The organism is Paractinoplanes rishiriensis (genome assembly GCF_016862375.1).
In the GTDB taxonomy this organism is placed as follows: Bacteria; Actinomycetota; Actinomycetes; order Mycobacteriales; family Micromonosporaceae; genus Actinoplanes; species Actinoplanes rishiriensis.
The window spans coordinates 1-55,851 of sequence record NZ_BOMV01000063.1; the positions used below are offsets into that span (position 1 = coordinate 1).

The window sequence follows — 55,851 nt, forward strand, 5'->3', positions numbered from 1 at the left end:
TGATCCCGCGCCGTCTGATCCCTGCGCCGTCTGATCCCTGCGCCGTCTGATCCCTGCGCCGTCTGATCCCTGCGGCGCCTGATCCCTGCGGCTTCGCCTCATTCCTGCGGCTTCGCCTCATTCCGCGGGCCGCGCTTCTCCGATGGGACCGGCTCTCGACCAGCCGGGGTCTCATCTCTCCGGTGGGCGTTCCATCCACACGATCTCCGGCCAGCCCGCCTGTTCGGGTGGATCGCGGCGCAGCTCCGTGAAGCCCCGGCTCGCGTAGAAGCGTGCCGCCCGCTCGTTGCCGTCCGTGTATTCCAGGCGGACCGCGCGGCCCGGCGCCCGGGCCAGCAACTCCGCGATGAGCGCCGAACCCGCCCCGGTGCCCTGCGACTCGGGCACCACGTACAGCTTCCAGATGATCGGCGCCGGACCGCGCAGGTCGATGTTGCCGACCCCGAGCAGGCCCTCGCCGCCGTCCGCCACCAGCATCGTGGTGTCGCGCAGACTCCGCTCGATCGCCGCCGCGGACCACCAGGTGGCGAGCCCGTCCGCGATGAAATCCGGGCCGGCGAACGCGTAGGTCGCCGGCCAGGTGCGCTGCCCGATCGCGACGATGGCCTCGACGTCGCCGGCCGAGGCGTCCCTGATCCGCATGAGCCGATCCTGCATCACGGGGTGATCGTCGACCACTCGCGCGGGAAGCGGACGTCCATCAGTTTCCGCACGTCCGGCGGCGGGAAGGCCAGCCACTCGCCGCGGTCCTGGTCGTAGTTGCGGTTGAGGCGGCGGTCCAGGAACCGCTGGGTGCGCATCAGACCGTCGGCGGCCTGGGCCGTGGTGAGGGCGCCGCGCTCCATGGCCTCGGCGTACTCGTGCAGGTCGAGCATCCGGAACGGCCGGTCCGGCTGCGGGCCCACGATCACGTCGATCCACCAGTCGTCGACCGTGACGACGTCGCCGTGGTCGACGACCTTGATCAGATCGCAGTACCACCAGCCGGTCAGCTCGTCGGAGAAGACCACCGGCTGGCCGATCTGGAAGCCGTCGTCGAGCAGGACAAATGATCGCTGTACGCGGTCCCGGCCGCGGTGTTCGAAGCCCCACTCGTAGACGATCACCTGGCCGAGCCGCCGGCCCGCGGCGCGGACCTTGCCGTTCAGGATGACCGTGGTGGGCGTGAGCTGATCGGCGATGCTGTCCGTCACGCCGACCAGTCTCGCTCACTGCTGCGGTTATGGCAGGGCGGCTGACCAGCGTCATCGGTGATGCCGCCGGGTCAGCCGCCGTGCGGGCCTTTCACTACCTGCGGGTGAGGCGTTGCCACCAGGTCCGCTTCGCGGCTCGGGCCTTGAGCTGACGCCGGGTGACCAGCGCCGCGACGGCGCTGCCCACCACCGCCAGTGCGGCGGACGTCGTCTTGGGGTGGGTCTTGACCGCTCGTCCGGCCTGCTTGCTGCGCGCCGGCACCGCCGCCAGGCTGCTCTTCACGGTGCTTGCGGCGTTGCGAACGCGGGACTTCTCCGGGCTCACCGTCTGCGGCGTCGCCGCCATCTCGTCCAGTGCCATGGCAATCTCTCCGATCGATCGGGCTGGGATCGTGCTGATCTCATGCCCACCGTTCGCGGTCACCTAACTTTTTGCCCGATTCATTCACCAGGGCTCATCCTGCCGGGGTGAGGCGCGGCCCGGCCGCCCGGCGGCAGGGTGGGTAGTGGACCTTCCCGCGCCGCTCGCCGGCCCTGACTCTCGGAGGCACCCCCGATGCGACTTTCGATGCGCCGACGCCGCGAGCTCGAACTGCGCGACGCGATGGCCGACGCGTGGGCAGCCGCCCGGGTGACCGGCGGCCAGTTCCGTCAGCTCGGCCCCGTCTACGCGGACCGCCTGGGCCTGGCCTACCAGGTGCTGCGCGGCCGCCAGCTGCGCCGCATGGGCAAGGCGTTCGCCCTGACCGCAGTCCTGGCCGCAGTCGGCGGAGCCGCAACGGCCCTGATCGCCGAACGAGCACTGGCCGCCCGCCGCACCCCGGAGGAGGAGCCGGTCGAGGCAGCCACCCCGATAGCCGTCACCGATTCGGCTCCCGTTTCCACCACCTGAAAGCGGAGACCGACCGGCCGCGGTCCTGCCACCACACAGGACCGCGGCCCGCCATCCCACACCGCCGACTTCGCAGGACCTCCACCAATCCCGGCGTCGACATCTGCCAGCTTCGATTCCCGGTTCCGGCCGCCCCAAACCGTTGCGGCGGCCTTTCCTCGCGCGAGTTTGCGGGTCAGGGTGCGTTTGTCCACGTGGACAGGACGGACAGGAAGTCGGCGGTGGCCACGGCTATGGCCAGGGCGCAGCCGGCCACCACGACCGTGGCCCCGGCCAGCGTCGCGTGCAGGCGGCGGGTGGTGGCGGGCTCGGGACCCTGCAGGGCGCGGACCCGGCGGACTATCACGCCGCCGTGCATGCCCAGGGACGCCGTGGGGGTGGGATGGGCGGTGGCCAGGGCGGCGCGGGCCACGGCTCGGGCGACCAGCGTGCGGTCGCCGACCGTGCGGGCGGCATCCTCGTCGGCCCAGCGTTCGACCAGGTAGGTCACCGTTTCCCGGACGGGGCGCAGCAGCGGGTTGACTGCGGCGGCGGCGCCGGCCAGCAGGACCGCGGTGTGGTGGCGGTGGGCCAGGTGGGCGCGTTCGTGGGCGATCACGGCTCGGCGTTCGGCGGGGGTGAGCAGGCGCAGCATGCCGGTGGTCAGCAGGACGTCGCCGGGGCGGCCGGGGACGGCCACCGCCAAGGGTTCGGACCAGTCGGCTATCACGACGCCGTCGGTGCCCGGGCCGGCGTTGCGCAGCCGGCGGACCGTGTCGTGGCGGCGGTGCAGGTCGCGGGCCAGCCGGATCAGGGCCCAGGTCAGGAGGGCTGCGGCGGCGAGGGCGATCTGGTCGGGGACCGGCTCGGGCAGGCGCATGCCGTGCCGGGCGTTGGCGGCGATCATGGCGGGCAGGTCGTCGAACAGGGTCAGGATCAGCAGGAGCAGCGACCACACGGTGCCGGCGGCGGTCAGGACCGCGGCGGTCACCAGGCCGAGGACTGCCGGGCGGGGACGGGCGCGCTCGGCCAGCGGGCGGGCGGCCAGGGCGACCAGGACCGGCAGGAGCAGCGGCAGATAGACGAAGAAGGTCATGACTCACGCTCCTCGAGTAATGCGCGTAACACGTCCACGTCGTCGGCGGCCAGGCCGGCGGCGAACTGCTGGAGAACGGCGCGCCGGTCGGGGCGCCCGTCGAGCGCGGCGCGCATGCGGCCGGCGGCGGCGCTCGCGGCGTCCTGGGCGGGCCAGTAGGCGTGACCGCGCCCCCGGCCGGCCGGGCCGCGCCGGACCTGCCCCTTTTCGAGCAGGCGGATCAGGATCGTCTGGACGGTGTTGTAGGCCAGGTCGCCGCCCAGCGCCGCCTGCACGTCGGCGGGCGTGAGCGGCTCGTGCGCGGCCCACAGCGTGGTCATCACCTCGGCCTCGAGCTCGCCCCGGGCCCGCCGGCGACCGGCCTCCTCGTCGGCCATGGCTCGTCCCTTCGTCGGCGAATGGAGGGAGGGTATCGGCCGGGGCCGACATTTTCCGAGCCGCCCTTCCGGCATCGCGGACGCCTACCGGGTGGCGGGCTATCATCGCCTGGTGCGCCGGTCCATCATCTCGCCGCCCCGCTCCTGAGCGGGACCGCCTGACCTTCCGCGTCGCCTAGGACGCGCGCACGCCGTCCCGCTTCCGTGACCTTTTTGTCCCCTTCTTGCGGCGGAAGCAGGAGCTCATGCGTACCTCCAAAAACGGCATTTGGCTGCTCGTGGTGGCCGGCACTCTCTGGGGCGCCGGCGGCCTGACCGGCAGCCTGCTGGCCCGCGAGGCCGGACTGACGGCGCCCGCGGTGGCCACCTACCGCTTGGGTGCCGGCGGTCTCCTCCTCGTGCTATACCTGATCCTCACCGGACGTCCGGCACCGCGCGGTCGGCGCGCGTGGACCAGGATCACGGTGCTCGGCCTGTTGGCGGCGGCATTCCAGGCCAGCTACTTCGCGTCGGTCTCCCGCGTGTCGGTCAGCCTCGCCACGCTGCTGACCATCGGCGCGGCGCCCGTGCTCGTGCTGGCCGTCGAATCTGTGCTGGGTCGGCGGCGGCTCGGCGGCCGGGCGCTGGGCACGGTGGGCTTGGCCGTGCTCGGGTTGACGCTGCTCGTCGGCATACCCGGGAACGGGCTGGAGTGGCCCGCCGTGCTGGCCGGCAGCGGGTTTGCCCTGCTCGCGGCCGCGACGTTCGCCACCATGACGATGGTCGGCGCCGCCCCGGTCCCGGGTCTCGACGAACTGGCGAGCACCGGCTTCGCGTTCACGCTGGGCGCGGTCGTGCTGGCTCCGTTCGCCGGCGCCGGTCTCGGTTTCCCGCCGAGCCCTCCGGCGATCGGCCTGTTGCTGCTGCTCGGGGCCGGTCCGACCGCGATCGCGTGGGCAGCGTACTTCGGCGGCCTGCGCGTGGCGGGTGCCGGCACCGCGGCCCTGATGGCGCTGCTCGAACCGTTGGTGGGCACGGCGCTGGCAATCGTGATCCTCGGCGATCGGCTGGGCCCGGCGGGAGTGGCCGGGGCGTTGTTGCTGGTAGCGGCGCTGGCCGTCGAGGCGCACTCCGGTGCCGCGGAGAGAAGCGGCGGAGCGGTGCTCCGGTCCGGGCGCGGGCGACGTGGCGCCGGTTTCGGGTCGAGGCCCGGACGACCTGGCGCCGGTTTCGGTCGAGGCCCGGACGACCTGGCGCCGGTTTCGGTCGAGGCCCGGACGAGGCGGCTACCGGTCTCGGGGCGGGGCTCCGCTAAAGCACGTCACGCTCCCGATTCGGGCGCGTCGGCTCACAGTCCGCTGGCGCGGCTCGGGGCTGGCGCCCGGCGGTCATAGCTCGACAACTCCGGTGGCCCCTCAGGGAGGTGTAGATCTTGTTGAGCTGCGGTCGCGCGGTGACAGTCGCGCGGTGACTGTGGCTCGACATCTTTGGTGCTGGGCCACTTCTAGGCGGGCGGATCTTGGCGGGCTTGAATCGGAGCGGTGTTCCGATCGCCGGGGACGGGCGTAATTTGATCGACGGGCGTGGGTGGGGCCCCGATACTCCCGGGATGGGTCTTCTGCCGGTGCTGTGGATCTACGGGCCGCCCGGGGTCGGGAAGAGCACCGTCGCCTGGGAGCTGTTCGCCCAGCACCCGGGGCCGGTCGGCTACGTCGACATCGACCAGCTCGGGATGTGTTACGGGGCGCCCACCGCCGAGGAGTGGTCGCCCGAACCCGCCGACGACCCGGGCCGCTACCTGCGCAAAGAACGCAACCTCGCGGCCATCGTCGACAATTTCCACCGGGCGGGGGCGCGCGGGCTCATCGTGTCGGGCATCGTCGACTCCGTACGCGGCATTGATTTTGACCTTTTCCGGCATGTTGCTCTGAAGCCGTTGCGGCTGCGATGTGAGCCGGCGGAACTGGTGCGGCGTCTCGGTGAGCGCAACCGGGCCGGCGACCGGCTCGACGAGATTGCCGATTATGCGGAGCAGATGGACCGCGGTGACCTGCCCGGCGACTGCATCGACAGCACGGGTCTGGACAAGACCAAAACCGTTGATGCCGTACGCGACCACCTGCGCGACTGGCCACCGGACTCCGGCACGGACGGGGCGGCAAACGGGGCGGCAAACGGGGCGGCGGTCACGGTGCCGGGCGAGATAGTGTGGCTGTGCGGGCCGGCAGCGGTGGGGAAGTCCACCGCGGGCTGGGAGACATACATGCAGTCCAGGCTGGCCGGCGCCCACACAGCGTTCCTCGACCTGCAACAGATCGGGTTCCTGCGCCCGGAGCCGGCGGATGATCACCGGCTCAAGGCAGCCAACCTCGCGGCGATCTGGCGGACGTACTACGAGGCTGGTGCCAGACGGCTGGTCGTCGTCGGTTCCGTGGAGCACCCCGACCAGGTTGCGCTCTACCGCGCCGCGCTGCCGGGAGCGACCGTAACCGTGTGCCACCTGCGCGCCGGTCTGCGGCGGTTGACGGAACGGACGTTGCTGCGCGGCCAGGGTCAGGGCCCACCGATCGCCGGCGACACCCTGGCCGGCCGGCCACCGGCCGAACTGCGCCGCCGAGCCGCCGCCGCCCACGCGCGCGACCAGGCCGTCGCGGGGGAGCCCGCGCCGGACACCGAGGCCCGCGACCACGCACCCGGCCGCGATCGTGGCGTGCCGTCAGCGGGCCGCCGACCGGCCTGCACCCGGACAGCCGTCGGCGACCTGGAGATCGACACCGACGGCCAGACGCCCGCGGACACCGCCGCCGAGATTCTGAAGCGGATCAGCGCCCCGCCACCTGGAACTGGCCCACGATCTCCTGGAGCTCGCGCGACATGACCTCGAGCTGCTCGGCGGTCTGCTGAGCCTCGGCCACCCCGCTCGCCGTGACCTGGGCGGCGGTCGCCACGACGGAGACGTTCTCGGCGATCTCGCCAGAACCCGTTGCCGCCTCGACGATGTTGCGGCCCATCTCGGCGGTGGTCGCGCTCTGCTCCTCGACGGCTGCGGCGATCGTCGTCGAGTGCTCGTTGACCTGGCCGATTATGCCGCTGACCCGGTCGATCGCGCCGATCGCGGCCTCGGTGTCGCTCTGGATGGCCTGCACCCGGTTGGCGATGTCGCCGGTGGCCCGGGCCGTCTCCTGGGCCAGGTCCTTCACCTCGGACGCGACCACGGCGAAGCCCTTACCGGCGTCACCGGCCCGGGCCGCCTCGATCGTCGCGTTCAGGGCCAGCAGGTTGGTCTGCTCGGCGATCGAGGTGATCAGCTTGAGAACCTCGCCGATCTCGGCGCTGGACCGGCCCAGCTGGCCGATCGTCGCGCTGGCCTCGCGGGCACTGTCCACGCCGCCGGCCGCGATGCCGGCGGCCATGGTGGCGCTTCCGGAGATCTCCAGAATCGCCACGTTCATCTCCTCGGTGCCCGCGGCCACGGTCTGCACGCTGCGGGACACCTCCTCGGCGGCGGAGGCCACCCGCTCGGACTGGCCCGAGGCGTCACCGGCGGCCTCGGCGATACGGGCCGAGGCCTGGGTGAGCTCCGAGGAGGCGCCGGCCAGCGTACGGCTGTGATCACTGATCCGGTGGAACGCCGCCAGCAGCACTTCCAGGGTGTTGTTCACCGCCCGGCCCATCGTGCCGAGCTCGTCGCGGCCCTGGTCGGGTGTGCGGACCGTGAGGTTCTTGGCGGCGACCTGGCGCAGCGTGGCGACCGTCTGCCCGAGTGGGCCGGTGATGCTGCGGGTGACCAGCACGGCGAGCAGCGCGGCCAGGGCCAGGCTGAGCGCACCGGCCAGCAGCATGAGGGTCCGCGACGTGTTCCCCGCGGCGGTGGCGTCGGCCCGCGCCTTCGCGGCCTGCTCGCCGGTGAGGGTGACCAGCTTCTCGCCGGCCTCGACGACGCGGGTCATCCAGCTGGTTGCCTCGCCGGAGACCAGCTCGCCGGCCCGGGCGTGACCCGCCCGGGTGCCGGTCCGGAAGGCGGCGATGATCTGGTCGTCGATCGCCTGGTACCGGTCGAGCGCCTGGGTCGCCTCGTCCAGCACGGCACGCTGGGTGCCGGTGAGCGGCTCGCCCGCCATGTGCTCGAGTTCGGAATGGAACGCGGCGGTGGCCGCCAGGAAGTGCTTGCGCTGCTGCCCGGCGGTGTCCGAGTCGGCGCCGTCGACGCCGCGGAGGATGTCGAACGCGTACCCGTTCTGCCAGGCGTTGACGTCGGCCGCCTCGAACTTGACCGCCATCGCGTCGCGGGCAGGTCGGCGGCCACGGCGAGCTCGGCGGTGGTGGCCTTGGACCGTTCCTGTCCCCAGTACGCCACCCCGAGCGCCATGATCAGGCAAAGGCACACACCGGTGAACGCGCCGCTGAGACGTACGCCAATCTTGATGTTGCCGAAGAACCGCATGGCCTGCGCTCCTTCTCAGACGCGGAAGCGGGCGACCACACCGCGCAGCTCGTCGGCCACCTGGGTCAGTTCGGTGACCGACTGGTCGGCCTCACCGAGGGCGCTGGTCTGCGCCTGCACCGCCTCGGCGACCATGTTGATGTTGCCGGCGATGTTCGAGCTGCCGTCCGCGGCGTCCCCGATGCTGCGGCTCATCTCGTTGGTGGTGGCGGTCTGCTCCTCGACCGCGGAGGCGATCGTGACCTGGTAGTCGTTGATCTCCGAGATGATCCGGGAGATCTCGCCGATCGCCTCGACCGCGCTGGTGGTGTCGGCCTGGATCGCCTCGACCCGGCGGGAGATGTCCTCGGTCGCCTTCGCGGTCTCCTGCGCCAGATCTTTGACCTCGGTCGCGACCACGGCGAAGCCCTTGCCCGCCTCACCGGCCCGCGCCGCCTCGATCGTCGCGTTCAGGGCCAGCAGGTTGGTCTGCTCGGCGATCTGCGTGATCACCTTGACCACGTTGCCGATCTCCTCGGACGACGTGCCGAGCTTGGCGACCGTGTCGTTCGTGGCCTGCGCGACACCGACCGCATTGGACGCCACCTGGGCGGCGTTGTTGGCGTTTTCGGCGATCTCCCTGATCGACGCGCCCATCTGGTCGCTGCCGGCCGCCGCGGACTGCACATTGGACGAGACATCGCCGGCGCCGGACGCGACCACGGCGGCCTGCTCGGCTGCCTCCCGTGCGCCCTCGGCCAGCCGGGCGGTGACGCTGGTCAGGCGCTGGGTGCCCTCGCCGAGGGTGTGCGCGCCGTGGGTGAGGGCGGTGACCGTGGCGCGCAGGCCGTCCCGGGCGCGGTTGACGGCCTGCGCCATCGCACCCAGTTCGTCGCGGGAGCGAACCTCCGCCGCCAGCGTGAGGTCACCGGCGGCCACCGCGTCCAGGGCCGCCGACACCGTGGTCAGCTGCTGCCGGATCAGGCGGATGACCAGGACGCACACGGCCGCGCCGACCAGGAACCCGACGACCAGGGCAATCAAGGTCAAGTTCCGGGCGCGGCCGTACGCTGCGTCGCCCGCGGCCGCCATGGCATCCGCCTCGGCATCCTCCGCCTGCTGCATGGCGGCTACGGCGGACTCCATTTCCCGCTGCACCCGGTCGAACTCGGTCCCGATCCGATCGGCCGCCGGCATCTCAAGCCCGGCCGGCATCGGTTGCCCGAACACGGCAGTGTCGCGCATCGCCCGGTAATACCGGAACGCCTCGGCGAAATCCGCCATGGCAGCCTGCCGAGTCGCGGACCCCGCGGTGAGCTTGCCGTACGCCGCCAGCGCCGACTCGACGGCTTCGTCGGCCGCTTGCATGTCCTTGCGGCCCTGCTCCTGCTGCGGCTTGTTACCGGCCGCGGAGAAGTAGACCAGCAGGCCACGGAACACCAGCCCGACCTCGCCCCGGACGTTCGAGAGCTCCTGCAGGCTGTCCACGTGGCGGGTCTTCATCGCGGCCAGGTCGTCGCGGAGGCCGGACATGCGGTTGATGGACAACGTCGCCACGCCCAGCGCAACGATCGCCACGCACACCGCCGCAACGATTGTCTTGATGGTCAGGCTGCGATCCCCGAGCAACGCCTCAAACGCATTACGCCGCGCGGTGATCGCCGTGCCCGCCTCCTCGCCCTGCGTGGCCATGGCGTCCCCCCGGCTGTCACGTCCCGCCGGCCCAGCCGGGACGCGACCAACTTTAGAAAACCTCTCGCGTATCGGCGCCCAGTTTGGGCAATCCGCCCCGATGTTCACCCGTCCTTTCGCCGTTCTGCCCGCGTTGCGGACGCGACTGGTGGGGCGGATGGGGCTGGTGGGGCGGATGGGCTTGGTGGGGCGGATGGGCTTGGTGGGGCGGATGGGGCTGGTGGATGGATGCGGAGGCGCAGCTCCGGATGGCGCGACTGTGCACGGCGCGGTCGTGTGGGTGGCGCGGTCGTGTGGGTGGCGCGGTCGTGTGGGTGGCGCGGCTCGGTGGATCGGTGATTTTCGATGAGCATGCATCGCCAACGAAAACGGTCAGCACGCGCCCCTGTCGGCGCGTGCTGACCGCTTCGGCCGCGGGTGAATTCGTGAGAGTCGCGGCTGTGGATAGGCGAGGCGTGGACACAACTCCTATGCGGACGGCGAGGGTGCTGTGGAGGGCGGAGGCGCTGTGGAAGGCGGATTCGGCGCCGTCGCTGTGGAGGAGGCCGGTGCGGTGGTCACCGCGGTGCCGGCGTCCGAAGAAGTGGGCGCTGTGGAAGGAGCTGTCGCTGTGGATGAGGGGGGTGCTGTGGATGAGGGGGGCGCTGTGGATGAGGGGGACGCTGTGGATGAGGGGGACGCTGTGGATGAGGGGGGCGCTGTGGAAGAAGGCGGCGCCGTTGGCGACGGCCGGGTGGGGGCTGTCGGCGGGGTGGGGGGCTCGGGTGCTGCGGCCGGTGAGCCGCCGGAGAGCAGTGGCGTCATCCACTGGCTGGCGGGATCGATGTCGATCAGTAAGCCCTTTGCCAGCAAGCTCATCGGAATGGCCAGGAGGGCGCCCAGCGGACCCAGCACCCAACCCCAGAAGATCAGGGAAAGGAAGGACACAGTGGCGGAGAGGCCTACGGCGTCGCCGACGATCTTGGGCTGGATCACGGACTGGATGATGAAGTTGACTACGCAGTAGAGGACTATGACCTTGAGCATGTCTTCGGGGCCGCCCTGCAGCAGGCCCAGCAGCGCGGGCGGGATCAGGCCGACCACGAAGCCGATGTTGGGGATGTAGTTGGTGATGAAGGAGAGCAGGCCCCACAGCACGGGCAGAGGGATGCCCAGGGCCCACAGACCGAGCGTGTCGATCACGGCGACGATCACGCCGAAGACGGTGGTGACCCACAGGTACCGGCGGGTGCCGCCGGCGAAGCTGCGCAGGGCGCCGACAACCTGCGGGCGCTGGGTGGCGCTGGTGGCGAGGCGGGCGGGGAAACCCACGGCGTCCAGGCACATGAAGAGCAGGACGGCCATCAGGAACACCGTGTTGGACAGGGCGCCGGCCAGGCCGCCGAAGATGTACTCCAGGACGCCGGCCACGGCGGCCGGATCGAGGACCTGGGTGACGACCTCGTGGACCTGGGGCTCGGTGATGCCGATGCGGTTCAGCTGGGCGACCAGGTCGGCGCGCAGGTCGGTGAACTGTTCCTGGTAGGTGGGTATCAGGTCGACGAGTCTGGCCAGGGACAGCGCGAGTGCGGCGCCCAGCGAGATCAGGATCAGGTAGACCACGGTCACGTTGGCCAGTGCGGCCAGCCACATCGGGGTGCGGTGGGCGCGCAGCCAGAGCGCGATCGGGCTCACCGTGACCGTCAGCATCAGGGCCAGGAAGATCGGGGCCAGCAGGTCGGCGGTGATCCGCATGCCGCCGACCACGACCACCAGGCACGCGGTGCCCAGCAGGACCAGGACACCCCGGGGCAGGCCGGCGGCCGGTGAGTCCGCCGGCCGGCCGGTCGGATCAGTACCGGACCTCACGGCCGTGCACTGCGAGGGCGTAGATCACGAGGACGTCCATGGCGATGATGATCGTGCACCAGATCGGGTACGCGGGCAGGAAGGCCAGGTTGGCCAGCGCGCTCACGACCGCGATGATGATGCCGACCACCCGGGCCCAGGTCTGCCCGAGCAGGACACCGATACCGGTGCCGACCGCGATCAGGCCGATGATCAGGTGGGTCCAGCCCCAGGCGCTCAGGTCCATGGTGAGCAGCAACCCGTCGCGGGTCACCAGGTAGTAGTCGTCGCGGAAGATGGCGACCAGGCCCTCGATCGCCTGGAACCCGCCCAGCATCATCAGCATGACACCGGCGAAGACCACGAAGCCGACCCAGCCGGTGGGTTCCGGCCGCCTCGGGGCGTACGGGGGATCGGAGGCCGTCGGCCTCTGCTGCTGCGTGTCGGACATGCCGTACTCCTCTTAAGGGGCGGATAAAGCCAGCGGCCCTCACAGTCGTCCACGAGGGGAGGCCGGACGCCATCCGCAACGAATGAAATGAAACGGCCCGTCAGGTGTTCCGCCAGGCCCGTGGTTCCCAGATGTTGACGATCTTGGCCACCGCGGTGACCAGGAAGAGCTGGCCGAGCAGCGCTTCCAGCACGGCCAGCCCGCGCCCGGGGTTGCCGGCCGGCACCAGGTCGCCGTACCCCGTGGTGGTGAGGGTGATGAAGCTGTAGAAAAGGCTGTCGGCGAGCGTGCCGTCCCCCGCCTCGCCGTAGAAGGGACCCGGCAGCAGCGCCGCGAGGCACCGGTAGGCGTACCCGAAAGCCATGCCGAGCATGAGGTAGGCGGACAGCGCCCCAAGCATCAGCTCGCGGTCGGCCTCGCGCCGCCGGGCCAGGTCGGCCACGATCGACACGGGCGCGAGCAGGTACAGCGCGCTGCCGGCCAGAAAGGTGAGGCCGACCAGGATGCGGCCGTGCGTGAGGATGTTCCAGACGCCGGCCAGCAGTGCGAGCAAAAAGACAAAAGCCGAGGTCAGCCGTACGCGTGGGCGCGCGTGCGAGGCGCGCAGCGCGTACCAGACCGTACCGATCTGGACCAGCAGCATCAGCGAGACCGCCCACCTCGTGTCCGCGAGCGTGCCCACCATGTAGGTGATCGCGATCAGGACGATGACGCGGGCGTAGCTGTCCGCCGACCAGACCGGGACGCGCCGTCGGATCACGAGCCCGGTAGCCGGCGGATCTCGATGAGCCGCAACCCCATGCCGTGCATCCGGGAGATCAACCCGAACAGCGCCGACTGGTCGGGCAGTGTGCCGTAGAGAACTGTTTCCGGCGGCTCCACCGAGATGGTCATGTCGGTGAGCTCCGCCAGAAGTTCCGCCGGCAGTGTGCCCGAAACTCGTACCTGGTAGTTCGTTGCGGTCATGAGCTTCCCTCCGCGTCAGCCGCAGTCGAGGTGGACCAGTTCCACGCCGGACTGGTCGAGCCGTAGCAGCAGTCGTTCCAGTTCCGCGGCCGAGAGCTTTGCCCGGATCGTGCTCTGGCTCGGCAGGCTCTCGCAGCTCAGGTCGTCGAACGAGGTCCGCAGTAAGGGACCGAGCAGGCCGTGGATCCTGATCTCGTACCGTTCGTTCATCAGTTCACCGTGACCCGGTAACCGGAATCACGCCTCACTCGGGGGGAGTGAACGGGCAAGCAGGGTCACGCCGACCTCGAACACGGCCAGCACGACGACCACCACCAGCAGCGCGGTCCACGACGACAGCAGCAGCGCCAGCACGGCCGCGACCACCAGGCCGCCGACCCGGACGACGTCCAGGTGATCGGCGATCCAGCCGGGTGCGCGGCCGCCGGCCGTACGCCCGAACCGGCCCGCCGCCGAGGCGCCGCGCCCAAGCTGATGGCGCAGCCAGCGTGGCCCGCGGCCCGGGCCGATCAGATAGCACACCGCGGCCAGCAGGGCACCGATCCAGATCAGCTGGGTGCCGCGCTCGCGGAGCAGGCTGAACACGCTGGTCACGGCGGCCGCGGCGCCGTCGCGATAGACGCCGGAGGGCACCTGGGCGAGCAACTCGTCGCGCACCGCGCGCAACACCGCGGTGACCGCGACCGCCGCCACCACCAGCCACAACCCGAGCTGGAGCAGGGTGCGCCGGCGCCAGGGCGAGAGCACCAGCGCGATGATCAGCAGCAGAATCGTGCTGATCACGAACACCGCCAGGTTGCGTTTCGCGCCCTCCACCGCCTGCTGCACCTGCCAGAGGCGGCCCGAGTCGTACAACGTGAACTGGGCGAAGTTGGCCGGTAGCGAGACGCCCAGCGCCTGCTCCACCCGCAGCCGCAGGTTTTCCGGTATCGCGCCGCTGCTCAGGTCGGGCAGGGTGATCTGCTTGCCGAACAGTGTGGGCAGCTCGGCGCTGAGCTCGCGCAGCACCTGGTTGATCAGTGGAAGCAGGTCGATGTCGACGTGGTCGCCCTGCGCGACGACGACCTCGCTGCGACCCTCGACAATGGCCAGGACGCGCTGGTGGGCGCGCCGGTTCAGCTCGACCCAGATGGCCTGGAACCGGTCGCTCTGCAGCACGTTCGAGACGGTCCGCCGGACGCCGTCGCGCAGCTGGCCGGTGATCGGCCCGGCCACGAACGCTGCCTGGGCCGGCAGCACCGCCTCGATTCGCTGCTCGACGTCGAGGACCCGGAAGACCTCGGTGGTGGCGTATTCCGACACCGCCGCGGCGACCTGCGGGTCCTGCGGCAGCGGTGCGACGGTGGCGACAAAGCGGTCCGTGTTCAGCACCGTGGTCGCCGCCCACAGCCCGACCACGCTGGCGACCAGCGCGAACGCGGTAACCGTGATCAGGACGGCGGCGGCCACCCGGCGCAGTGCGGCGATGGCGAACGCCCAGCGTTGCCGGGTGTCCAGACGTGTTTGCAGGGCGGAGACCTCGGCGCGGAGCCGCGCGACCTCCTCGGTGTCCGTGGTGGTCATGCGCCCGACGGTGGCCGACCGCCGGGATGGCCGCGTCATCCAGGGCGAATGAACCCTCGCCCGCCGCGCCGCCGGCGGGCGCCCCGGTGTACGAACTCATTCCCTCGGTATGAGGAGAGGCCCACCCCCGGTGTGTCTGACTGGCAGGGCCTCACCCAATGACGAAAGGGCGTGCATCATGGCAACACTGGTCGCCATCGGATATCCCGACGAGACCACGGCGACGGCGGCATCGCTGGAGGCCGACCGGCTGGCCAAAGATCTGATCATCCAGCCGGATGCCATCGCGACGATCATCCGGGACCGCGAGGGCAAGTTCCATGTGACGACCAACCACCACGCCGTCGGCGGTGGCGCCACCTGGGGCATGTTCTGGGGTCTCCTCTTCGGGATGCTGTTCTTCATCCCGTTCATCGGCATGGCGGTCGGCGCCGGTCTCGGCGCGCTCACCGGCAAGCTGACCAAGGGCGCGATCAACAAGGAGTTCGAGCAGCAGGTCCGTGACCTGCTCCAGCCCGGCACCTCGGCGCTGTTCCTGATCGTCGAGGCGGTCACCCCGGACAAGGCCGTCGAGGCGCTCAGCCGGTTCGGCGGCACGGTGCTCAAGTCCTCGCTGTCCAAGGAAGCCGAAGCGGAGCTTCAGGAAGCCCTGCACGGATCCGCTCAGTCATGACCATCAGCCAGGGCGCGGAACAGCTGCGCCTGGACGCCGCCGCCAGGGACGCCGTGCCCTGGCGGCGGTGGGGCCCGTACCTCAGCGAGCGGCAGTGGGGCTCGGTCCGCGAGGACTACAGCCCCGGCGGCGACGCCTGGGACTACCTGACCCACGACCAGGCGCGATCACGGGCCTACCGATGGGGTGAGGACGGTATCGCCGGCTTCTGCGACGACCAGCAGCGGCTGTGCCTCGCCCTGGCGATGTGGAACGGGCGGGACCCGATCCTCAAGGAGCGGTTCTTCGGGCTGACCAACGCCGAGGGCAACCACGGCGAGGACGTCAAGGAGTACTACTTCTATGTGGACGGCACGCCCACCCACTCGTACCAGAAAATGGTCTATAAATACCCGCAGGCCGAGTTCCCCTACCACGATCTGGTCGCCACCAACCGGGCCCGCGGCCGGCAGGACTTCGAATACGAGCTGCTGGACACCGGGGTCTTCGCCGAGGAGCGGTACTTCGACGTGACAGTCGAGTACGCGAAGGCCGGCCCCGAAGACATCCTTTGCCGGATCACCGTGGACAACCGTGGTCCCGAGCCGGCCACCCTGCGCCTGCTGCCCACGCTGTGGTTCCGCAACACGTGGACGGGCCGGCCCGGCGCGGTGCGGCCCAGCCTCTACCAGGCGCCCGCGGACGGCAGCGCCGTGGTGGAGGTGCGGCACCCGGGACTCGGCCGGCGCTGGCTGCACTGCCCGGGCGACCATCCGCTCCTTTTCACCGACAACGAAACCGAGGGCCCGTACGCCAAGGACGCGTTCCACCGGTACGTGGTGCACGGCGACACCGACGCGGTGAACCCGGCCTGCACCGGCACCAAGGCGGCCGTCGACGTGACCCTGGACCTGCCGGCCGGCGGCAGCGCCGTGGTCCGGCTGCGGCTCAGCGACGAACCGCACCCGCCCGAGTCGATCGGCTTCGACCAACTGGTCGAGCGGCGCCGGGCCGAGGCCGACGAGTTCTACGACGGCCGCTTCCCGCCGGCGCTGGGCCAGGCCGAACGGCAGGTGTGCCGGCAGGCGCTGGCCGGGATGCTGTGGAGCAAGCAGTACTTCGGCTACGACGTGGAGCGCTGGCTGCTGGAACACGGCCGCGACCCGCTGGACGCCGGCGACATCCGCAACGGCGACTGGTTCCACCTCACCGCCGAGGACGTCATCTCGATGCCGGACGCCTGGGAGTACCCCTGGTTCGCCGCCTGGGACCTGGCCTTCCACGCCGTGGTGTTCGCGCTGATCGACCTGGACTTCGCCAAGAGCCAGCTGGACCTGCTGCTCAGCCGGCGCTACCTGCACCCCAACGGCCAGATTCCGGCGTACGAGTGGAACTTCAGCGACGTGAACCCGCCGGTGCACGCCTGGGCCGTCTACCTGGTCTACGAGCTGGACAAGGGGCGACAGGGCCGGGGCGACCACGCCTGGCTCGAGGCCGCCTTCCACAAGCTGGCCCGGAACTTCACCTGGTGGCTCAACCGCAAGGACGTGACCGGGCGCAACCTGTTCCAGGGCGGGTTCCTGGGACTGGACAACATCGGTGTGTTCGACCGGAGCGCCCCGCTGCCCACCGGCGGCCACCTCGACCAGGCCGACGGCACCGCGTGGATGGCGCTGTACTGCCAGAACATGCTGCAGATCGCGCTCGAGCTGGCGGTCGAGGACCCCGGCTACCTGGAACAGGCGCACACCTACCTGGAGCAGTTCGCCTGGATCGCGGCCGCGGTCGACCACCCCGGCGCCACCGCGTCGATGTGGGACGAGGAGGACGGCTTCTTCTACGACCTGCTGCGCCTGCCGGACGGCAGCGCGACACCGCTGCGGGTGCGCTCGATGGTCGGTCTGCTGCCGCTGGCTGCCGCCACCGTCTTCGACCCGGAGCTGACCGCCCGCTACCCGCACCTGATCGGCGAGGCCAACGACTTCCTCGACCGGCATCCCAGCGTCGCCGCGGCGCTGCCACCGGGCCGGTTCCGGGGCCGGCCGGGCAGCCATCTGCTCGCGCTGTTCGACGAGAACCGGCTACGCCGGATCCTGGCCCGCCTGCTCGATGAGGAAGAGTTCCTGAGCCCGTACGGGATCAGGTCTTTGTCGAAGTATCATGCCGAGCATCCCTTCCAGGTCGACGTGGACGGCGCCACCTACCGCGTCGACTATGCGCCGGCCGAGTCGGACAGCGGCATGTTCGGCGGCAACTCCAACTGGCGCGGCCCGGTCTGGTTCCCGGTCAACGCGCTGATGATCCGGGCCCTGCTCAACCTGTACGCGGGCTACGGCGACGACTTCACCGTGGAGTGCCCGACCGGATCCGGCGTCAAGATGACCCTGTTCGAGGTGGCCCGGGAGATCTCCGGCCGGCTCACCGCGCTGTTCCTGCCGGACGAGTCGGGCCGGCGCCCGTGTTACGGCGGACAGGACGTCTTCGGCACGACACACTGGCGTGATCTGATCACCTACTCGGAGTACTTCCACGGGGACAACGGCGCCGGCCTGGGCGCCGCGCACCAGACCGGCTGGACCGGGCTGGTCGCGGTGTTCCCCAACCTGTTCGCCCGGGTAACCGGATCGGACCTGCTGGCGCACGGCATGACCGGGTTCTTCCGGTCGATGACCGAGGAGGAGGACGAGCGTTGAGCGGCATGCCCACCGCACCGGTGGTCTACGAGATCGACACCTGGCCGTGGCTGGCCGGAGTGAGCAACCGGTTGGGCCGTACGGTGACACTGGCCGACGTCCCGGACGAGATCTGGGACGAGGCGGTGCCGGACGGCGCCGACGCGGTGTGGCTGATGGGGGTCTGGGAACGCAGCCCCGCCGGGCTCGTGGTGGCCCGGTCCAACGAGTCGCTGCAGCGCGCCTTCCACGCGGCCCTGCCCGACCTGCGCCCCGCCGACCTGGTCGGCTCGCCCTACTGCGTCCGCCGCTACCGGGTGGACGAGCGCCTCGGCGGGCCGGCCGGCCTGGCCACCGCGCGCGCCGAACTGGCCCGGCGCGGAGCCCGGCTGATCCTCGACTACGTGCCGAACCACGTGGCACCGGACCACCCGGCCGTGGTGGAGCACCCGGACTGGTTCGTGCTGGGCAGCGAGGAGGACGAGGCCCGCGAGCCGGCCGCCTGGTTCCGGGCCGCCGGGCGGATCGTCGCGCACGGCCGCGACCCGTACTTCCCGCCGTGGCCGGACGTGGCGCAGCTCAACGCGTTCCACCCGGAGCTGCGGTCGGCCACCGCGAAGGCACTCGGCGACATCGCGGCCCAGTGCGACGGCATCCGCTGCGACATGGTCATGCTGCTCACCACGGACGTGTTCGCCCGCACCTGGGGAGCGAACGCGGGCCCGCGACCGGCGACCGAGTTCTGGCCCGAGGTGATCGCCGAGCTCCGGAGGCACCACCCGGGCACGGTGCTGATCGCCGAGGCGTACTGGGACATGGAATGGACGATGCAGCAGCAGGGCTTCGACTACTGCTACGACAAGCGCCTCTACGACCGGCTGGCGCACGAGGACGCCGAGTCGGTCCGCAAGCACCTGGCCGCCGGCCGCGACTACCAGGACCGGCTGATCCGTTTCACCGAGAACCACGACGAGCCGCGCGCCGCCGCCACCATGCCCGGCGGCCGGAACCGGGCCGCCGCGGTCGCGATCGCCACCCTGCCCGGCGCCACGCTCTGGCACGAGGGCCAGTTCGACGGCCGCCGCACCCACCTGCCGGTCTTCCTGGGCCGCTTCCCCGACGAGCCGGCCGACGACGAGTTGCGCGCGTTCCACCAGCGCCTGCTGCCGGCCGCGGCCCGCGTCCGCCGCGGCCAGTGGAGCATGGCCGACTGCCACGGCTGGCCGGACAACCCGACCAGCCACGACGTACTCGCCTGGACCTGGCACGACGGCGTGCCGCACCACGTGGTGGCGGTCAACCTGTCCGGCCACGCGTCACAGGCCCGGATCCGGCTGCCGTGGCCCCCGCTCGGCGACCGGCGCTGGCGGCTGACCGACCTGCTGGACGGCCGGGTCTTCCACCGCGACGGCGACGCGCTGCTGGCCGAGGGCCTGTACGTGGACCTGCCGCCGTGGGGTCACCACGTGCTGGCGGTTACTCCGGCCTGACGTCGTTCATGCCGTTTCGGGCCTCATCCGTTTCGGGTGAAGCGCGCCCCGCCCGGCGCGGCGCATGCTCGAAGCCATGGCATTGGGGCCGCTGGAACTCATCGTCCTGTCCTTCCCCGCCCAACGACTGAACGACGGCGTCCTGGCGACGCTGGAGCTTCTCACCCGCGAACCGAGCGTCCGGGTGGTGGACGTCCTGGTGGTACGCACCGACGCCGTGGGCGGTGCCTGCGGGGTCGAACTGAACGAACTGGCCGGTCTGGTCGGCGACCCGGCCGAATTCGCGCGCCTGGCCACCGGCCTGATCACCGAGACGGACATCGACGAGGTGGGCACGATCGTCGACCACGACACCGACGCCCTCGCCGTGCTGGTCGAACACCTGTGGGTGAGCGACCTGGCCACCCGGGTGGCCACCACCGACGGCACGGTGCTGGCGCTGCTGCACATTCCCGCGGTGCAGGAGGTCCTGGCCGCGGTGGGCCCGCGCTGATCCGTTGTTTTCGACGGCCGAGGGGAAGGGGGCAGATTCCCCCCGGCCTTCGCACCTCCCGGTCCGCACCGGCCCGCATACTGGGACGGCGCCCGTTACGGTCGCCTCGGCAAGAAACGCACGGCAAGCGCCTCGACAAGAACCCACGGCAAGCGCCTCGGCAAAGCCGGCGGCCGGGACCGCGCGTGAAGGGGCGGTCCCGGCCGAGGGCTGACGAAACGCTCAGGTGCCGGAAAGGATGCGGGACTTCTGCTGTTCGAACTCGGTTTCGGTCAGGATTCCCTGGGCCTTCAGCTCGCCCAGTTTCTGCAGGGCGGCCAGGCGGGACTCCATGGTCTCCTCGGGTGCGGGCGGCGGCTCCTCGTAAGCCTGCTGGTCGGCGTAGCCGGCCTGCTGTTCCTCCGCCTGGCGGGACCAGCGGCCGGCCTGGCGGCGGGAGACCCGGTTGGAGACGGCGGTGGCGGTGCCGGCGACTACCGCGGTTCGTGCCATTCCGCGTAGCAGGCCCATGACTATCGGCTCCCCTCGGTTGCGTAATCCGTTTCGGTCGCGTCCAGTGCGGCCAGCAGCGCCTGCACGGGGATGCGGCCGCCGGCTACCAGCTGGGCGCCCTCGCGGCGCAGCGTGGTGGCCAGCGGGGCGGCCCACAGGTTTTCGTAGACGATGATGGCGGCGGCGCTGCCGGGGGTCAGGGTGCTGGCGGCCTCGGCCAGGTCGTCGTTGCCCAGCACGCCGGAGGAGGCGCCGCTGAACAGGGCCAGGCCGTCGCCGATCTGTTCTCCTTCGAGTTCGGTGATCTTGCCGTCCAGCTCGTGGCGGAGGAAGCGTAGTTCCAGGATCCGGATGATCCGGCGGTCCACCAGGTCGATGAGCAGCGGCAGGCCCTGGCCGGTGGTGCTGCCGGGCGGGAACTCCACGCACAGGTAGTCGATCGGGCCCATCTCGTTGATGTCGGTCATGGGGCAACAGCCTCCTTACGCGATGAAGCCTGGTGCAGCAGGCCCAGGCGGAACAGGTGCTCGAGGCGGCGGACGACGAACGGGTGGGACATCGGCAGCTGGGTGATGCCGGGCCAGAAGCCGTGCAGGCGCTGTCCCTGGCGGAGCAGCTCGTCGATGTTGACGTCGTTCTCGGTGTAGCGGCCGGACGCGAGCAGGACCAGGCCCTTGGCGCCGGTGGGGCACAGGTGCGCGCCGTGCCGGTCGCAGGAGTACTCGCGCAGGCGGGACAGCGCGGGGCCGAGCAGCGGGATGCGCTGCGAGTAGGCGACCGACAGCTGGTACCACAGGCCCACGTGGTGCAGCCGGATGTGGCCCATCTCGTGGCCCAGGATGAAGCGCAGGCCCTCGCGGTTGTTGTTGTAGAGGTTGGCGAAAAGCTCGTTCGACAACACCACATAGTCATGGCCGTACGCCTGCGCGGCGAACGCGTTCAGGGTGCCGTTGCCGTTGGCCAGGTAGATCACCGGGCGGCGGCGCAGGCCGAGCTTGTGCGCGAAGTCGTCGGCCGTCTTGTACAGGTCGGGGAACTGGCGCGGCGACAGCTCCACCGCGGAGCCGCGGATCTGGGCCCGCTGGGTCTCCCGGATGACGATCAGCGCGGGAATGAAGAGCAACAGGCCGATGAGCGCGGACCGGATCGCGGTGCCCCAGTTCGAGTCGCGGACCGAGTCCGGCAGGAACGGCAGGGTGGATGCGGCGCTGAGGATCGCCAGGATGATGAGCACGTTGAGTGCCACCATGAAGACGAAGAACGGCAGCTCTACCGGGTGCCGCAGCGGTGGAACCTTGGTGGACGTCGACACGACCCCTCCTCGGATACGGGCGATCTCGGCCCGAGAATCGCCGAAACGGGGCAGCGTGCGCCTCATACCGCCCGGATGAGCGGGGCGGCGATGTTGGCGGATTGCCAACGATCAATCGTCGCGGGATGTTGCCATGTGGTGGCTTTCTGTGCTTGGTTGTGGACGGGACACATGACAAGTAGGACGACGGCCACGCTTGGTCACCGCACAATCGGCGATGCGGTGACCGTCCGTGAGAGCGGGTGCCGTCGCCCGGTGTTTGATCTCCGGCGCCGCAGTGGGGGCCGCCGCGCCGGAGGTTGCGGGCAGAGCCACGCGGGCGGTCGCGTACGCCCGCGTGGTGCGGGGCGCCGGCTGGTACCGACCGCGGGGGTGCATGGCACTTTGCGAGAGGGAAGGTCTGAAGTCGTGGCGACGGCCACCGGGCGCCTGGGACGCCCGGTGGTGCGGCAGCCGCTGGTCCGGCGACGCCGGCTGGCCGAGATGCTGGACGCCGGCGTGCGTCGCAGTGTGACCCTGGTCTGCGCCGGCCCCGGGTGGGGCAAGAGCACCCTGGTGGCCTCCTGGGCCGAGGCCCGGGCGGGCACCGGCCCGATCGCGTGGCTCACCCTCGCCGCCCGGCACAACGACTCCCGGATCTTCTGGTCCGACCTGGTCGGCGCGTTACGGACGGCCGGGGCGGTGCGCTGCGGCAACCCGCTCGAGGCGTTCGAGGCGGACGACCTAGCGGTGCGCCGGGTCGCGGCCGGCCTGGACGCGCTGCCGTCGCCGGTGGTCGTGGTGCTCGACAACTTCCACGTGGTCGGCGACCCGGCGGTGATGGCCGGCCTGGCCACCCTGCTGCACGAGCCGCCGCCGGCGCTGCGGCTCGTCCTGGTCACCCGGACCGAGCCGGGCCTGCCGCTGCACCGGTTCCGGGCCGGCGGCGACCTCACCGAGATCCGGGCCCGGCACCTCGCGTTCCGCGCGCCGGAGGCGGCCGGGCTGCCGGCCGTGCACGAGCAGCGGCTGGACGTCGAGGAGCTGACCGGGCTGCTGAACCGCACCGAGGGCTGGGCGGTCGGCCTCCAGATGATGGCCGGCGGCGACACCCGGGCGGTCGCCGACTACCTGCTGAACGAGGTGGTCTCCGGGATGCCGGCCAAGATGCGCGAGTTCCTGTACCGGAGCAGCGTTCCGGACGCGGTCTGCGGGCCGCTCGCCGACGCGCTCACCGGCGAGACACACAGCCGGCGCCTGCTCGAGCGGCTGGCCAGCGGCAACGCGTTCGTGGTCCCGGTCGACGGCCGGCCCGGCTGGTTCCGCTACCACCCGCTGCTGCGCGAGGTGCTGCGCGACCGGCTCCAGCTCGACCAGCCCGGCGTGGAGCCGCAGTTGCATCTGCTGGCCGCCCAGTGGTACGCGAAACAGCGGTCGACCCTGGACGCCCTGCAGCACGCGGCCGCCGCCGAGGACTGGCCGTTCGTCGGCCGGCTGGTGGTCGGCCGGGCGCTGGTCGCCTTCATGTCCGGCGAGCGGCAGACCCTGCTGAGCGTGCTGCACGCTATTCCCGCCGACCACATCACCGACACCGCCGAGCTGACCCTGTGCGGAGCGGCGCTCCGCTACGAGGCCGGCGACCACGGCGGCGTGCGGGCGATGCTGCGCCGCGCGCGGACGATGCTCGCCGACGTCCCGCAGGTCAGCGTCCAGGTCGACCTGACCGTGCGGTTGATGGAGAACGGTGCGGTGGTCCGGCCGCGCGGCGACATGCCCGCCCTGATCGAGGCGACCACCCACCTGCTGCGCCTGCTCGCCTCGCTGCGCCAGGACGAGTTGCCCTCGCTGCTGCACTACCGGGCCGTGACGCTCAACAACAAGGGCATCGCCCTGCTCTGGACGGACCGCCCCGACCACGCCGACCGCTACCTGTGGGCCGCCGCCACCGCCGCCCGCAGCGTCGGTGGCGCCCTCATCGAGGTGGACGCCCTGGCCCACCTGGGTCTGCTGGTGTTCCTGCAGGGTGCGGTACGCGAGGCCGCCGAATTCGTCCGCTCCGCCGTCGACCTGGCCCGCCGGCACGGGTTCGAGAGCACGCCGCAGGTGGCCGCCGCCTACCTGACGCAGGCGCTGGTCGAGCTGGAGCAGGACCGGGTCGCCGAGGCCCAGGAGGCGCTGCGCCGTGGCCTGCACGCGGCCGGCGTCGACCCGCCCGTCCTGCTGGCCGAACTGGCCGTCCTGGTCCGCGTCCAGGTGCTGCTGGCCACCGGCGATCCGGCCGCGGCCCGGACGCTGATCCGGCAGACCCGCGCCGAGGCGCCGCGCACCCTGGTGTCGGCGCTGCACGAACGGTGGCTCCGGCTCGCCGAGTCGGAGGCCGACCTGCAGCTCGGGGCGGCCCGTGAGGTGCTGACCCGCTATCAGCGGGTGCCGCCGCGCGGCCTGCTCAGCCCGGCCGAGCACGTCTGCGTCGCCCGCGCCCATCTGGCCACCGGCAACCGGGCCGCGGCCGAGGACATCCTGGGCCGGGTACGCGACGGCGCCGACCAGGTGGCCGCGGTGACCGCCTGGATCGCCACCGCGTTCGACGCGGACACCGAGGGCCACGGCAACCGGTCGATCGACGCGCTGTCCCGGGCGGTGCTGGCCGCCGAGCGGGAGAGCATCCGCCGCCCGTTCCGCACCTTCGACACGCGCCGGATGGCCGCACTGCTGGACCGGCGCCGCTGGGTCGACGTGGAACCGGCCGGCGGGCTGCCGGACGGGCCGGCCGCCGTGCTCAGCGAGCGGGAGCGGGACGTGCTGCGCTACCTGCCGACGGTGCTGACCGCCGGCGAGATCGCCGCCAACCTCAACATCTCGGTGAACACGGTGAAGGCGCACATGCGGTCCATCTACCGCAAGCTGGGCGCGGCCCGGCGCCGCGACGCCGTGGTGCGGGCCCGCCAGCTGGGGTTGATCTGAGGGCCGTCACCCGGCAGGGATGAGGAAGCGCCGGCCGGTCCGGCGTTTGCTGGGCGCATGACCGACACCTCCGTACGCAGCAGCGTGGCCGCGGAGCTCCGCGGCCAACCGATTCCCTGGTGGTCGGTGCTGATCACCGGTGCCCTCGGCGTCGCCTTCGGCGCCGCCGTGCTGATCTGGCCGGACATCTCCCTGCGCGTGATGGCGGCGCTGGCCGGCGTCTGGCTGTTCATCGCCGGCCTGGCCCGGATCATCGGCGCCTTCCTGCCCGGTGGCGGCAGCGTCCTGCACAGCGTGTTCTCCGGCGTCGTCGGGATCATCGTGCTGATCGCCGGCCTGATCTGCCTGCGCAACCTGGTCACCCGGCTGGCGCTGCTGTCCCTGATGTTCGCCATCACCTGGATCCTCACCGGCATCACGCTGGTGGTGCTGGGTGTGCAGAGACAGGGCTCGGGACGCGGCTGGTTGCTGCTGGTCGGCGTGCTGGCGCTGCTGGCCGGCAGCGTGTTCGTGTTCGCGCCCGGCCTGTCGCTGACCACCCTCGTGGTGCTGACCGGCGTGAGCAGCCTGGTGATCGGCGCGGCCGAAGTGATTCTGGCCTTCCGGCTACGAAGGGCATGAACGTCCCGCGGGCCGCCGGCGTCGTCCTACTCGGGTGGGCGGCGCTGGCGGTCACCTTCCTGCTGCTGCCCGGACTGTCCGCGGACAGTGGCTGGCAGGTGCTGGTCGCCGCCGTCCTGATCGGCCTGTTCGGCGTCGCGCTGCGGCCGGCCGCGGTGGCTCTGCTGACCCGGGTCGGCTGGCTCGGCGTGGTGGCCGGCTGGCTGCTGGCCGAGGCTGCGTTCGTCTACGCGGCGCTCACCGTGATCCCCGGGATCAGCGTGGACGGCTTCGGCACCGCGTTCTGGGCCTCGTGGATCTTCGCGACGCTGATGAGCGCCGGCCTGTGGCTGATCACTGCCGGACAGCCCGGCATCGTGACCACCCACCTGATCCGGTCGAACCGCCGGTTCCGCGGGCAGGTGCCGCATACCGACACCCCCGGCGTGGTGATCGTCCAGATCGACGGGCTCTCGGCGCCGCTGGCCCGCTGGGCGTTCGAGGCGGGCAACCTGCCGACGCTGGGCCGCTGGCTGCGCTCGGGCAGCCACACGCTCGACGAGTGGCACGCGCAACTGCCGGCGACCACGCCGGCCAGCCAGGCGGGGCTGCTGCACGGCGGGAGCGACCAGGTCCCGGCATTTCGGTGGTACGAGAAGGAGTCCGGTCGCCTGGTGGTGACGAACCAGCCGGCCGACGCCACCCTGGTCGAGTCGCGCCTGTCCGACGGCCGGGGGCTGCTGGCCGGCGGCGGGGTCAGCGTGAGCAACGTCTTCTCCGGCGACGCCGCCACCAGTCTGCTGACGATGAGCACCGTCGCGGCCCGCTCCGGCCCGAAACGCTACCTCAGCGCGTACCTCCTCGATCCTTTTGGGTTGACCCGGTCCCTGGTGCTCACGCTCGGCGAGATCGTCAAGGAGCTGTATCAGGCCCGCCGCCAGCGGTTGCGCCGGGTCGAGCCGCGGATCCACCGGTCCGGTTCCTACGTGCTGCTGCGCGGCGCCACCAACGTGCTGTTGCGGCATCTGAACGTGACCATCCTGGCCGAGCACATGATGCGCGGCGCACCCGTGCTGTACTGCGACTTCGTCGACTACGACGAGATCGCGCACCACGCCGGACCGGCCCGGCCGGAGTCGCTGGCCGCGCTCGAGGGCATCGACGGCATCCTGGCCGAACTGGAGGAGGTCGCGGTCGCGGCGCCGCGGCCGTACCACTTCGTGGTGCTCTCCGACCACGGGCAGAGCCAGGGCGCCACCTTCCGGCAGCGCTACGGCATCGGCCTGGACCGGCTGCTGCGCGACTACGCCGGGCAGGTGCTGGCCAGCGGCGACGACGAGCAGGAGGGCCGGGCCCGGGCGCTGCGGGCCGGACTGATGCCGACTCCCGCGGACGCCGTGGACGAGCCGCCCGAGCGCCCCGAGTTCGTGGTGGCGGCGTCCGGCAACCTGGCCCTGGTCTATCTCGCCCGGCGCCCCGGCCGGCAGACCCTCGAGCAGATCGAGGAGCTGTACCCGGAGATGCTCGACAAGCTGGTGACCCACCCGGGCATCGGCTGGATCGCGGTCCGCTCGGCCGAGCACGGCCCGGTGGTGCTCGGCGGCCGGGGCCGGCGGCTGCTGGACAGCGACCGGGTGGTGGGCGGCGACCCGCTGCTCGGTTTCGGCCCCTACGCGGCCGCCGATCTGCGCCGGCACGACCGCCTCGCGCACGCGCCGGACCTGCTGGTGAACAGCTCGTTCGACCCGGTCACCCAGGAGGTGGCCGCGTTCGAGGAACTGGTCGGCTGCCACGGCGGCATGGGCGGCTGGCAGGACCGGCCGGTGCTGGTGCATCCCCGGGCCTGGCCGGTCGAGCTCGACCTGACCGGCGCGGACGCGGTGCACGAGCAGCTGTGCCGCTGGCTGGAGAAGTTCGGCGCCCGCTCATCCTCCGGGGGTGATGGACCGGCCGCCGCCCGAGCCGACGATGACGCCGAGGATCCCTGACCGAGGAGACCCGCTATGTGTCGCTGGCTGGCTTACTCCGGAACACCCATCCCACTAGAGGAACTGCTGTACAAGCCGCGCTACTCGCTGATCGACCAGAGCCTGCACTCCCGGATGGGGGTGGAGACCACGAACGGCGACGGCTTCGGGGCCGGCTGGTACACGCCGGAGGGCCCGGCCGCGCCGACCCTGTTCCGCGGCACCGGCCCGGCCTGGGGCGACGTCAACCTGCGTGAGCTGGCCCGGTCGACCTGCTCGGGATTGTTCCTGGCGCACATCCGGGCCAGCACCGGCACTCCGGTGCAGCAGACCAACAGCCACCCGTTCCGGTACGGCCGGTGGCTGTGGGTGCACAACGGCTCGATCCGCGAGTTCCACCGCCTGAAGCGCGACCTGGTGCTCGCCGTCGACCCGGCGCTCTACCCGAGCCTGGCCGGGTCCACCGACTCCGAGGTGATGTTCTTCCTGGCCCTCACGTTCGGCCTGCAGGACGAGCCGCTGCCGGCGGTGGAGCGGATGGCCGGCTTCGTCGAGGCGGTGGGCCGCCAGCACGGGGTCGAGCATCCACTGCAGATGACTGTGGGCACCTCGGACGGCGACCGGGTCTGGGGGTTCCGATATTCCAGCGAGGGCCGCAGCCGGACACTCTACGTGAGCACGGACGTCACTGCTCTGCGTGCGCTCTACCCGGAGAACGAGACGCTGCGCCGGATCTCCGACGAGACCCGGATCGTGGTCTCCGAACCGCTCGGCGAGCTCAAGGGCGCCTGGCAGCCGGTACCCGAATCCAGTTGGGGCGTGGTGCAGAAGGGCGCCGACGAGCTGGGCACGTTCCGGCCGCGATGACCATGACCGAGACCAAGGAACAGACCGCGCGCACCCTGGGCCTGCCGCAGGCGACGGCCCTCATCCTCGGCACCATCATCGGCGTCGGGATCTTCAACCTGCCCTACTCGCTGGCCTCGATCGGGCCGATCAGCATCGTGGCGATGGCGCTCACCACGGTCGGCGCGCTGGCACTGGCGCTGCTGTTCGCGGCGCTGTCCCGGCGGCTGCCGGCCGACGGCGGCCCGTACGCCTACGCCCGCGCCGCGTTCGGCAACGGTGCCGGCTTCACCAACGCCTGGTCCTACTGGATCACCGCATGGGCCGGCAACGCCGCGATCGTGACCGGCTGGGTCTACTACGTCGAGCACTTCGTCAACAAGGACGGGGTGACCGGGTGGTCGATCGTCATCGCGCTGGTCGGCCTCTGGGTGCCGGCCGCGATCAACCTGGTCGGCACGAAGAGCATGGCGGTGGTCCAGCTGTGGACCACGGTCGTCAAGTTCATCCCGCTGGCGCTCATGTCCACCGTCGGCCTGGTCTTCATCAGCACCGCCAACTTCACCCCGTGGAACGTCAGCGGCCAGAGCGACATCGCCGCGATCGGCAGCGCCATGGCCATCTGCCTGTTCAGCTACCTCGGGGTGGAGACCGCCGCGGTGGCCGCCGCCAAGGTGCGCAACCCGGACCGCAACGTGCCCCGCGCGACCGTGTTCGGCACGCTGGCCAGCTCCGTCGTCTACCTGTTGTCGATGATCGCGATCTTCGGCATCGTGCCGGCCGCCGATCTGGCCCTGGACGAGAACAAGGCGTCCTACTCGGTGGCCGCCAACTCGATCGTGGGCAGCGGCACCTGGGCCGGCGACCTGGTCGCGGCCGCGGTCATCGTCTCCGGCTTCGGTGCGCTCAACGGCTGGATCATGATCTGCGCCGAGATGCCGCTCGCGGCCGCCCGGGACGGGCTGTTCCCCAAGGCGTTCGGCAAGCTCTCCGGCCGCGGCGTGCCCGCGTTCGGCATCCTCTCCTCGACCGTGCTCGGCAGCCTCGCCATGGTGGTCAGCTACCTGGGGGCGAGCGGCGCCACGGTGTTCAACACGCTGGTCCTGATGACCGGCATAACGGCGGCGATCCCGTACGCCTTCTCGGCACTGGCGCAGCTCAAGTGGCGCCGGAGCAACGCCCGGCTGGCCCGGGACACCACGGTGGCCGTACTCAGCCTGGTCTTCTCGATCCTGTTCGTCTGGTACTCGCGCAACACCGGCCAGGAGGACTGGTACGTGGTCTGGGGGCCGTTCCTGATGGCCGGCGGCGCCATGGTGCTGGGGATCCCGGTCTATCTGTCCATGCGGAGCCGGATGGCGCAACCGCCACCGGTGCCGCCCACCGCCGAGGGAGCGGGGCACGTCTGATGACATTCCACGTCGATTCCGAGACCGGCCGGTTGCGCCAGGTCATCCTGCACCGGCCGGGCATCGAGCTCAGCCGGCTCACCCCGGACAACGTCGACTCGCTGCTGTTCGACGACATCCTCTGGGCCAAGAAGGCCCGCGAGGAGCACGACGCCTTCGCCGAAACGCTGCGCGAACGCGGCGTGGTCGTGCACTACTTCGCGGTCCTGCTGGCCGACGTGCTGGAGAACCCGAAGGCGCGCTCCTGGGTGCTGGAGCGGATCCTCAACGAGGACACCGTGGGCCCCAACCTGGTCGACCCGCTGCGCCGGCTGGCCGAGCAGGCGGAGAGCACCCGGCTGGCCGAACTGCTGATCGGCGGCGTGCTCAAGAGCGAACTGGCCGGCTTCACCGTGAACAGCCTGCGCTGGGAGCTGATGAACGCCGACGACTTCGTGCTCACCCCGCTGCCCAACCACCTGTTCCAGCGGGACAACTCGGCCTGGATCTATCAGGGCGTCAGCATCAATCCGATGGCCATGCCGGCCCGGGTGCGCGAGTCGGTGCACAGCACCGCCATCTACCGTTTCCACCCGATGTTCGCCGAGGCCGACTTCACCGTCTGGTACGGCGACGAGGACCAGCACCAGTACCGGTTCGCCACCCTCGAGGGCGGCGACATCCACGTGCTCGGCAGCGGCGTCGTGATGATCGGCCTGGGCGAGCGGTCCACCGCGATGGGCGTGGAAAACCTGGCCCTGCGGCTGTTCGAGGGCGGGGCGGCGCAGAAGGTGATCGCGGTCGAGCTGCCGCACTCGCACGCCATGATGCACCTCGACACCGTGATGACCATGATCGACCGGGACACCTTCATCCGGTACCCGTACCTGAAGAGCGCGCTGCGGTCCTGGACCGTGACCCCGGCCGGCGCCGGCCTCCAGGTCACCGAGAACCGCGACCTGTTCCCGGCCGTGGCAGACGCGATCGGCCTGGAGCGGTGGACCGTGCTCGAGGTCGACGAGGACGTCCGCGCCGCCCAGCGCGAGCAGTGGGACGACGGCAACAACTTCCTCGCGGTCGAACCCGGTGTGATCGTCGGCTACGAGCGCAACGTCACGACCAACACGTTCCTGCGCAAGCACGGCATCGAGGTCATCACAATCGCCGGCAGCGAACTCGGCCGCGGCCGCGGCGGGCCGCGCTGCATGACCTGCCCCATCGAACGCGACGCCGTCTAGGAGGACCCCGTGTCGTTCAACCTGCGCAACCGCAGCTTCCTCAAGGAACTCGACTTCACCACGGCCGAGTGGCGCTACCTGCTGCGGCTGGCCGCCGAACTCAAGACGGCCAAGTACAGCGGCACCGAGGTGCCCCGGCTGGCCGGCAAGAACATCGCGCTGATCTTCGAGAAGACGTCGACCCGCACCCGGTGCGCGTTCGAGGTGGCCGCGCACGACCAGGGCGCACACGTCACGTTCCTCGACCCGGGCAGCACCCAGCTGGGCCACAAGGAGTCCATCGCGGACACCGCGCGGGTGCTCGGCCGATTCTACGACGGGCTCGAGTACCGCGGTTTCGGCCAGCAGAACGTGGAGGCGCTCGCCAAGTACTCCGGCGTGCCGGTCTGGAACGGGCTGTCCACCGAGTGGCACCCGACACAGACCCTCTGCGACATCCTCACCATGCGCGAGCACACGGTGAAGCACGACAACGAGATCGCCTTCGCGTTCCTCGGCGACGCCGAGAACAACGTGGGTAACTCGCTGCTGATCGGCGGCGCCATGATGGGCATGGACGTGCGGATGGTCGCCCCGGACGGCCGGTGGAACCACGACGACGTGGTCAAGGAGGCCCGCCGGATCGCCGAACAGACCGGGGCCCGTATCACCCAGACGGCGAACGTCACCGAGGGCGTGGCCGGGGTGGACTTCCTCTACACCGACGTCTGGCTGTCGATGGGGGAGCCGAAGGAGCAGTGGGACGAGCGGATCGCGCTGCTGCGCCCGTACCAGATCAACATGGCGATGGTCCGGGCCACCGGCAACCCGGCCGTGCGGGTCATGCACTGCCTGCCCGCGTTCCACGACCGGCGCACCAAGGTCGGCGAGGAGATCTTCGAGCACACCGGCCTGGACGCGCTGGAGATCACCGACGAGGTGTTCGAGTCGCCGTACTCGATCGTCTTCGACCAGGCCGAGAACCGGATGCACACCATCAAGGCGGTCATGGTCGCCACCCTGGGGGCGTGACCATGCGGATCGTCATCGCCATCGGCGGCAACGCCCTGCTCCAGCGGGGACAGCGGCCGGACGCGGAGGTCCAGCGGGCGAACGCGGCACGCGCCGTCGAGGCGCTCGCCCCGCTGGCCGCCGAGCACGAGGTCGTGATCACCCACGGGAACGGCCCGCAGGTGGGCATGCTCGCCCTGGAGAGTGCGGCGGACCCGGCGCTCGAGGTGCCGTACCCGCTGGACGTGCTGGGCGCGCAGACCCAGGGCATGATCGGGTACTGGCTGTTGCAGGCCCTGCAGAACGCCCTGCCAAGGCGTCAGGTGGTGGCCCTGCTGGACCAGACCCTGGTGGCCGCGGACGACCCGGCCTTCGCAGCGCCCACGAAGTTCGTGGGCCCGGTCTACGACGAGCCCACCGCCCGCCGGCTGGCCGGCGAGCGGGGCTGGCAGATCGCCGCGGACGGGCAGTACTGGCGGCGGGTGGTCGCCTCGCCGAAGCCGCGGCGGGTGGTGGAGACCCGCATCATCCGCTCGCTGCTGTCCGCCGGCACCGTGGTGGTCTGCGCCGGCGGGGGAGGGGTGCCGGTGGTCCGCGACGACCGAGGCCGGCTGTCCGGCGTGGAGGCCGTGGTCGACAAGGACCTGGCCACCGAGGTGCTGGCCGAGTCGCTCGACGCCGACGCCCTGCTGCTGCTCACCGACGTGCCCGCGGTGGTCCGCGGGTTCGGCGGCCCGGATCCGCAGCCGATCCCCCGGTCGACCCCGTCGGCGCTGCGCCGCGAGAACTTCGCGGCCGGCTCGATGGGCCCGAAGGTCGAGGCGGTCTGCCGCTTCGTCGAGATGACCGGCGACGTGGCCGCGATCGGCGCGCTCGACGAAGCGGCGCTGATCCTGGCCGGCAAGGCCGGCACGGTGGTCACCCCGTCCGGGACCTACGGCGCCTGACGAAAACCGGAGCGGCCGCACCCTGGGAACCTAAAGGGTGCGGCCGATCTGCATGGTCTGCGTCCGCACCGGTGCGGCGAGGCGGACCACCGCGGTCCGCGTCAGCAGGTCGTGGATCGCCCGGTGCCGGCGGTCGACGACCATCCACGCCGCCCCGATCGGGAAGTAGGCCAGCAGCAGCGCCCTGATCAGCGCCGGCAACCACCGCACCCGGCCCCCGCCCGCGCCGACCACCCGCAGGCCGAGCACCGCCATCCCGGGCGTGCGGCCGGCGAGGCCCCAGAACACCGTGTTGTAGAAGGCGAACAGCCCGGGCAGGACCACCAGGTATGCGGCGGTCACCGCGCGGGCCAGGTCGCGTGCTCCGGTGCCGACCACCGAGGCCACCAGGCCCAGGGCGGCCACGCAGGCGGTCGCGGCGACCGCGACCACCAGCGCGTCCAGAACGTACGCGAGGGAGCGGCTGACCGGACCGGCTCCCCTCGCGGTCATGCTGCCCTACGCCGCAGCACGATCTTGCGGATCTCGGTGAGCACGATGACGCTCAGCGCCGCACCGATGCAGATCAGCCACTGCGCCACGTTCAGGCTCGTGGTGTTCAGCAGCCGCTGCAGCAGGTCGAGCTGGGTGGCCAGGAAGATCGCCGCCAGCGACATGCCGGTGGTGACCACGAACCGGCGGTCGCCGAAGGTCTCATGGCTGAACACCGAGCGCAGGTCGCTGCGTACCGCGAACGAGAAGAACAGGTTCATCAGCGCGAACGTGGTCAGGCCCATGGTGCGGCCGGTGTCGAGGTCCCACTCCCGGTCGGCCCACCAGATCACGGCCAGCGTGAAGATGCCCATCACCAGGCCGACGACGCTGAGCCAGCCGAGGCTGCCGCGGGTCAGCAGCGGTTCGTCGGACTTGCGTGGCTTGCGCTGCATGATGTCCGCGTCGCCCTTGCCGTAGCCGAGACCGACCGCCTGGAACACCTGCGTGGTGAAGTTGAGCCACAGTGTCTGCAGCGGCACGAACGGCACACCCAGCGCGATGTTGAAGATGCTGGCGCTCAGGAACGTGACGACCATGCCGACCAGCACGCCCATCTGGTAGAAGATGTACTTCTTCAGGTTGTCGTAGAGCTCGCGGCCGAGCCGTACCGCCTTCACGATGGTCGCGAAGTCGTCGTCGGTCAGGATCATCGCGGCGGCTTCCTTGCTCACCTCCGTGCCGGTGATCCCCATGGCGATGCCGATGTCGGCCTTCTTGAGCGCCGGCGCGTCGTTGACGCCGTCGCCGGTCATGGCCACGATGTGCCCGCGGCGCTTGAGCACCTCGACCAGGCGCACCTTGTGCTCGGGGGTGACCCGGGCGATCACGCCGATCCCGTCGATCTCCTGGTCGGCCCGGTCGTCGTCCATGGCCGCGAAATCGGCGCCGGTGATGGCCTTGCCGCGGATGCCCAGCTTGCCGGCGATCGCCGCGGCGGTCACCGCGTGGTCGCCGGTGATCATGCGGACCTGGATGCCGGCGTCGTGCGCCTCGGCGATCGCCGCCTTGGCCTGCGGCCGGGGCGGGTCCACGATGCCCACGAGAGCCAGCAGGGTGAGGCCGTCGAGCGCGGCCAGCAGGTCGCCGTCCGGGTCGAACGCGGCCGGGTCGAAATCCTTGCGACCGGTCGCCATCACCCGCAGGCCCTGCTCGGCCAGCCGGGTGTTCTCGGCCAGGTAGCGCTCGCGGAACGTGGGGTCGGGCAACACCGCCCGGTCGAGCAGCTGGTCGGGCGCGCCCTTGATGAAGACCCGGATCACGTCACGGCCCTCGGCCGTGGTCATCCGGTGGAACGTCGCCATCATCTTGTAGGCGGCGTCGAACGGCAGCTCGGCGACCCGCGGGTACTGCTCGCGGGTGGCCACCACGTCGATCCCGCCCTTCTCGGCGAGGACCACGAGGGCGCCCTCGGTCGGGTCGCCGATCATGGCGCCGTCCCGGACCACGGCGTCCGAGGCGAGCGCCATCGGCATCAGGAAGTCCTCGAGCGGCTCGTCCGGCTGCCCGGCGACCCGTTTGATCGTCCCCTCGGTGCCGTAGCCGCTGCCCGAGATCACGTACCGCCGGCCCGGGACGGTCATCTCGACCGCGGTCATCTGGTTGAGGGTCAGCGTGCCGGTCTTGTCGGAGTTGATGGCCGAGGTGGAGCCGAGCGTCTCGGTGGAGCGCAGCCGCTTCACGATCGCGTTGGCCTTGGCCAGCGTGGTGGTGCCCAGCGACAGGATGGTGGTCACCACGGCCGGCAGGCCGGTCGGGATGGCCGAGATGGCGAACGCGATGGCGGCCGTGAACACCACGTTGAACTCGTTGCCGCGGGCCAGGTTGATCAGCACCGAGGCGAGCAGCGCGATACCGGAGATCACCAGGATCTGGTTGGTGAGCTTGGCGAGCTGCCGGGTCAGGGGCGTGTCGGCTTCCTTCTCGGTCTGCAGCATGCCCGAGATGTGGCCGACCTCGGTCGCCATGCCGGTCGCGGTGACCAGCAGTTCCCCGGCGCCGCGAGTGACATTGGTGTTCATGTACGCCATGTCGGACCGGTCGCCGAGGTCGGTGTCGACGGCGCCGACCGGGTCGACGTTCTTGCTGACCGGCAGGCTCTCGCCGGTCAGTGCCGACTCGTCGATCTCCAGCGTGGCGGCGCGCAGCAGCCGGCCGTCCGCCGGCACCAGGTCGCCGGCCTCGATCAGCACCACGTCGCCGGGCACCAGTTCCTCGGCCGCCAACTCGGTGAGCACACCGTCGCGGCGCACCTTGGCCTTGACGATCATCATCTTCTGCAGGGCGCCGATCGCGGCCGCGGCCTTGCCCTCCTGGTGCAGGCCGAGTGCCGCGTTGAGCAGGGTGAGCGCGATCAGCAGCAGGCCGGTGCCCCACTGCTTGAGCGGATAGAGGCTGCCCACGCCGGCCGCCAGCAGCACGATCTGCATGGGGTCGGCGTACTGCCGGAGGAAGGACCGCCACCAGGGCTCTTTCTTGCCCTCGGCGAAGCGGTTCGGGCCGTACTCCGCGCGCCGGCGCTCCACCTCGGCGGTGGACAGGCCGGCCTGCTGGTCGACCTCCTCGGCCTGGAGCGCCTCGGTGACGGACAGGACGTGGAACGGTTTTGGCTCGGTGACGATCGCCATCAGGACTCCTGTGTACGAGGTCGGGGCACGGCCGGCGACCGGCCGTGCCCGTGCCGGTCAGCGGCGGCGCCGCGATACCCGGCGTGCTGTTCTGCGGCTGGTTCGCCGGGCCACCCGACGGGATCCGAACATTTCCTACCTCCTCAACGGGGGATCGGCCCTCATCCCGACTGGATGAGGGTCAATGCATGATCACTTTGAGGGCCACCATGGCCACCCCGAAGGCGCCCGCCACCAGGGTGGACACCACCCGCTCGGCCGGGGTGAGCCGGCCGTCCGCGCCCATCCGCCAGCCGGCCACGCACAGCAGAGCGGTGCTGCAGGCCAGCGCGGCCAGGATGGCTCCCTCCAGCCCGGCGCCGGCCAGCCGGGCCAGCAGCAGCACGAGCAGGGGCAGCAGCGACGCGCTGATGATCTCCCAGCCGGTGGTCAGCTGCCGGCGGACGGTCTGCCAGCTGGGCCGGTGTCCCTCGTGGATGCGTTCGGCCACAATCCGGGCGTAGCGCTCGGCGGCCCAGTACACGATGAGCGTGACCAGCACGATCACGTCGAGCACGACCGCGGTCTCGGCATGCGCGGTGACCAGGACCGCGGAGCTCACGATCACGCCGTAGATGCCGGCGGCCGTGCCCTCCGCGGTCTCGTGGGTGAGCCGGACCCGCACGCCGGTCAGCGCCGTTCCGGTCGCAGCAGACGGCCCTCGCCGCCGTGCACCGCCAGCGCGTAGAGCGCGATGAGGTCGAAGCTCACCGCCAGGATCGACCAGATCGGGAAGGCGGCCAGGAAGGACAGGTTGATCAGCGCGTTGGCGAAGGTGACGGCCATCGCCACCACCCTGGCCCAGGTGTAGCCGAACATCACGGCGTACCCGGAGCCGATCAGCAGGACGCCGAACGCGATCAGCGTCCAGCCCCACACCGAGTAGTCCACCGGCACCGGCAGCCCGTCGCGGGTGACCATGTAGAAGTCGTCGTCGAACAGCGCCACCAGGCCCTGGATCAGGCTGAGCAGGCCGCTCACGATCATCACGATGCCGACGAAGAGGATCCAGCCGACCCACTTGGTGAGTGCCATCCGAGCCCCCTACCGGTATTGCGGCTGGCCGGCCGCGGGTCGCAGTGCGCTGCGCGCCACCCCGGCGACCAGCGTGCCGATGGCCACGCCGAGCACCAGGTTGAGGCCGGCGGTGTAGAACCGGGAGGCCCGGTCGCCGTCGGTGACGAACGGCAGCAGCATCGCCACCACGGTCGCCAGGCCGATCACCCAGCCGAAGAAACGCATCGGTTTGGGCGTGGTGAGGATCAGCAACTGGATCAGACCGGTGGCCAGGATCGCCATGAACGCGGCGCCGAGTGCGTACCAGAAGGTGTCGGCGTCGCCCCAGACGCCGCGGCCCTTGGGCGCCAGGATCTCGACCCCGAACACGCCCCGGCCGACCAGCACGCCGGCGATCGCGATGAGCGCGGCGACCAGCGCGGTGGCCAGGCCGCCGGCCCACAGGCGGCCGCCGTTGAGGATGGGTGGCCGCGGCCTGGGGGGCCCGGCCCGGTACATGTCGCTCATGGTGCGAGCATTCGCCGCGGGCCCGGACGCGTACCTCATCCGGCGTGGATGACCCGGCCCGCGGCCCCCGCGGGCGACGCTGGACGGGTGTCGAACGCGAAGAGAACCGACGAGGTGACCGGCTGGGTGGCGTGGATCCTGTTCGGCGGGCTAATGCTGCTCCTGCTGGGCGGCGCGCATCTGGTGGTCGGCAGCCTCGCCCTGATCCGTCCCGAGGCGCTCGCCGGCAGCCGCGCCGACCTCCTGCTCGGGGTCGGGCTGTCCGCCCTCGGCTGGCTGCACCTGGTGCTCGGCGCGGCGCTCATGGTGGTCGGCGGCGCTCTGATCATGGGCCGGGTCTGGGCCCGCGGCGCCACGATCGGGCTGTGCGGCCTGGCCGTTCTGGTCAACTTCGGCTACGCCGCCGCCGCGCCGGTCTGGTCGGTCCTGGCCATCGGGTTCACCCTGGTGGTGCTGTACGCGACGGTGGCGCACGGCCGGGAGCTGACGGAGGCGTACCAGCACGGCTGACAGCGCCGTCTCGCCGCGGATCAGCTGGCCGAGCAGTCCCTGGTCGCCGGCCAGCACCCAGCCGATCACCGCGGTGGCCAGCAGGCAGAACGACAGCACGTAGAGCCAGCTGATGTAGGTGAAGGCCAGCCCGATGGTGCCGTACCGGTCGTCGCTGCTGCGCAGCGCCCGCGGCAGATAGACCGCGCCGGCCGGGCGCACCGCGAGCATGGTGAGGGCGTACGCGATCCCGCCCGGCAGCAGGCGCCGCACCGGCAGCGCCCCGCCGAGCAGCACCACCGGCAGCAGCGTGGCCAGCAGACAGTCCGCGACGAACAGCAGCGCGGTGGCGCTCAGGTGCGGCAGCGGCATGGCGTCGCCCAGCACGCCGAGCAGCTTGCCGGCCACCACCGCGGCGCTGAGCAGCAGCACGGTGAGCAGCCAGCGGCCGGCCGCGGCCGGGCCGCCGGGCACCTTGCCGATCTCCCACACCGCGGCGTAGGCCCGGACCATGGCCCGGGCCAGCCCGGTCGCCGAGAACAGCACGATCAGCCCGCTCAGCACACCGAACGAGCTGATCCCCTGGTGGTCCAGCGCCTGGTCGAGCAGCCGCCGGGACGTGTCGGGCAGGTGCATCACGTCGGCCAGGCCACCGGTCCGCTGCGCGCCGAGCAGGCTGCCGAACATGATCAGCAACGGGAAGATCGACGTGAACGCCTGCGCGGCCAGGGTCATCGCCCGGTCGAAGATCTGCACCCGTAGCGCGCCGCCCATGCAGCGCAACAGCAGCCGGCCGAACCAGGTGGCCGGGTTCACCACCGCCGCGCCGAGCATGGCGGGTCAGAGGAGGCCGAGCGAGCGGGCGCGCCGGACGGCCTCGTTGCGGCGGGACGCGCTGAGCTTGCGCAGGATGCTCCGCACGTGGGTCTTGACCGTGTTGACCGACACGTACAGCGAGGCCGCGATCTCCTCGGTCGGCAGCATGGCGGCCATGCCCTGGAGCACCTCGGTCTCACGCTTGCTGAGCGCCTCGAAGACCAGGATCGTGTCGGGGTCGGTGCGCGCCCGGTCGGCCGGCGCCGAGCCCTGGAGCTGGCGGTATTGAGCGGCGAGTTCGTCGTCGTCGCGCAGCACCCGGCGCAGCTCGGCCCAGACCTGCTGGACCGCGCGGCGCTGCGACTCCGGCATGGCCGTGCGCAGCGCGTGCCGCAGCGCCGCCCGGGCGTCGTCGACGTCGCCGACCCGGGCCGCCACGGTGGCCAGCACCAGCCAGGCCTCCAGGTTGACCGGGCTGGCCACCCCCGCCGCCCCGGCCACCGGCATGGCCAGCAGGCGGGCCGCGGCCGGGTCGCCGGCGGCCACCAGGGCCGCGGCCCGCACCACCGAGGCGTCCTGGGCGTCCGGGTCGGCCAGTTTGCCGAGCACGGTCATCGCCGGCTCGGGGCGGCCCATCACGATCAGCAGCCGGGCCTGGGCCAGCGTCAGTTGCCGGACCAGCCAGGCCGGGGCGGGCAGCCCGCCCGGTGCCGGTGCCGAGTCGTCCAGCGCCACCAGCGCGCTGCGCAGCTCGCCGCGGGCCTGCAACCGGCGGGACCGGATCAGCGCGAACGCGGCGTGGATCATGCCGTCGGCAGGCCGGATCCGGCGCGGGTCGGCGGCCCGCAGGTGCCGCCCGGCGGTGTCGATGTCGTAGCGCTCCATGGCCACCCAGGCCAGCGCCAGCTCGGCGCCGACCGGCCGGCTAGCCGGCTCGAGACCGCACCGGTCGGCCAGGTCGGTCGCCTGGTCGGCGAGCCGCTCGGCGTGCCGCAGCCGGCCCCGGTGTGCCTCGATGAGGGCGAGATGGGCGAGAGCGTCGATGCGCACCCGTTCGCAGCCCGGGGTGGCCGCGTTGGCGGTCTCGGTCAGCGTGACGGCGGCCGCGTCGACCTCGCCGGTGCGGCTCTGCACGTCGCCCTTGGCGCCGAGCACCAGCACCCGCAGTTCCTGGTGCCGGTCCAGCCGGTCGGCCGGCACCTGGGCGAGCAGTTCCTCAGCGGCCGCGGCGGAGTGCAGGACGCCGGCGCCGTCGTCGCGCAGCCGGGCCAGCACCACGCCGGTCACCAGCTGCGCGACGGCGAGGCTCGGCCGGTAGTCCGCGTCGCTGCCGAGCATCAGTTGGTCGGCGCGATCGAGGTGCCGGGCGCAGGCCGCGGCGTCCCGGGTGGACAGCGCCAGTGCGGCGGCCACCACGGCGGTCTCGGCGCTGCCGGCCTCGTCCGGCAGGCCGGTGAACAGCTCGCCGAGCCGGCCGGCCGGTCCGTCCAGCAGCAGCCGGCCGACCGCGTAGTCCTCGACCACGACCGTGGCGGCCAGGTGCCAGTCCGCGGCGGCGACCGCGTGGCCGACGGCCTCCACGGTCTGCCGGGCCGCCGCGAACCAGCCCGCCGCCCGGCGGTGCAGCTCGGGGATGCGGTCGCGGGCCTCGCGCACCAGCTGTGCCTGGAGCAGCTCGGCGAACAACCGGTGGCAGCGGTACGCGGCCGGGCTGTCGCCGACCGGCTGGACGAAGGCGTTCTGCCGGCAGAGCGCGGCCAGCAGCCAGTGCGAGTCGCCCCGGCCGGTCACCGCCTCGGCCAGGTCGGGGGTGAACGTGTCGAGGATGCTGGTCTCCAGCAGGAAGGTGCGTACGTGCGGCGGCTGGATCCGCAGGACCTCGTCCACGAAGTACTCGGCGATGGTCGCCTCGGTGCCGGTGATGGTGGCCACCATCGTCTCGGCGTCGCCGCGTTCCTCCAAAGCCATGGCGAACAGCCGCAGCCCGGCGGCCCAGCCCTCGGTGTGCTGGAGCAGCGAGGCCAGCGCGTCCCGGCTCAGCGTCACGCGGTGCAGCGTGAGCAGCTCGGCCGTCTCGTCGGAGGTGAACGCGAGGTCTTGGCTGCGCACTTCCTCGAGCCGGCCGGCCAGCCGGTAGCGGTGCAGCGGCATCGGCGGGTCCCAGCGGCCGACCAGCACCAGCCGCAGCATCTGGGCGGCGTGCCGCAGTACGAACTCCAGGTCGGTGGCCCACTGCTGGCCGGACAGGTTGGACACCCCGTCGAGGACCAGCACCACCGGCGCCGGCTGCTCGGACAGCGCGGCCGCCAGCCGGACCAGGAAGGACCGGTCCACACTGGTCGCGGTGGCCGGGGCGGCCAGTGACGGCGACACCGCCACCCCGGCCCGGCGCAGCGTCTCGAGGACGTACGCCCAGAACGAGTCCGCCTGCCGGTCCTCCTCCTCGAGTGTGATCCAGGCGATCGGGTAGCCGGGCGCGCCGGTGCCCGCCCACGCGGACACCAGCTGGGTCTTGCCGCTGCCGGCCGGGCCCACCACCAGGGTCACCGGCTCGCGCACGCCGCGGGCCAGCCGCTCGGCCAGCCGGGGGCGGGCGACCAGGAACCGTGGTGGCTCCGGTACCGCGAATTTGGATTGCAGCAACGGGTCACTCCCGGTCGTCCGTGAGGTCAACGGTGCCGGGACGACGAGCTCAGCAGTCACAGTGCTCCTCCGCAGGCATCGATGGCAGACGACTGGATCATCGTTGACCGTGGGACGGGGATCCCGCATCGTCCGAATCGGATTAAGCGCCGAGTAACTCTCTCGTTACAGGAAGACACCTGCACGACGCGGAACGGCGCAATTTGCTAGAAAACCGATGAATCCCTCGACCGTTCCATACCGGACCCAGGCCCGGCGTTGCCGGGCGGCGCCGGTGCCGAGCCTGCGCAGCCGCTCCCATCCGGCGCCGGCGTCGTCGGTGTAGCGCCCGGCCTGGCGCATGAGCCGGGCCACGGCGCCGGTGCCCCCGTGCACCCGCAACTCGCCGTGCGCGGCGGTCGTCAGCTGCTGGTCCACCAGGTCGGTGGGGATCGGCGCGCTGCTGAGGTTGCGCCGGGCGTCCGAGATCAGGCCGGTGACCAGTCCGCGCACCACCTCGGCGAAGAAGACGGTGTCGTCCACGGTCAGTCCGGTGTCGGCCACCCGGACCTCCACGGTGGCCGGCTCGCCGGGGGCGAGCCGGGCCAGGAAATAGACGCCGGCCTCGTCGAGCGCCGAGCCCGAGTCGATCAGCGACTGCACCACCTCGTCGTAGGCGGCGGCGCCGCGCCACGCGCCCGGCGGCTGGAACGTGGGCCACCGCTGCTGCAGGTAGTGCCGGTAGCTCGCCCAGCCGGTGTCCCGGCCGCCGGCGTACGGCGAGTTGACCGACAGCGCGAGCAGCGCCGGCAGCCAGGGCCGGATCCGGGCCAGCACCTCGACCGCCAGGTCCCGGCTCGGCACCTCGACGAACACCCGGCAGGCGCAGGTGGCGCCGCCCGGCACCGCCTCCGGGAACCGGCCCGCGATGGCGCGGTACCGGGTCTCGTCGGTGACCGCGGCCAGCGGCCCGGCCGCGAACGGCGGAACGCCGGCCGGTACCAGGCAGGCGCCGGCCCGGCGGGCCGCGTCGGCGGCCAGCCGGCGCAGGCCGGACAGGTCGTCGCGCAGCTCGTCCAGCCCGCCGCACCACGGCGTGGCGGTGGCCAGCTGGTAGGCCAGGAACGCGGCCCGGATGTTGTCCTCGGCACGGGTGAGCCGGGACACGAACGGCGCCGACGGCACGACGGCCCCGTCCGGCCCCAACAGCAGGAACTCTTCTTCGACCCGGAACGCAAGTACGCCCATGGGAAGGCAGCTTGCGGGAGCGGGTGATCATCCCGCCTCATCCGCTCGGGGTGATCGAACGATTACCGTCCGTCAATCTCTCGATGCAGGACGCGGGCGGTCAGCCGGTCCACGGCCGAGTCGCCGGCTGCGGCGCCGGTGCGGATCCGGCCCACCAACTCGTCCACCATGGTGTCGCGCTGCCCCCGGACCAGCGCCTGGATCCGGTCCGGTTCGCGTTCGAGCAGCTCCAGCACGTCGTCCAGGATGCCCCGGACGACCGGCCGGAGCACCCGGTCGAGCTGCGCGTCCACCACCCGGTCGACGATCGCCGAGGTGGCCAGCGCGGTGATCGCGGCGTCCACCGCGGCGGCGCCGCGCCGGCGGGCGGCCAGCGACCCGGCCGCGCCCCGCTCCGCCACCTCGGCCAGCCGCTGCTGGAGGGCCGCGGTGCCGGTCAGGTGCCGGGCGCCGGTGAGCAGCAGTTCCCCGGCGTCGCCGATCTCGAGCGCCGTGCCGACCACGAGGTCGCGCAGGCGGATCCAGGGGTTCACGGCGCCGTCGCCGACGCGCGCTCCAGCCCGTCGAGCATCTCGGCCTCCTGCGCGGTCACCAGGCCGATGGCGACGAGGTCGAGCGGGCTCACGAACGCGTCGGCGAGCCGGAACCCGCCGGCCCGGGCGATCGCGTCGCGCAGCGGCACCGCCCAGTGGTGCTCGATCAGCAGCAGCGCCGCGGCGCTGTCGTCGGGGATGGTGGCGATCACGTCCCAGGCCTGCTCGTCGTCGAAGATCTGGACGCCGTCGGCGGCCGCCTCGGCGCCCAGCGCCGCGCCCGCCTCCAGCCCCTCCTCGCCGTCGATGCCGAGGCCGATCAGGGCGCCGACCTTGCTGCCCAGCTCGATGGCCTCCTCGGTGGACAGGTTGCTGAGGTGTTCGACCTCGACCTCGCCCTTGGCGTCCTTGTAGACGGCCAGCGCGTCGATCACCCGGACTGCGTCGCTCTGCCGCAGGCGCTCCAACTCGGCGATGACCTCGCCGTGGAAGTCGGGGTGCCGGAAGCCCAGCACGATGAGCTGGACCGGACCGATGGACATGACTTGCTCCCTTCGCCGATGCCTCGCAGCGTCCCGTTTTCGCAGGTGTGGTCACCTCATCCGGGCCGGATGACGTGATCGGCGCCAAGGTCGGCGACGCTCGTGACATGCGGCGTCTACTACGCCGGCTGGGCTGGCACCGCAATCCGCTGCGGCGCGGCACCGACCGGTTCGAGGGCTGGCTCAACTTCGTTCTGATCATGCTGTTGCTGGCCGGCGGCACGGGGTTGTCCGTGGCCGTGGCCGGTTCGACGTACCGCAGCCAGGCCCGTCAGGTGGCCTGGGAACGGGCGCACCGGCACCAGGTGTGGGCGATGCTGATGGAGAAGCCGGCCGGGCCGACGGCCTCGGCCCGGTGGACCGGTCCGGACCAGGTGGCGCGCACCGGCCGGATACCCGCGGGGCCGGGCGACACGGCCGGCACCTGGCTGCAGGTCTGGGTCGACGACCGGGGTGGCCTGACCGGGCCGCCGTCCCGCCGCCGGCCGGCCGCCGACGCGTTCCAGGCCGCGGTCGCCTCGGTGCTGGCCCTCGCGGCCGCGCTGCTGGCGGTGGGGATGGCCGGCCGCCGGTTGCTCGACCGGCGCCGGCTGCGGGCCTGGCAGTCGGAGTGGATGGAGGTCGGTCCCCGGTGGAGCCGCTACCGGTGAGGTGACACGCGAAACCGGCGGGCCGCGGCCCGCCGGTTTCGTCAGTGCCGGCCGTCAGGCCAGTTTGAGGGTGTCCACCGCGGTCTGGAACTGGGTGAGCTTCTCCGGGCAGTACACCTTGATGATGAGCAGTTCGGCCTGCACCACCTTGTTGTCGGCGATCACCGGGCGCTGGCCGGGACCGGCCGCGCCGTTGGTGATCCGGCCGTAGAGCAGGCCCTTGGTCAGCGCCTCGCTGGTGTCCGCGCACACCGCGCCGCCGTCGTCACCGAGCACGCGGTAGATCTGCTCCATCGGCGGCACCCGGATGCCGGCCGAGGAGAGTTCGGCGGAGAGCTCGGCGGCCTTCTCCTTGGCCACCTCGGTCTCCTTGTTGGTGTTGTAGATCATCACCAGGCCGATCGTCATCAGCAGGAAGAAGGCGCCCAGGACCCAGTAGGTCACCTGGCGTTCGCGTTGCGTGCTCACGACACCCCCTCCTCGGCCGGTTCGGCGGTCTTCCAGGACGGCTTGCGCAGCCGGTAGAACAGGAACGGCACGAGCAGGCCGAGGCCGAGCGCGCCGCCGGCCACGATGGCCACGTAGGTGCCGACGCTGCTGTCGCCGAACTGCGACGGCGGCACGAAGCCGATGAGCAGCGCGGCCAGCGAGGCGGCGAAGCCGACGCCGCACAGGCCGACCAGCATCGGTGCGCGGTAGCCGCGCGGGTGGTCCGGCTGCTTGCGGCGCAGCCGGGCGGCGGCCACGAACATCAGCAGGTACATGATCAGGTACACCTGCGTGGTGATCACCGAGAAGATCCAGTACGTGCTGGAGACGTCCGGGATGAAGGCGTACATCAGCGCGATCACCGTGGTGACCAGGCCCTGGGTGACCAGGATGTTCTGCTGCACGCCGTGCTTGTTGAGCCGCTGCAGGAACGGCGGCAGGTAGCCCTCCTGGCGCGAGATCAGCAGCAGGCCCTTGGACGGGCCGGCCAGCCAGGTGAGCATGCCGCCGAGCGACGCGGCCACCAGCATGACCCCGACGATCGGGGTGAGCCACTGCGAGCCGAACTGGGCGAACATGGCGTCGAACGCCTGCATCACGCCCGCGGTCAGCGACAGCTGGTCGGCCGGGACCACCCAGCTGATCGCCAGCGCCGGCAGGATGAAGATCAACAGAACCAGGCCCATGGCCATGAAGATCGCCCGGGGGAACTCCTTGCCCGGGTTCTTCAGCGAGCCCACGTGCACGGCGTTCATCTCCATGCCCGAGTACGACAGGAAGTTGTTGACGATCAGCACCAGGCTGGACAGCCCGGCCCACACCGGCAGCAGGTTGTCGGCGGTCATCGGCGCGGCCGACTCGTTGCCCTGGCCGAGGAAGACGGCGCCGAGCAGCACCAGCACGGTGCCCGGCACCAGCGTGCCGATGATCAGGCCGCCGCTGGCCAGGCCGGCCACCGAGCCGGTGCCCCGGGACGACACCCAGACGCCGGTCCAGTAGCAGACCATGATGACGATCGCGGTCCAGACGCCGCTGGCCGCCAGGTCGGGGTTGATCACGTACGCGAGGGTGCTGGCCACGAAGCCGAGCAGGCTCGGGTAGTAGAAGATGGTCATGGCGAACTGGCACCAGACCGCGAGGAACCCCATCGGTTTGGAGATGCCCTCGCTCACCCATTTGTAGACGCCGCCGCTCCAGCCCGAGGCCAGCTCCGCCGAGACCAGCGAGGTCGGCAGCAGGAAGACCAGGGCGGGCACCACGTACAGGAAAATGCAGGCGAGTCCGTAGACGGCCATGGTCGGCGACGGGCGCAGGCTGGCCACCGAGCTGGTGGTCATCAGCGCCAGCGCCACCCAGGAGATGTAGTGGATCGGCCGGGCGGCGGCCACCGTCTGTTTTCCTTCACCCGGCGCGGCCGCCGACCGCCGGGCAGGCACATCCATCGCGCTCACGCTGGTTCCTTTCGACAGGGTCATCCCTGGCGCATCATCAGCGGAGATCGACAGGTGCAGCCTCATCCCTGGCGGGCGAGCGTCGGCGGGCGAGGAGGGCGACCGGCCAGATCAGGAGCACGAGTACGGCGACCAGCAGGTATTCGATCATCGGGATGCGCACGATTTCGGCGATCCGGTCCAGGCCGCGCCAGGAATACACGCCGGCGGCCGCCGCCGCGTACGCCGTCAATAAAATCCACCGGGTGCGGATGCTCAGGCCGAGCCCGTGCATCTGGGTGATGACGAAGATGCCGAGGAATCCGAACAGGAACATCGGCCAGGCGCCGTGCGGGCCGGAGTTCATCACGGCGACCAGCGTGCCGTGCACCGCGACCAGCAGTTCGAGGCTGACCGTCCACCAGCGGTTGGTGTGCGCGGTCGTGAAGATCAGGCTGCTCTGCAGCAGGAGCAGGAACACGTAGAAGAAGCCGATCAGGTGGCCGCTGGTGACCTCCATGGGGTGGTACCAGAACGTGTAGATGACCGCCCAGCTGAACAGGTAGCCGTGGTAGCGGCGGCAGACGTCCAGCACCGCGGCCGGTATCGACATCCGGCGGCCGGCCACCAGACCGCGCCGGCGATTCTCTATCAGCAGGACGACGACCAGCAGCAACACCACCGACCCCTGCGAGCTGAAGATCGACACGTCCTGCGCCAGCCCGTCGTAGAACACCCGGGTCTGCAGCGCGTGCAGGCCGACGAAACCGAGGTTGGCGGCCAGGGCCACGACGTTGATCCGCTTGAGGCCGCGGGTGTAGCGGCGCACCCGGGTCTGCGCGTACCAGATCAAGCCCCACGACACGATCTGGTGAGCGGCATAGCCGAACCAGGCGGACAGCCTGGTCCATGCGGTGGGCTCGGGGAGTTTCCAGTAATACCAGCTCGCGCCCTGGTCGGGCAGCAGCGCGACGTCCGGCAGCATCTGCCCGGCCAGCCACACCAGCCCGGTCAGCACCGCGACCGCGGGCACGCCGAGGAGCAGCGCGCGCTCACTACGCACCGGAGTTTCGTTGACCACGGGCCGAGTATGGCCGATATTCAGTAGGCTGAACAATCGAAGGGGGTCGTTGTGAGCCGGTACCGGTTGCACGTCAACGGCAGGCGTCAGGCGGTGGACGTCCCGGGTGACACGCCGCTGCTGTGGGCGCTGCGGGACGAGCTCGGGCTGACCGGCCCGCGCTACGGCTGCGGCGTCGGCGCCTGCGGCGCGTGCGTGTCGCTGGTGGACGGCGCGGCCGAACGGCCCTGCGTGCGGACGGTGGCGGAGTCGGAGCACGCCCGGATCACCACCATCGAGGGGCTCTCCGACGACGGCGACCACCCGGTGCAGCGGGCCTGGCTCGAACTGGACGTGGCGCAGTGCGGCTACTGCCAGCCCGGCCAGATCATGACCACGGTGGCGCTGCTGGCCCGCATCCCCGATCCGGACGACGCGCAGATCGACGCGGCGCTACGGGACAACGTCTGCCGGTGCGGCACCTACCCGCGCATCCGGGCCGCGGTTCGCCGGGCCGCCGAGCTGGTGCGGGGTGCGAAGTGATCACCCGGCGCGCCCTGCTGGGTGCGGCCGGCGCGCTCGTGGTGGGTGTCCCCGCTTCTTCTTCCACGTTGGCGCCGACCGTTTTCGTCCGGGTCGACCGCCGGGGGCGGGCGGTGGCCACCGTGCCCAAACCGGACACCGGTCAGGGGGTACGCACCATGGCCGCGGTGCTGGTCGCCGAGGAACTCGCGGTCGAGGTCGCCGACGTGACACTGGAGCAGGCGCCCGGTGACACCGCCACCTACGGCTCCCAGGCGGTCGCGAACTCGATGTCCAGCCGCCAGCTCGCCACCCCGCTGCGCACCGCCGCGGCCACCGCCCGCTGCCTGCTCGTCGCGGCCGCGGCGGCCCGCTGGCAGGTGCCGGCCGCCGAGTGCACCGCGCGCCGCGGCCGGGTGGAACATCCGCGCCGCGGCTCGCTGCCGTACCGCGACCTGGTCCCGGCCGCCGCGCTGATCGACCCGGCCACCGTCCCGGTCACGCTCACCCCGCCCGAGAACTGGCGTCTGATCGGCCGCACCCGGGCCGGTCGTTCCGACGCCCGGGCGATCGTCACCGGCCGGGCGGCCTACGGCGCCGAGTCCGCGCCGGCCGGCCGGCTGGTCGCCGTGGTGGCCCGGCCGCCGTGGATCGGAGCCCAGCCCGCGGAGATCGACGACGTGGCCGCACGGGCCGTGCCCGGCGTGGTCGCCGTGGTCCGGCTGACGCCGCCGGGGGAGGGGCAGGGCGGGGTCGCGGTGATCGCCTCGTCCACCCACGCGGCGCTGCGCGGCCGCACCGCGCTGCAAGTGACCTGGACCGGTGGCACGCCGGCCGCGGACAGCCGCACCTGGCTGGCCGATCTCGAGGCCGCGCTGCCGCCCGTACCCGGCACGCCCGGCGTCCAGCGCGTCTACCACCTGCCGCTGCTGGCGCACGCGCCGATGGAGCCGATGAACGCGACCGCGTCGGTCACCGCCGGCGGCGTCCAGGTGTGGGCGCCGGTGCAGGACCCCGGCGGCCTGCGCACCCAGCTGGCCCGCCAGCTCGCACTGCCCGAGGCGCAGGTGCGGGTGCATCCCACGCTGGCCGGCGGCGGTTTCGGCCGGCGGATCGAACCCGACGCGGTGCTCGAGGCGCTGGCCTGCTCGCGGGCGGCCGGCGCGCCGGTGACCGTGCGGTGGACCCGCGACGACGACACCCGGCACGACTCGTACCGCCCCATGTCGGTGCACCGGCTGGCCGCCACGCTCGGCCCGGACGGCGTGCCCACCGGCCGCACCCATCAGGTGGCGACCTGGCCGCTGACCGTGCTGCCGCCGTTCAACAACCCCGCCGTCGTGCTGGCCTCCGGCAATCATTTCCCGTACCAGGTGCCCGGCGAGGTGACGGTCACCCTGCGCCCGGCGCCGCTGCGCACCGGCTTCTGGCGCGCGGTCTACGCCGGGCAGTTCGGCTACGCCGAGGAGTGCTTCCTCACCGAGATCGCCCGGCGCGGCGGCCACGACCCGGTGGAGCTGCGGCGCCGGCTGCTGCCCGCCGACTCGCGGCTGCGCAAGGTGCTCGACGTCGCCGCGGCCCGCCACGGCACCGCCGGCGGGGTGGCCTGCCACCTGGACTACGGCTCGGCGATCGCGGTGCTGGTGACCGCCGACCCGGCGGCCCGCAAGGTGCTGCGGGTGACGGCGGCCGTCGACGTCGGCATTCCGGTGCACCCGTCCGGGGTGGTGGCCCAGGTCGAGGGCGGCGTGCTGGACGCGCTGTCCACGGTGCTCGGTGCGCAGATCACGGTGCGCGACGGCGCAGTGGTCCAGACCTCGTTCCGCGACTACGCGTGGGCGCGGATCGGCGACTGCCCCGCCATCGACGTGGTGCTGGTGCCGTCCGAGGCCCCGATCGGCGGCCTCGGCGAACTGGCGTACCCGCCGGCGGCCGCCGCCATCGCCTCCGCCCTGGCCGGCGACGGCGAGCCGGTCACCGGGATGCCGTACAGGCGGCCGGTGGGCTGACTGCAGCGGGGAACAATGATGCAGCGTGGAACAATGATCGGGTGGACGCCGACCGGCTGCGCTCCGACGTCGACAGCTGGCCGACCGGTCGCCTGCTGTCCGTCGCCGCGCGCGTCGTGGAGGGCCGCTTCGACCGGTTCCTGGCCGGCCTCGACCTGACCCACGCCGGCCTGATCACGTTGCACCACCTGGTGTCCGGCCCGCGGTCGCAGCGCGAGCTGGCCCAGCTGTGCCGGGTCACCGACCAGACCATGAGCCGCACCATCGAGCGCCTGTCCCGCACCGGCCACGTCGAACGCACCCTGGACCCGAAGGACCGCCGCCGCACCACGGTCACGATCAGTGCGAAGGGCGAGGAGGCCCTCACGGTGGCCCGCCACGAGGAGCGAAGGTCCGAACAGTTGCTGGGAGCGGTCGACGACTACGACCACTTCCGTCACCAACTGATCACGCTCATCACCCTGGCCGACACCGAATGACAGGTTTCCCAGTACCCTGACCTCGTGATCTTCGAGATCTCACCCGGGGCACCGGAGTCGCCGGTGATCCTGCACGTGCCGCACGCGTCGCGCGAACTGACCCCCGCGGCGCGAGCCACCCTGCTGGTCACCGACGAGGAACTGGCGGAGGAACTCGACCACCTGACGGACGCGCACACCGACGTCCTGGCGAGGCACGCCGCCCAGAGCGCCGCGGCGCGCCCCTGGATCTTCCGGCACCGCTGGTCGCGTCTGGTGGTCGATCCGGAGCGCTTCCCGGACGACCGGGAAGAAATGCGGGCGGTGGGCATGGGCGCCGTCTACACGCACGGCTTCGCGGGTCGCAAGCTCAGAGACGCCGATTTCGTACGCGACCAGGCCGCGCTCCAGACGCACTTCCGCCCCTACGCCGCCGCGGTGGCCGACCTGGTGGCCCGCCGCCTGTCCGCCACCGGCCGGGCGGTCATCCTGGACATCCACTCCTACCCGACGATCCCGCTGCCCTACGAGTTGCACGCCACCGACCCCCGCCCCCCGGTGTGCCTGGGCACCGACCCGTTCCACACCCCACCCGAACTGATAGCCGCCGCGACGGCAGCCTTCGGCGACGTGGCCCTGAACACCCCGTTCGCCGGCTGCTACGTCCCAGCCGAGTTCCACGGCCGCGACCCGCGCGTGACGGCGTTGATGCTGGAAATCCGCCGAGACGGCTACATGCACGAACCGGGCGGACCACCCACGGGCGGCTTGGACCGCTTGGCCGCCGCCCTGGCCACGGTCGTGAATTCCGTTTCCCCAGCCTTCTGACCACGCAGCCTTCTCGCTGGTGACCGCCGCCGTGCGCCGTCCCTTGCCCGCCGCACCCTGTCGCGCCGTCTCGTCTGTTGCCGCGTCGTGCCCCGCCGCGGCTCGAAGGCGCGCCGGCGTCTCGTCGCCTCATATCGCAGACCGCTTTCGTCAGCAACGACCGCGAGATCTTGTCGGCTTCGTGTCGTCGAATGGCAGCAATTCGACAAAATTGCGGGCGCCCGTGGCTGGCTAGCTCGATCTTGTCGGCTCCGTTCGCCGATTCAGTGCAAATTCGACAAGATGCCTTGCGCCACCTAAGCAGTCGCCGGCACCGAAATGCAGGAGCAAAGAACCTCTTTCTGAAGACAAATCGGAAAGGTCGCGGAAGAGAGGCAGCGCGGAAGGGTGGCTCTGGACCGGCCGGCGGGGTGCGACGGGCGGCCGGCCAGGTGGTGCGACGGCGAGGCCGGCAACTCGAGTATCCGCGGCATGCGGGCAGCGTGGATGGCCACCACACCCTGGCAGCCGGAGTATGCGGCCGACAGGGGCAATTCGGTCAGCCGGTCGGGCAGAGGTGAACGACGTTGAACCGGTGGATGAAGGCGGACATACCGGTGGGTGGCGAGCGTCTGCGAAGATCGCAAGTCGGTCCTCGCCTGATCTTGGGGAGGGGGCCGGTAACGGGGAGGAGTTAGGCGCCATGAGCCTGGTTCAGGAGGAATCCGCCACCGGCGGCAGAGCACCCACGCCGGTCGTCACCTGGCGACGGCCGGCGGCGCGGCGGGCGCTCCGGGAGATCTTCCTGGTGGCGGTGTTGTTCCTGGCGTACAAGATCGGGCGGTTGGCGGCGGACGGGCATGCCGGTGTCGCGATGGAGAACGCCGAGAACGTGTGGCGGCTCGAGCGGCTGCTGCACCTGCCCAGCGAATACGGGCTCCAGCAGGCGTTCCTGGAGAGCGAATGGCTGGTCCGGGCGGCCAACTGCTATTACGCGTACGTGCATTTCCCGGCGACCGCGGCCTGTCTGATCTGGCTCTACGTGTGGCGCCGCGACAGCTACGTCCCGGTCCGCCGGCTGCTCGCCTGGCTGACCGCGGCGGCTCTCGTCGTACACCTGCTCATGCCTTTGGCCCCTCCGCGGATGCTGGCCGCGATCGGCATGGTCGACACCGGGCGGGTGTACGGGCCGGCGGTCTACGGCTCGCCGGCCACCGACACTCTCACCAACCAGTACGCGGCCATGCCGTCCCTGCACGTCGGCTGGGCGCTCGCGATCGCCGTCGCCCTGGTCGGCGTCACCCGCGGGCGCCGGCGCTGGCTGTGGCTGCTGCACCCGGCGCTCACGCTGCTCGTGGTGGTCGTCACCGGCAACCACTACTGGCTGGACGCGATCGTGGTGGCCGCGCTGCTGGGCGTGGTCGCGTGGGCCCTCAACGTCGGAGCACCAGCGGCCCCCGTCGCGTCGCCGCGACTGCCCAGGCAACGGGCGGGGGACCGCTGACGCACCGGTCGGATCAGCGGCAGCCCCAGTCCCACAGGTTCGCCGACACCAAGTCGTTGAGCCGCTCCGGCGAGTTCACCAGCCGCCCGTCGTTGGGCAGGCAGATCTTCTCCCCGGCGAAGCCGTAGTCGAACAGTGTCACGGTGGGCTTGAAGCTGGCGAGGCCCTGGTTCTTCCACGACCGGGAGTTGTTGTTGATCACCACGCCGGTGTGGGTGTCGGTGCCGGCAACGTTGTGGCCACCGCACTAGTCGCAGGCGTTCAAACCCTCCAAAACCCCTTGGCGGTACGCCGCGATGCGCTCGAACGCCGTGGGCGCGTTGCCCTCGTCGGCGCGTCCGAAGGCGAGCAGCGCCGCCACCGCCTCGTCCAGGTCGCCGGGGGAGAGGCGGATGCCGCGGTCCTCGCCCCGGGTGAGCAGGTCGTTGGTCCACGAGCCGGCCAGGCAGTCGACCGCCAGCTGGCCCTTCTTGTCGGTGGTGGAGGCGCCGCGCCGGGCCTGGGCGGCGCGGGCGAACAGGTCGCCGAGCAGCATGCCGACCGCGTTGTCGCCGATCCTCTCGTACAGGGCCGGGCCGAGATCCTGGTTGTCGAACGCGATGTAGTCGCCGTCCCGGCAGTAGAAGGCGGCACCCTGCGCGGACGTGTCCGGCTGCCGGCAGTCCGGCGGCGAGCCGGCCTCGAACGGCTGGATCGGCAGTTCCGGCCAGGCGCTGCCGGTGAGCCGCGGGAAGGTGCGCTGCCAGTAGCTCTGCGCGTCCTGGGCCAGCAGGTTCACCGATTCCTCGTAGGACGCCAGTTCGCCGCCGGACGCGGCCTCCGCCCGGGTGCTGAACGGCACCTCGGTGACCGGCAGGTTGTCGGCGCGGTAGCCGGCGCACTGCCCGTTGCCCTGCTCCATACCTTCCTGGAGGGCCCGGATCCGGTCGAACGCATTGCCGTGCGCGCCCTCGGCCAGCGCCGACGTGCCGGGCTGGTCGCGCAGCATGAGCACGCCCGCCACGGTGTTCTCGAGCTGTGACTCGGACGCCTTCTGGAACGCCTCGGAGCGGCCCGCCTGCACCTCGGCCAGCCAGGCGCCGGCGAAGCAGTCGGCCTGCTGCTCGAGCACCACGGTCGGCTGCCGGGTGCGGCCGAGCCGGGTCTGGATCGCATGCCCGTACTCGTGCGCCATCACGACACCGACCAGCAGGGCCCCGTACGTCTCCTGCAGTTGGGGTATGAGATTTTGCGCATCCCACGCGATGAAGTCCTCGGTCGGACAGTAGAAGGCGTTGGGCTGGTACTCGACCGGCTCGCCTCCGCAGGCCGGCGGCGGATCATTTTCGGTGTACGGGTGGTAGCCGCCCTGCACCGGCTGGAACTTCGCGCCGTCCGCGATCGGAGGATACCGGGCGGCCCAGAACCGCTCGACGTCCCGCAACGACTTGGTCACCACGGCCGACGACGCCGCGGTGGCATCGGTGGCCGGCCCGGGTGCTGGCACCAGGCCGCAGCCGGCCAGCAGCAGCGTCAGTAGTCCGGCAAGGATCCGTACCTTCGGCATCGGGATTCTCCTCTCGGCCCCAGGAGTACCCAACCAGGCAACCGTCATGTGTGCAGAACGGGGGCCACAGCCATAGCGGCTGTGGCCCCCGGGGCGAAACGTCAGGCGGTCACCGAGATGATCGTCTGTCCGATCCGGTTGGTGCCGTCGCCGTACGCGACCAGGCCCAGGTAGCGGGTGCCCGCGGTGAGCCCGGACCAGGACGCCGTCACCGTGGCGGCGGCGCCGTTCGTCACCGCCTGGCTGGCCGGTGCCGCGGTCAGGTTGCCCGCGGCCGCCTCGCCGACGATCCACGAGTGGTGCGGGACGTCCTGCTCGGTGACGCCGGCCGGCAGCGCGAACTGCACGACGTAGATGTCGTATGTGCCGGCCGGCAGCGCGATCTGTTCCTCGGCCGAGCCGCCCCCGCTGGAGGCGGCCAGCGTGCTGGTGCCGGCCGGGTAGGCGTACAGGTCGACGTCGGTGCCGGCGGCCACGTCCGCGTCGAACGTCGCGGCCCGGGCCACCCGGGTGCCGGCCGGTACGGTGACGGTCACCTTGCCGACCGCCGGGCCGGCGACCGGCGCGGTGGTGTCGAAGTCCGGGTTGGTGCCGACCAGGTGCAGGGCGTCGACCTTCGACGGCACCAGGCCGGCCGGCGCCGTGGTCAGCGTGCCGGTGAACCCGGCGGTCACCGACAGCGTCGCCGAACCGCTGGTGCCGGTGCCGGCCACCTCGGGCGGTGCGGCCAGCGCCACCGGCCGGACCGCGATCGGGCTGCGCACGTCGGACGAGATGAGCCCGCCGGCGCCGGCCCTGTTGACCCAGGTCAGCGAGCCGAACGCCCACTGGTTGACGGCGGCCGTGGTGCGGGTCAGGGTGACCGTGAAGGACTTCTTCTTGCCGGGCAGGAGGACGAACTTCTTCGGCGAGACGGTCACCGTCGTGCCGGCCGGCGCCTGCACCTTGGCCTCGTACACGCCGGGCAGCTTGCTGACGTTGGTCACGGTACGGGTGACGGTCTGCTGGCCGGCCAGGTCGCCGACCGCGATCGACGGGTAGTTGAGGTTGCTCGGGTCGATCTTGCCGTACTGGTCGCAGGCGGCACCGGAGGCCCCGCTGCCGCAGGCGAACCTGATCCAGTCCGGGTAGGCCGAGTCGTAGACCAGGCCCGGCTTGTAGGCCTGCGCCGGCCGGACGTGCCCGGCGCCGAAGTCGAGCGGGGTGGCGTTGACCCCGGCCCGCTGGATGGGCTGGCCGGCGCTGTCGGTCTGGCCGGCCGTGGTCATCAGGGCCGACTTGATCCACATCGGCGACCAGGTCGGGTTCTCGCTCGCCATCAGCGCGGCCAGGCCGGCGATGTGCGGGCTCGACATCGAGGTTCCGGAGTACGCGTCGAAGTTGCGGCCGTTGTTGCCCGGCGGGGCGACCGCCGCCACCACGTCCACGCCGGGCGCGGTGATGTCCGGCTTGAGCAGGTCACCGTTGCCGGCGATGGCCGGGCCGGCGGAGGAGAAGCTGGCCATCTCGGGCGCCCGTACCTTGATCACGGTGGTCGCCGAGAGCGACGCGGTGGCACCGGCGGTGGCGGCGTACGCCTTGATCGCCAGGCCGGCCACGCTGTTCACGTGGACCGTGGGCACGTGGTGGTAGTCGGCGTTGATCGAGTTGTCCGGGTTGTTGTAGAGCACCATGCCGACGCCGCCGGCCTGCTTGACCGCGAGGCTCTTGTCCGGCCGGGCGTTGCCGCCGCGCAGGCACAGCACGATCTTGCCGGCCACCTTGGCCGGGTCGAGCCGGCCCGAATAGCAGAGCTGCACCTCGCCGGCCGGTGCGCCGGCCAGGCCCGCGTTCACCGAGTCGAGCAGCGGCGCGGACGGGACCCCGAGGCCCTGGCCGGCGCCCTGGTAGGTGGTGCCGTTGCCGAGCGTGACCGACTTCTCGGCGCCGCGGTTGTG

At 71.5% G+C, this 55,851-nt stretch carries 53 protein-coding genes and 1 pseudogene (1 of these 54 only partly in view); 22 read left to right on the forward strand and 32 right to left on the reverse strand.

The window, feature by feature from the left end; all coding sequences use genetic code 11:
- Positions 1 to 171 precede the first annotated feature (171 nt).
- From Ari01nite_RS29560 to Ari01nite_RS29570, 3 genes are all read right to left on the reverse strand, one after another.
- Entirely contained in the window at positions 172 to 642 is a 471-nt protein-coding gene (locus Ari01nite_RS29560) for a GNAT family N-acetyltransferase (RefSeq protein WP_203785493.1), read from the reverse strand.
- Between the two features lie 14 nt (positions 643 to 656).
- Positions 657 to 1,193 (reverse strand): DUF402 domain-containing protein, encoded by a 537-nt coding sequence (locus Ari01nite_RS29565; protein ID WP_203785494.1) that lies wholly within the window; start codon positions 1,191 to 1,193, stop codon positions 657 to 659.
- 94 nt (positions 1,194 to 1,287) lie between these two features.
- A complete protein-coding gene (locus Ari01nite_RS29570; protein ID WP_203785495.1) occupies positions 1,288 to 1,554 on the reverse strand; it encodes a hypothetical protein in 267 nt (88 codons plus the stop codon).
- A gap of 195 nt (positions 1,555 to 1,749) precedes the next feature.
- Between Ari01nite_RS29570 and Ari01nite_RS29575 the strand changes: the two genes are divergently transcribed.
- Positions 1,750 to 2,085 carry a hypothetical protein gene (locus Ari01nite_RS29575; protein ID WP_203785496.1) on the forward strand — a complete coding sequence of 112 codons (336 nt, stop codon included), beginning with the start codon at positions 1,750 to 1,752 and terminating at the stop codon, positions 2,083 to 2,085.
- Between the two features lie 175 nt (positions 2,086 to 2,260).
- On the opposite strand, the gene Ari01nite_RS29580 is transcribed toward Ari01nite_RS29575, so the two are convergent.
- Together Ari01nite_RS29580 and Ari01nite_RS29585 are read right to left on the reverse strand one after the other, a co-directional pair.
- Positions 2,261 to 3,160, reverse strand: a complete 900-nt coding sequence (locus Ari01nite_RS29580; protein ID WP_203785497.1) for a M56 family metallopeptidase — start codon at positions 3,158 to 3,160, stop codon at positions 2,261 to 2,263.
- On the reverse strand, positions 3,157 to 3,537 hold the full coding sequence (locus Ari01nite_RS29585; protein WP_203785498.1) for a BlaI/MecI/CopY family transcriptional regulator: 381 nt from the start codon (positions 3,535 to 3,537) through the stop codon (positions 3,157 to 3,159). Before Ari01nite_RS29585 ends, Ari01nite_RS29580 begins: the two co-directional genes overlap by 4 nt.
- A 245-nt stretch (positions 3,538 to 3,782) precedes the next feature.
- Here Ari01nite_RS29585 and Ari01nite_RS29590 point away from each other — a divergent pair, with 245 nt between their 5' ends.
- Both Ari01nite_RS29590 and Ari01nite_RS29595 read left to right on the forward strand, forming a co-directional pair.
- Positions 3,783 to 4,910, forward strand: a complete 1,128-nt coding sequence (locus Ari01nite_RS29590) for a DMT family transporter (RefSeq protein WP_203785499.1) — start codon at positions 3,783 to 3,785, stop codon at positions 4,908 to 4,910.
- Between the two features lie 215 nt (positions 4,911 to 5,125).
- Positions 5,126 to 6,394, forward strand: coding sequence for an AAA family ATPase (locus Ari01nite_RS29595; protein ID WP_203785500.1), 1,269 nt, complete (start codon positions 5,126 to 5,128; stop codon positions 6,392 to 6,394).
- On the opposite strand, the gene Ari01nite_RS29600 is transcribed toward Ari01nite_RS29595, so the two are convergent.
- From Ari01nite_RS29600 to Ari01nite_RS29635, 8 genes are all read right to left on the reverse strand, one after another.
- Positions 6,339 to 7,796: a methyl-accepting chemotaxis protein gene (locus tag Ari01nite_RS29600; RefSeq protein ID WP_239163130.1), complete on the reverse strand. Its 1,458-nt coding sequence runs from the start codon at positions 7,794 to 7,796 to the stop codon at positions 6,339 to 6,341. The two genes, Ari01nite_RS29595 and Ari01nite_RS29600, sit on opposite strands and share 56 nt — an antisense overlap.
- Positions 7,797 to 7,975: 179 nt before the next feature.
- Positions 7,976 to 9,631 (reverse strand): methyl-accepting chemotaxis protein, encoded by a 1,656-nt coding sequence (locus tag Ari01nite_RS29605; protein ID WP_203785501.1) that lies wholly within the window; start codon positions 9,629 to 9,631, stop codon positions 7,976 to 7,978.
- A gap of 468 nt (positions 9,632 to 10,099) precedes the next feature.
- Complete coding sequence (locus Ari01nite_RS29610) at positions 10,100 to 11,479, reverse strand: AI-2E family transporter (protein WP_239163131.1); 1,380 nt, start codon at positions 11,477 to 11,479, stop codon at positions 10,100 to 10,102.
- A complete protein-coding gene (locus Ari01nite_RS29615; RefSeq protein WP_203785502.1) occupies positions 11,463 to 11,909 on the reverse strand; it encodes a DUF7144 family membrane protein in 447 nt (148 codons plus the stop codon). Before Ari01nite_RS29615 ends, Ari01nite_RS29610 begins: the two co-directional genes overlap by 17 nt.
- A gap of 100 nt (positions 11,910 to 12,009) precedes the next feature.
- Complete coding sequence (locus Ari01nite_RS50160) at positions 12,010 to 12,669, reverse strand: potassium channel family protein (RefSeq protein ID WP_239163132.1); 660 nt, start codon at positions 12,667 to 12,669, stop codon at positions 12,010 to 12,012.
- Positions 12,666 to 12,875, reverse strand: coding sequence for a DUF8691 family protein (locus tag Ari01nite_RS29625; RefSeq protein ID WP_203785503.1), 210 nt, complete (start codon positions 12,873 to 12,875; stop codon positions 12,666 to 12,668). Before Ari01nite_RS29625 ends, Ari01nite_RS50160 begins: the two co-directional genes overlap by 4 nt.
- Positions 12,876 to 12,890: 15 nt before the next feature.
- Positions 12,891 to 13,085 (reverse strand): DUF8691 family protein, encoded by a 195-nt coding sequence (locus Ari01nite_RS29630; protein ID WP_203785504.1) that lies wholly within the window; start codon positions 13,083 to 13,085, stop codon positions 12,891 to 12,893.
- Positions 13,086 to 13,112: 27 nt separating this feature from the next.
- Positions 13,113 to 14,438, reverse strand: coding sequence for a hypothetical protein (locus tag Ari01nite_RS29635; RefSeq protein WP_239163133.1), 1,326 nt, complete (start codon positions 14,436 to 14,438; stop codon positions 13,113 to 13,115).
- Between the two features lie 178 nt (positions 14,439 to 14,616).
- On the opposite strand from Ari01nite_RS29635, the gene Ari01nite_RS29640 reads away from it, so the two are divergent.
- From Ari01nite_RS29640 to Ari01nite_RS29655, 4 genes are all read left to right on the forward strand, one after another.
- Entirely contained in the window at positions 14,617 to 15,111 is a 495-nt protein-coding gene (locus tag Ari01nite_RS29640) for a DUF1269 domain-containing protein (RefSeq protein WP_203785506.1), read from the forward strand.
- Positions 15,108 to 17,783, forward strand: coding sequence for an MGH1-like glycoside hydrolase domain-containing protein (locus tag Ari01nite_RS29645; protein ID WP_203785507.1), 2,676 nt, complete (start codon positions 15,108 to 15,110; stop codon positions 17,781 to 17,783). Before Ari01nite_RS29640 ends, Ari01nite_RS29645 begins: the two co-directional genes overlap by 4 nt.
- Positions 17,784 to 17,788: 5 nt before the next feature.
- Positions 17,789 to 19,252: an alpha-amylase family glycosyl hydrolase gene (locus Ari01nite_RS29650; protein WP_203785508.1), complete on the forward strand. Its 1,464-nt coding sequence runs from the start codon at positions 17,789 to 17,791 to the stop codon at positions 19,250 to 19,252.
- Positions 19,253 to 19,328: 76 nt separating this feature from the next.
- On the forward strand, positions 19,329 to 19,745 hold the full coding sequence (locus Ari01nite_RS29655) for a DUF6325 family protein (RefSeq protein ID WP_203785509.1): 417 nt from the start codon (positions 19,329 to 19,331) through the stop codon (positions 19,743 to 19,745).
- 222 nt (positions 19,746 to 19,967) lie between these two features.
- Here Ari01nite_RS29655 and Ari01nite_RS29660 read toward each other — a convergent pair whose 3' ends face one another.
- The 3 genes from Ari01nite_RS29660 to Ari01nite_RS29670 are packed head-to-tail and all read right to left on the reverse strand — an operon-like array spanning position 19,968 to position 21,549.
- Entirely contained in the window at positions 19,968 to 20,237 is a 270-nt protein-coding gene (locus tag Ari01nite_RS29660) for an SHOCT domain-containing protein (protein WP_239163134.1), read from the reverse strand.
- A gap of 20 nt (positions 20,238 to 20,257) precedes the next feature.
- On the reverse strand, positions 20,258 to 20,704 hold the full coding sequence (locus Ari01nite_RS29665; RefSeq protein ID WP_203785511.1) for a DUF6325 family protein: 447 nt from the start codon (positions 20,702 to 20,704) through the stop codon (positions 20,258 to 20,260).
- Positions 20,701 to 21,549, reverse strand: coding sequence for a M48 family metallopeptidase (locus Ari01nite_RS29670; protein WP_239163135.1), 849 nt, complete (start codon positions 21,547 to 21,549; stop codon positions 20,701 to 20,703). Before Ari01nite_RS29670 ends, Ari01nite_RS29665 begins: the two co-directional genes overlap by 4 nt.
- Before the next feature lie 408 nt (positions 21,550 to 21,957).
- Here Ari01nite_RS29670 and Ari01nite_RS50990 point away from each other — a divergent pair, with 408 nt between their 5' ends.
- From Ari01nite_RS50990 to Ari01nite_RS29710, 8 genes are read left to right on the forward strand one after another with little or no spacing between them, the layout of a single operon-like run.
- Positions 21,958 to 24,492 carry a winged helix-turn-helix domain-containing protein gene (locus Ari01nite_RS50990; RefSeq protein ID WP_275410891.1) on the forward strand — a complete coding sequence of 845 codons (2,535 nt, stop codon included), beginning with the start codon at positions 21,958 to 21,960 and terminating at the stop codon, positions 24,490 to 24,492.
- Positions 24,493 to 24,549: 57 nt separating this feature from the next.
- Positions 24,550 to 25,113 (forward strand): HdeD family acid-resistance protein, encoded by a 564-nt coding sequence (locus tag Ari01nite_RS29680; protein WP_203785513.1) that lies wholly within the window; start codon positions 24,550 to 24,552, stop codon positions 25,111 to 25,113.
- Positions 25,110 to 27,080 carry a phage holin family protein gene (locus Ari01nite_RS29685; RefSeq protein ID WP_203785514.1) on the forward strand — a complete coding sequence of 657 codons (1,971 nt, stop codon included), beginning with the start codon at positions 25,110 to 25,112 and terminating at the stop codon, positions 27,078 to 27,080. Before Ari01nite_RS29680 ends, Ari01nite_RS29685 begins: the two co-directional genes overlap by 4 nt.
- 15 nt (positions 27,081 to 27,095) lie before the next feature.
- Entirely contained in the window at positions 27,096 to 27,926 is an 831-nt protein-coding gene (locus Ari01nite_RS29690) for a class II glutamine amidotransferase (protein ID WP_203785515.1), read from the forward strand.
- On the forward strand, positions 27,923 to 29,314 hold the full coding sequence (locus Ari01nite_RS29695) for an APC family permease (RefSeq protein WP_203785516.1): 1,392 nt from the start codon (positions 27,923 to 27,925) through the stop codon (positions 29,312 to 29,314). Before Ari01nite_RS29690 ends, Ari01nite_RS29695 begins: the two co-directional genes overlap by 4 nt.
- Positions 29,314 to 30,531 carry an arginine deiminase gene (locus Ari01nite_RS29700; protein WP_203785517.1) on the forward strand — a complete coding sequence of 406 codons (1,218 nt, stop codon included), beginning with the start codon at positions 29,314 to 29,316 and terminating at the stop codon, positions 30,529 to 30,531. The genes Ari01nite_RS29695 and Ari01nite_RS29700 overlap by 1 nt, the downstream gene beginning before the upstream one ends.
- Before the next feature lie 9 nt (positions 30,532 to 30,540).
- Complete coding sequence (argF, locus tag Ari01nite_RS29705) at positions 30,541 to 31,542, forward strand: ornithine carbamoyltransferase (protein WP_203785518.1); 1,002 nt, start codon at positions 30,541 to 30,543, stop codon at positions 31,540 to 31,542.
- A gap of 2 nt (positions 31,543 to 31,544) precedes the next feature.
- Positions 31,545 to 32,468 carry a carbamate kinase gene (locus Ari01nite_RS29710; RefSeq protein ID WP_203785609.1) on the forward strand — a complete coding sequence of 308 codons (924 nt, stop codon included), beginning with the start codon at positions 31,545 to 31,547 and terminating at the stop codon, positions 32,466 to 32,468.
- Between the two features lie 30 nt (positions 32,469 to 32,498).
- Here Ari01nite_RS29710 and Ari01nite_RS29715 read toward each other — a convergent pair whose 3' ends face one another.
- The 5 genes from Ari01nite_RS29715 to Ari01nite_RS29735 all read right to left on the reverse strand — a co-directional run bounded on the left by Ari01nite_RS29715 (position 32,499) and on the right by Ari01nite_RS29735 (position 37,189).
- Positions 32,499 to 32,960 carry an RDD family protein gene (locus Ari01nite_RS29715; RefSeq protein WP_203785519.1) on the reverse strand — a complete coding sequence of 154 codons (462 nt, stop codon included), beginning with the start codon at positions 32,958 to 32,960 and terminating at the stop codon, positions 32,499 to 32,501.
- Positions 32,957 to 35,626 (reverse strand): cation-translocating P-type ATPase, encoded by a 2,670-nt coding sequence (locus Ari01nite_RS29720; RefSeq protein ID WP_203785520.1) that lies wholly within the window; start codon positions 35,624 to 35,626, stop codon positions 32,957 to 32,959. The genes Ari01nite_RS29715 and Ari01nite_RS29720 overlap by 4 nt, the downstream gene beginning before the upstream one ends.
- Before the next feature lie 181 nt (positions 35,627 to 35,807).
- Positions 35,808 to 36,290: a hypothetical protein gene (locus Ari01nite_RS29725; protein WP_239163136.1), complete on the reverse strand. Its 483-nt coding sequence runs from the start codon at positions 36,288 to 36,290 to the stop codon at positions 35,808 to 35,810.
- A gap of 5 nt (positions 36,291 to 36,295) precedes the next feature.
- A complete protein-coding gene (locus Ari01nite_RS29730) occupies positions 36,296 to 36,700 on the reverse strand; it encodes a DUF7144 family membrane protein (protein ID WP_203785521.1) in 405 nt (134 codons plus the stop codon).
- A 9-nt stretch (positions 36,701 to 36,709) separates the two neighbouring features.
- Positions 36,710 to 37,189, reverse strand: coding sequence for a DUF6069 family protein (locus Ari01nite_RS29735; protein WP_239163137.1), 480 nt, complete (start codon positions 37,187 to 37,189; stop codon positions 36,710 to 36,712).
- 153 nt (positions 37,190 to 37,342) lie between these two features.
- On the opposite strand from Ari01nite_RS29735, the gene Ari01nite_RS51705 reads away from it, so the two are divergent.
- Positions 37,343 to 37,699: a DUF7144 family membrane protein gene (locus tag Ari01nite_RS51705; protein WP_438872246.1), complete on the forward strand. Its 357-nt coding sequence runs from the start codon at positions 37,343 to 37,345 to the stop codon at positions 37,697 to 37,699.
- 60 nt (positions 37,700 to 37,759) lie between these two features.
- Here the strand turns inward: Ari01nite_RS51705 and Ari01nite_RS51710 are convergent.
- The 5 genes and pseudogenes from Ari01nite_RS51710 to Ari01nite_RS29760 form a co-directional block, all read right to left on the reverse strand.
- Positions 37,760 to 38,512 (reverse strand): annotated as a pseudogene (locus tag Ari01nite_RS51710) (YhjD/YihY/BrkB family envelope integrity protein); the annotation flags it as partial.
- Between the two features lie 6 nt (positions 38,513 to 38,518).
- Positions 38,519 to 41,137, reverse strand: coding sequence for a winged helix-turn-helix domain-containing protein (locus Ari01nite_RS50995; RefSeq protein ID WP_275410892.1), 2,619 nt, complete (start codon positions 41,135 to 41,137; stop codon positions 38,519 to 38,521).
- A gap of 165 nt (positions 41,138 to 41,302) precedes the next feature.
- Positions 41,303 to 42,364: a carboxylate-amine ligase gene (locus Ari01nite_RS29750; RefSeq protein ID WP_203785524.1), complete on the reverse strand. Its 1,062-nt coding sequence runs from the start codon at positions 42,362 to 42,364 to the stop codon at positions 41,303 to 41,305.
- A 62-nt stretch (positions 42,365 to 42,426) separates the two neighbouring features.
- Positions 42,427 to 42,897, reverse strand: a complete 471-nt coding sequence (locus Ari01nite_RS29755; protein ID WP_203785525.1) for a hypothetical protein — start codon at positions 42,895 to 42,897, stop codon at positions 42,427 to 42,429.
- Positions 42,894 to 43,439 carry a hypothetical protein gene (locus Ari01nite_RS29760; protein WP_203785526.1) on the reverse strand — a complete coding sequence of 182 codons (546 nt, stop codon included), beginning with the start codon at positions 43,437 to 43,439 and terminating at the stop codon, positions 42,894 to 42,896. Before Ari01nite_RS29760 ends, Ari01nite_RS29755 begins: the two co-directional genes overlap by 4 nt.
- Before the next feature lie 107 nt (positions 43,440 to 43,546).
- Here Ari01nite_RS29760 and Ari01nite_RS29765 point away from each other — a divergent pair, with 107 nt between their 5' ends.
- Positions 43,547 to 44,089, forward strand: a complete 543-nt coding sequence (locus Ari01nite_RS29765) for an Rv1733c family protein (protein WP_203785527.1) — start codon at positions 43,547 to 43,549, stop codon at positions 44,087 to 44,089.
- A 54-nt stretch (positions 44,090 to 44,143) separates the two neighbouring features.
- Here Ari01nite_RS29765 and Ari01nite_RS29770 read toward each other — a convergent pair whose 3' ends face one another.
- From Ari01nite_RS29770 to Ari01nite_RS29780, 3 genes are read right to left on the reverse strand one after another with little or no spacing between them, the layout of a single operon-like run.
- Entirely contained in the window at positions 44,144 to 44,557 is a 414-nt protein-coding gene (locus Ari01nite_RS29770) for a hypothetical protein (RefSeq protein WP_203785528.1), read from the reverse strand.
- On the reverse strand, positions 44,554 to 46,020 hold the full coding sequence (gadC, locus tag Ari01nite_RS29775; protein WP_203785612.1) for a glutamate/gamma-aminobutyrate antiporter GadC: 1,467 nt from the start codon (positions 46,018 to 46,020) through the stop codon (positions 44,554 to 44,556). Before gadC ends, Ari01nite_RS29770 begins: the two co-directional genes overlap by 4 nt.
- A 46-nt stretch (positions 46,021 to 46,066) precedes the next feature.
- The gene (locus Ari01nite_RS29780; protein WP_203785529.1) at positions 46,067 to 47,089 is read right to left on the reverse strand and encodes a hypothetical protein; all 1,023 of its coding nucleotides are present in this window, start codon (positions 47,087 to 47,089) and stop codon (positions 46,067 to 46,069) included.
- A 51-nt stretch (positions 47,090 to 47,140) separates the two neighbouring features.
- On the opposite strand from Ari01nite_RS29780, the gene Ari01nite_RS29785 reads away from it, so the two are divergent.
- From Ari01nite_RS29785 to Ari01nite_RS29805, 5 genes are all read left to right on the forward strand, one after another.
- A complete protein-coding gene (locus Ari01nite_RS29785) occupies positions 47,141 to 47,611 on the forward strand; it encodes a (2Fe-2S)-binding protein (protein ID WP_203785530.1) in 471 nt (156 codons plus the stop codon).
- A complete protein-coding gene (locus tag Ari01nite_RS29790) occupies positions 47,608 to 49,599 on the forward strand; it encodes a xanthine dehydrogenase family protein molybdopterin-binding subunit (RefSeq protein WP_203785531.1) in 1,992 nt (663 codons plus the stop codon). Before Ari01nite_RS29785 ends, Ari01nite_RS29790 begins: the two co-directional genes overlap by 4 nt.
- A 41-nt stretch (positions 49,600 to 49,640) precedes the next feature.
- The gene (locus Ari01nite_RS29795) at positions 49,641 to 50,078 is read left to right on the forward strand and encodes a MarR family winged helix-turn-helix transcriptional regulator (RefSeq protein WP_239163138.1); all 438 of its coding nucleotides are present in this window, start codon (positions 49,641 to 49,643) and stop codon (positions 50,076 to 50,078) included.
- A 24-nt stretch (positions 50,079 to 50,102) separates the two neighbouring features.
- Positions 50,103 to 50,885, forward strand: a complete 783-nt coding sequence (locus tag Ari01nite_RS29800; RefSeq protein WP_203785532.1) for an N-formylglutamate amidohydrolase — start codon at positions 50,103 to 50,105, stop codon at positions 50,883 to 50,885.
- Positions 50,886 to 51,567: 682 nt separating this feature from the next.
- The gene (locus Ari01nite_RS29805; protein WP_203785533.1) at positions 51,568 to 52,368 is read left to right on the forward strand and encodes a phosphatase PAP2 family protein; all 801 of its coding nucleotides are present in this window, start codon (positions 51,568 to 51,570) and stop codon (positions 52,366 to 52,368) included.
- Positions 52,369 to 52,381: 13 nt separating this feature from the next.
- Here the strand turns inward: Ari01nite_RS29805 and Ari01nite_RS29810 are convergent, their stop codons facing one another.
- The 3 genes from Ari01nite_RS29810 to Ari01nite_RS29820 form a co-directional block, all read right to left on the reverse strand.
- Positions 52,382 to 52,573 (reverse strand): hypothetical protein, encoded by a 192-nt coding sequence (locus Ari01nite_RS29810; protein WP_203785534.1) that lies wholly within the window; start codon positions 52,571 to 52,573, stop codon positions 52,382 to 52,384.
- 42 nt (positions 52,574 to 52,615) lie between these two features.
- Positions 52,616 to 53,914 (reverse strand): neutral zinc metallopeptidase, encoded by a 1,299-nt coding sequence (locus Ari01nite_RS29815; RefSeq protein ID WP_203785535.1) that lies wholly within the window; start codon positions 53,912 to 53,914, stop codon positions 52,616 to 52,618.
- A 101-nt stretch (positions 53,915 to 54,015) separates the two neighbouring features.
- Positions 54,016 to 55,851, reverse strand: partial view of a S8 family peptidase gene (locus Ari01nite_RS29820; protein ID WP_239163139.1) — the 3' portion only. 1,149 nt of this gene lie beyond the right edge of the window; the window shows 1,836 of its 2,985 coding nt (coding positions 1,150–2,985); the start codon falls outside the window, past its right edge; it ends in the stop codon at positions 54,016 to 54,018.

Excerpts from the sequence above, each read along its gene's own strand:
- Ari01nite_RS29605 (WP_203785501.1), bottom strand. The coding sequence starts at position 9,631 with ATGGCCACGCAGGGCGAGGAGGCGGGCACGGCGATCACCGCGCGGCGT.
- Ari01nite_RS29585 (WP_203785498.1), bottom strand. The coding sequence starts at position 3,537 with ATGGCCGACGAGGAGGCCGGTCGCCGGCGGGCCCGGGGCGAGCTCGAG.
- Ari01nite_RS29645 (WP_203785507.1), top strand. The coding sequence starts at position 15,108 with ATGACCATCAGCCAGGGCGCGGAACAGCTGCGCCTGGACGCCGCCGCC.
- Ari01nite_RS29630 (WP_203785504.1), bottom strand. The coding sequence starts at position 13,085 with ATGAACGAACGGTACGAGATCAGGATCCACGGCCTGCTCGGTCCCTTA.
- Ari01nite_RS29665 (WP_203785511.1), bottom strand. The coding sequence starts at position 20,704 with ATGACCGACATCAACGAGATGGGCCCGATCGACTACCTGTGCGTGGAG.
- Ari01nite_RS29680 (WP_203785513.1), top strand. The coding sequence starts at position 24,550 with ATGACCGACACCTCCGTACGCAGCAGCGTGGCCGCGGAGCTCCGCGGC.
- Ari01nite_RS29815 (WP_203785535.1), bottom strand. The coding sequence starts at position 53,914 with ATGCCGAAGGTACGGATCCTTGCCGGACTACTGACGCTGCTGCTGGCC.
- Ari01nite_RS29700 (WP_203785517.1), top strand. The coding sequence starts at position 29,314 with ATGACATTCCACGTCGATTCCGAGACCGGCCGGTTGCGCCAGGTCATC.
- Ari01nite_RS29685 (WP_203785514.1), top strand. The coding sequence starts at position 25,110 with ATGAACGTCCCGCGGGCCGCCGGCGTCGTCCTACTCGGGTGGGCGGCG.
- Ari01nite_RS29735 (WP_239163137.1), bottom strand. The coding sequence starts at position 37,189 with ATGAGCGACATGTACCGGGCCGGGCCCCCCAGGCCGCGGCCACCCATC.
- Ari01nite_RS29650 (WP_203785508.1), top strand. The coding sequence starts at position 17,789 with ATGCCCACCGCACCGGTGGTCTACGAGATCGACACCTGGCCGTGGCTG.
- Ari01nite_RS29720 (WP_203785520.1), bottom strand. The coding sequence starts at position 35,626 with ATGGCGATCGTCACCGAGCCAAAACCGTTCCACGTCCTGTCCGTCACC.
- Ari01nite_RS29600 (WP_239163130.1), bottom strand. The coding sequence starts at position 7,796 with ATGGCGGTCAAGTTCGAGGCGGCCGACGTCAACGCCTGGCAGAACGGG.
- Ari01nite_RS29580 (WP_203785497.1), bottom strand. The coding sequence starts at position 3,160 with ATGACCTTCTTCGTCTATCTGCCGCTGCTCCTGCCGGTCCTGGTCGCC.
- Ari01nite_RS29805 (WP_203785533.1), top strand. The coding sequence starts at position 51,568 with ATGAGCCTGGTTCAGGAGGAATCCGCCACCGGCGGCAGAGCACCCACG.
- gadC (WP_203785612.1), bottom strand. The coding sequence starts at position 46,020 with ATGGATGTGCCTGCCCGGCGGTCGGCGGCCGCGCCGGGTGAAGGAAAA.
- Ari01nite_RS29625 (WP_203785503.1), bottom strand. The coding sequence starts at position 12,875 with ATGACCGCAACGAACTACCAGGTACGAGTTTCGGGCACACTGCCGGCG.
- Ari01nite_RS29640 (WP_203785506.1), top strand. The coding sequence starts at position 14,617 with ATGGCAACACTGGTCGCCATCGGATATCCCGACGAGACCACGGCGACG.
- Ari01nite_RS29575 (WP_203785496.1), top strand. The coding sequence starts at position 1,750 with ATGCGACTTTCGATGCGCCGACGCCGCGAGCTCGAACTGCGCGACGCG.
- Ari01nite_RS29595 (WP_203785500.1), top strand. The coding sequence starts at position 5,126 with ATGGGTCTTCTGCCGGTGCTGTGGATCTACGGGCCGCCCGGGGTCGGG.
- Ari01nite_RS29730 (WP_203785521.1), bottom strand. The coding sequence starts at position 36,700 with ATGGCACTCACCAAGTGGGTCGGCTGGATCCTCTTCGTCGGCATCGTG.
- Ari01nite_RS29590 (WP_203785499.1), top strand. The coding sequence starts at position 3,783 with ATGCGTACCTCCAAAAACGGCATTTGGCTGCTCGTGGTGGCCGGCACT.
- Ari01nite_RS29690 (WP_203785515.1), top strand. The coding sequence starts at position 27,096 with ATGTGTCGCTGGCTGGCTTACTCCGGAACACCCATCCCACTAGAGGAA.
- Ari01nite_RS51705 (WP_438872246.1), top strand. The coding sequence starts at position 37,343 with ATGCTGCTCCTGCTGGGCGGCGCGCATCTGGTGGTCGGCAGCCTCGCC.
- Ari01nite_RS29710 (WP_203785609.1), top strand. The coding sequence starts at position 31,545 with ATGCGGATCGTCATCGCCATCGGCGGCAACGCCCTGCTCCAGCGGGGA.
- Ari01nite_RS29655 (WP_203785509.1), top strand. The coding sequence starts at position 19,329 with ATGGCATTGGGGCCGCTGGAACTCATCGTCCTGTCCTTCCCCGCCCAA.
- Ari01nite_RS29765 (WP_203785527.1), top strand. The coding sequence starts at position 43,547 with ATGCGGCGTCTACTACGCCGGCTGGGCTGGCACCGCAATCCGCTGCGG.
- Ari01nite_RS29695 (WP_203785516.1), top strand. The coding sequence starts at position 27,923 with ATGACCATGACCGAGACCAAGGAACAGACCGCGCGCACCCTGGGCCTG.
- Ari01nite_RS29635 (WP_239163133.1), bottom strand. The coding sequence starts at position 14,438 with ATGACCACCACGGACACCGAGGAGGTCGCGCGGCTCCGCGCCGAGGTC.
- Ari01nite_RS29570 (WP_203785495.1), bottom strand. The coding sequence starts at position 1,554 with ATGGCACTGGACGAGATGGCGGCGACGCCGCAGACGGTGAGCCCGGAG.
- Ari01nite_RS29750 (WP_203785524.1), bottom strand. The coding sequence starts at position 42,364 with ATGGGCGTACTTGCGTTCCGGGTCGAAGAAGAGTTCCTGCTGTTGGGG.
- Ari01nite_RS29660 (WP_239163134.1), bottom strand. The coding sequence starts at position 20,237 with ATGGCACGAACCGCGGTAGTCGCCGGCACCGCCACCGCCGTCTCCAAC.
- Ari01nite_RS29615 (WP_203785502.1), bottom strand. The coding sequence starts at position 11,909 with ATGTCCGACACGCAGCAGCAGAGGCCGACGGCCTCCGATCCCCCGTAC.
- Ari01nite_RS29715 (WP_203785519.1), bottom strand. The coding sequence starts at position 32,960 with ATGACCGCGAGGGGAGCCGGTCCGGTCAGCCGCTCCCTCGCGTACGTT.
- Ari01nite_RS29560 (WP_203785493.1), bottom strand. The coding sequence starts at position 642 with ATGCGGATCAGGGACGCCTCGGCCGGCGACGTCGAGGCCATCGTCGCG.
- Ari01nite_RS29760 (WP_203785526.1), bottom strand. The coding sequence starts at position 43,439 with ATGTCCATCGGTCCGGTCCAGCTCATCGTGCTGGGCTTCCGGCACCCC.